The organism is Pseudomonas weihenstephanensis (assembly GCF_016812185.1).
In the GTDB taxonomy this organism is placed as follows: domain Bacteria; phylum Pseudomonadota; class Gammaproteobacteria; order Pseudomonadales; family Pseudomonadaceae; genus Aquipseudomonas; species Aquipseudomonas weihenstephanensis.
This window is the reverse complement of sequence record NZ_JAAEBV010000001.1, coordinates 344,915-402,585: the sequence shown is the minus strand read 5'-3', so window position 1 is coordinate 402,585 and position 57,671 is coordinate 344,915. Positions and strand designations below refer to the sequence as shown.

Here is a 57,671-nt window from a genome sequence, read left to right as displayed (position 1 = left end):
TGTTTTTTTCAGGCTTTAAACGGCTGCGTTATTCAGCTGCCTTGGCGTCTTCACCGTGGGACAAGCTGTAAACGTAAGCGGCCAGCAGGTGAACCTTATCGTTCCCTTGCAGGTCGGCTTGAGCAGGCATCTGGCCCTGACGGCCGTAACGGATGGTCTGCTGCAATTGCGCAAAGCTGGAACCATAAATGAACGCGCCCGGATGAGTCAGGTTGGGTGCACCCATCAGTGGATTGCCCTTGCCATCCGGGCCGTGACACACGGCGCAGTTGGTGGCAAACAGTTCCTTGCCTTTGGCCGGGTCGGCTTTGGCGCTTTCTGGCAGTTTACGGCCATCCAGTTGGGTCAGTACGTAAGCGGCTACGTCGCTGACACCTTGTTCACCAATGACTTCAGACCAGCCTGGCATGACCGCATGACGGCCGCCCATGATCGTAGTCTTGATTTCTTCCGGACTACCGCCCCAGCGCCAGTCGGCGTCGGTCAGGTTGGGGAAGCCATAAGCGCCTTTAGCGTCAGAACCGTGGCACACCGAGCAGTTGGAGGCGAACAGGCGGCCACCCATCTTCAGCGCTTGCGGATCTTTAGCAACTTCTTCAATGGGCATGGCAGCGAATTTGGCGAAGATCGGACCAAACTTGGCGTCCGCCTTGGCCATTTCCTTTTCCCACTCGTGAACACCGGTCCAGCCCGTCTGGCCATTGGCAAACGGTGTTTCCTTTTGCGTGTCCAAGTGCTGGTAGCCCGGCAGCAGGCCTTTCCAGTTACCCAGCCCCGGGTAAAGTACCAGGTAGCCCAAGGCAAAAATCACGGTGCCCACAAACAACATGAACCACCATTTCGGCATCGGGTTGTCGTACTCCTCAATCCCGTCGTAAGAGTGCCCAACTGTCTCGTCAGTCTGCTCGCTGCGTTGGCCCTTTCGGGTGGCCAGCAACAACCAGGTCAAGGCGAAGATGGTACCCAGAGTGAGGACTGTGACGTACAGACTCCAGAACGTAGTCATTCTTTGTTACTCCTAGAAGCTTGCTCTTGCTCGACGTGCTTGATGGCTTCGGGATCATCCTTGAACGGCAATAAGGTTGCGTCTTCAAATTCTGACTTGCGTCGCGGGCTGAACACCCACAGCGCCAAACCGATAAAAGCCACCATCACGACGACAGTGCCCAGGCCACGAATCATCCCGATATCCATCTAGATCACCGTTTGCTTTTGATGATGGTGCCCAAGCCCTGGAGGTAAGCCACCAGTGCGTCCATTTCGGTTTTGCCCTTCACTGCATCCTTGGCGCCGGCGATGTCTTCGTCGGTGTAAGGGACGCCGAGCGTGCGCAAGACTTCCATTTTTTTCGCGGTGTCCTTGCCGTCCAGCTTGCGTTCAACGAGGAACGGGTAGGCTGGCATGACTGACTCGGGCACCACGTTGCGCGGGTTGTACAGGTGAGCACGCTGCCAGTCATCCGAGTAACGACCGCCGACACGGGCCAAGTCCGGGCCGGTACGTTTGGAACCCCACAGGAACGGGTGGTCCCACACGCTTTCACCGGCTACCGAGTAGTGGCCATAGCGTTCGGTTTCGGCACGGAACGGGCGAATCATCTGCGAGTGGCACTGAACGCAGCCGTTGGCGATGTAGATGTCACGGCCTTCAAGCTCGAGGGCAGGGCGCGGCTTCATGCCTTCGACGGGCGTGTTGGTCACGTCCTGGAAGAACAGCGGAACGATTTGGGTCAGGCCGCCAATACTGACGGCGATGACCATGAAGAAGGCCATCAGGCCAATATTCTTCTCGACTGTTTCGTGCTTCATCAGTGGGCTCCAACTACAGCGATCTTGGTCGCTGCTTCAGCTTCTACCGGGTTCGAGGCGCGTACGGTGCGGAACACGTTATAGGCCATGAACAGCATGCCGCTGGCGAAGAAAGCCCCGCCGATGGCGCGAACGATAAAGCCAGGGTGGCTGGCTTGCAGCGCTTCGACGAACGAGTAGGTCAGCGTGCCGTCGTCGTTGATGGCGCGCCACATCAGGCCCTGGGTGATGCCGTTGACCCACATCGAGGCGATGTACAGCACGGTGCCGATGGTCGCGAGCCAGAAGTGCGTGTTGATCAGGCTGGTGCTGAACATCGCTTTCTGCCCGTAGAGGCGAGGAATCATGTGGTACAGGGCGCCAATCGAAATCATCGCTACCCAGCCCAGCGCGCCAGCGTGAACGTGGCCGATGGTCCAGTCGGTGTAGTGCGACAGCGAGTTGACGGTCTTGATGGCCATCATCGGACCTTCGAAGGTCGACATGCCGTAGAACGCCAGTGATACCACGAGGAAGCGCAGGATCGGGTCGGTGCGCAGCTTATGCCAGGCGCCCGATAGGGTCATCATGCCGTTGATCATGCCGCCCCAGCTGGGTGCCAGCAGGATGATCGACATCGCCATGCCCAGCGACTGTGCCCAGTCTGGCAGTGCGGTGTAGTGCAAGTGGTGAGGACCGGCCCAGATGTACAGGGTAATCAGCGCCCAGAAGTGCACGATCGACAAACGATACGAGTAGATCGGACGTTCAGCTTGCTTGGGTACGAAGTAGTACATCATCCCCAGGAAGCCGGTGGTCAGGAAGAAACCTACGGCGTTGTGGCCATACCACCACTGAATCATGGCGTCAGTCGCACCGGCGTACGCCGAGTAGGACTTGAAAAGACTCACAGGCAAGGAAGCGTGGTTAACGATATGCAGCATGGCCGTGACGACAATGAATGCACCGTAAAACCAGTTGCCCACATAAATGTGCTTGGTTTTGCGCTTGGTAATCGTGCCGAAGAACACAATGCCGTAGACCACCCAGACGATGGCCAGCAGGATAGCCAAAGGCCATTCCAGCTCTGCGTATTCTTTGGTCGTGGTGTAGCCCAGCGGCAGCGTGATCAAGGCACCGACAATCACCGCTTGCCAGCCCCAGAAGGTGAAGGCCGCGAGGGTGTCGGAGATCAGGCGCGTTTGGCAGGTGCGCTGCACGACGTAATAAGAGGTGGCGAACAATGCACAACCGCCGAAGGCGAAAATCACCAGGTTGGTGTGCAAAGGACGTAGACGGCCGAAGGTCGTCCACTCAAGGCCAAGGTTTAATTCAGGCCACACAAGTTGTGAAGCGATGAAAACCCCGAGCCCCATGCCAAGGATCCCCCAGACCACCGTCATGATGGCGAACTGGCGGACTACCTTATAGTTATAAGCAGTCGGACTGATTGCTGTGCTCATTCTAAGGTTCCACGGTTTAGGTGTTTTATTAGGAGTAAAAATCGGGCGCAAGTATGTATAAAGCGTAGGGTTATTGCAACGCAGCATGACCTCGGTCAATGCTTTCCAACGCTGATTCTGCGCCCTTTCCACACGTATCGTAGGGTCAAATTCGACCGCGAAAATTTAGTGTGTGGCGCACGCAGGCGAAGGGGAAGGTGGCGGTTAAAACCGGGTGGGGATAAGGCACGGCGACATCATGGCGAAGACCGCAATCGATGACAGCCGGTATAAACCCACCAGTGTGGCCCGTATCACTGCCCTTCAACTGACCGATTTTTTTCACTTGACCTGAATACGGCGTAGGCCGAATCCCAGAACTAAGAGCTTAGTCCCGAATGGCGAGAGAGCAATGAGGGAGGGGGGGAGGGGTGCGACACTTGGTCGCGCTTTGGGGCGGGAACTGCCGCACCAAAATGATGCGGCAGGAAATGTCCGGAAATTATTCCGCTGATTTCTCCTCTTGCTTACCGTGCGACAAGCTGAACACGTATGCCGCCAGCAGTTGCACTTTGTCATTGCCCAACAATTCGTTTTGCGCAGGCATGTGGCCCTGACGACCGTGACGAATGGTTTGCTGCAATTGCGCCAGGCTGGTGCCATAGATGAACGCGGCCGGTTGCGTCAGGTCAGGTGCACCCATGATCGGTGTGCCTTTGCCCGTTGCGCCGTGGCACGCCACGCAAGTGGTGTCGAACGCTTGCTTGCCTGCGGCCAGATCGACCGCAGTACCTTGCGGCAGTGGCAGGCCAGCCAGGTCGTGACGTACATAAGCCGCTACGTTCTTGACCCCGTCTTCACCCAGCACTTCACCCCACGCAGGCATGGCTGCCATGCGTCCGCCCATGATCGTGGCCTTGATGGTGTCGGCATCGCCGCCCCAGCGCCATGAGTTATCAGCGAGGTTGGGGAAGCCGAAGGCACCCTTGGCATCCGAGCCGTGGCACACCGAGCAGTTTGAGGCAAACAGGCGTCCGCCCATTTTCAGCGCTTTAGGGTCCTGAGCCACTTGCTCTACAGGCATGGCGGCGTACTTGGCGAAAATAGGCCCGAACTTGGCGTCTGCCTTGTCCATCTCTTTTTGCCATTCGTTGACCCCGGTCCAGCCATCCTCATAACCCGGCAGCAGGCCCTTCCAGTTGCCCAGACCGGGGTAGAGGATCAGATAACCCACGCCAAACACCAGGGTGGCGACGAACAACATGAACCACCACTGCGGCAGCGGGTTGTCGTATTCCTCGATGCCATCAAAGGCGTGCCCCATGGTCTCGACGGTTTCGCTCTTGGTTTCACCCTTGCGCGTACCAACCAGCAGCCAAGTCAGGCCGATCAGCGTGCCGATGGTCAGCACGCAGATATAGATACTCCAGAAGGTGGTCATGCGTTGTTACTCCTAGACGCTTGTTCTTGCTCGACGTGTTTGATGGCTTCTGGATCGTCCTTGAATGGCAGTAAGGTCGCGTCTTCGAATTCGGACTTGCGCCGCGGGCTGAACACCCACAACGCCAGGCCGATAAACGCCACGGCCACGACGACAGTGCCCAGGCCGCGAATCATTCCACTACTCATCTCCAAAACCATGGCTCACCTCTTGCTCTTGATGGCAGTGCCCAGGCCCTGCAAGTAAGCCACCAACGCGTCCATTTCGGTCTTGCCCTTGACTGAGTCCTTGGCTGCGGCGATGTCTTCGTCGGTGTACGGCACGCCCATCATGCGCATGACTTCAAGCTTCTTGCGGGTGTGGCTGTCGTCTACCGGCGTGGCCACCAACCAAGGGTAGGCGGGCATTTTCGACTCAGGCACTACGTTGCGCGGGTTGTACAAGTGCGCGCGGTGCCAGTCATCCGAGTAACGACCGCCAACGCGGGCAAGGTCGGGGCCTGTACGCTTGGAACCCCACAGGAACGGGTGATCCCAGACACTTTCACCGGCAACCGAGTAGTGACCATAACGCTCGGTTTCGGCACGGAATGGACGAATCATCTGCGAGTGACACTGCACGCAGCCTTCGCGGATATAGATGTCACGCCCTTCCAGTTGCAGTGCGGTGTAAGGCTTCATGCCCTCCACTGGGGTGTTGGTCACGTCTTCAAAGAACAGCGGCACGATCTGCGTCAGACCGCCCACACTCACACACAGAATCATCAGCAACAGCATCAGGCCGATGTTCTTCTCTACGACTTCATGTTTCATGGCGAACTCCTCAGGCCATCTGCGCGGCGGCTACGACTTCAGCGGGCTCGGCGTTACGCACGGTGCGCCAAGTGTTGTAAGCCATCAGCAACATGCCGCTGAGGAAAATTGCCCCACCGATCAGTCGCACCACAAAGCCAGGGTGGCTGGCCACCAGGGTTTCGACGAAGGAGTAAGTCAGCGTGCCGTCTTCGTTGACTGCGCGCCACATCAGGCCTTGAGCGATGCCGTTGACCCACATCGAGGCGATGTACAGCACGGTGCCGATGGTTGCCAGCCAGAAGTGCGCGTTGATCAAGCCCAGGCTGTACATCTGCGGGCGGCCGAAAATTTTCGGGATCATGTGGTACAGGGCGCCAATCGAAATCATCGCTACCCAGCCCAGCGCACCGGCGTGTACGTGACCAATGGTCCAGTCGGTGTAGTGGGAGAGGGCGTTGACGGTCTTGATTGCCATCATCGGGCCTTCGAAGGTCGACATGCCGTAGAACGCCAGTGACACCACCAAAAAGCGCAGGATCGGGTCGCTGCGTAACTTATGCCAGGCGCCCGACAGGGTCATCATGCCGTTGATCATGCCGCCCCAGCTCGGTGCCAGCAGAATCAGTGACATCACCATCCCCAGCGACTGTGCCCAGTCCGGCAGTGCGGTGTAGTGCAAGTGGTGCGGACCGGCCCAGATATAGAGAGTGATCAGCGCCCAGAAGTGCACGATAGACAGGCGATAGGAGTAGATCGGACGTTCGGCCTGTTTCGGCACGAAGTAGTACATCATCCCCAGGAAGCCAGCAGTCAGGAAAAAGCCTACGGCGTTGTGGCCGTACCACCACTGCACCATGGCGTCAGTGGCGCCACCGTAAAGTGAGTAGGACTTGGTGAAGCTGACCGGGATTTCCAGGTTGTTAACGATGTGCAAAATCGCCACGGTCACGATAAACGCGCCGAAGAACCAGTTGCCCACGTAGATGTGCTTGGTCTTGCGCTTCATGATCGTGCCGAAGAACACGATGGCATAGGCGACCCAGACGATGGTGATCAGAATGTCGATCGGCCATTCCAGCTCGGCGTATTCCTTGGAACTGGTGTAACCGAGCGGCAGGCTGATCGCGGCCAGCAAAATCACCAACTGCCAACCCCAAAAGGTGAACGCGGCGATTTTAGGTGCGAACAGGGTCGCCTGGCAGGTGCGTTGCACCGAGTAGAACGACGATGCGAACAGTGCGCAGCCGCCGAAAGCGAAGATCACGGCGTTGGTGTGCAGAGGGCGCAGGCGCCCGAAACTTGTCCAAGGCAGATTGAAGTTAAGTTCTGGCCAGACCAACTGCGCGGCGAGAAAAACGCCGAGCCCCATACCGACGATGCCCCAAACCACCGTCATAATGGCAAATTGGCGGACCACCTTGTAGTTGTAGGCGGTACTTGTAGAAGTGTTCATGGTTCCCCATCCACGGATCAGGCGCGTACAAACGCGCGCCTGGAGTTATAAGCAGACTAAAAGCGAGGCAAGCATGGGCGTAGCGGGTGATGTCGGTATTGACAAGGATCAATGGGCGCAGCGCGTGCAGCAGCGAGGTTGGCTGTGGAACTGCGCACCCATCACCCCTGCTGCGACCTTGATCCTGGCGCATGGCGCAGGCGCGCCGATGGACAGCGTGTGGATGAGCGAAATGGCTGAACGCCTTGCTGCTCGCGGGGTCAGCGTCCTGCGCTTCGAGTTCCCGTACATGGCTCAGCGCAGGCTTGATGGTGGCAAAAGGCCTCCCAATCAGCAGGTCAAACTGCTTGAGTGCTGGAGCGAGGTGTATGAAGAGGTGCGACGGCATGTCGCTGGGCCATTGGCCATTGGCGGCAAATCCATGGGTGGGCGCATGGCCAGTTTGCTGGCGGATGCGCTACACGCAGATGGCTTGGTGTGTTTGGGCTATCCGTTCTATGCCGTGGGTAAACCCGAGAAGCCTCGTGTGGCGCATCTGGCCGATATAAACACCCCGACGTTGATCGTGCAGGGTGAACGGGATGCGTTGGGCAACCGTGAAGCCGTGGAGGCTTACACACTGTCACCGCGCATTGACGTGATGTGGTTGGTGGCGGGCGATCACGACCTCAAGCCGCTCAAGGCCTCGGGCTTCACCCATGAGCAGCACCTGGATGCGGCTGCGGATCATATTGCGAGCTGGTTGCGCAGCCATATTTGATACAACAGCAATAAATCATGCGTAGGCGCTCGAACGATGTGAACGCAAAACCTGTAGTCGCTGACGAATAGTGCGAGGCTGCGTCCGGTTGCGCAGCAATCGTAAAACCGACCACTGCGCAGTGTCTGACACTCGGGGGTGAAGGGCTTGCGACGGCTACGCCGCCGAGCGCAGCCTGCGGCAGCGGCTACAAGAGCGATAAATCATGCGCAGGCGCTCGAGCGCTGTGAACGCAAAACGTGTAGTCGTTGACGAGTCATGCGAGGCTGCGTTCGGTTGCGCAGCAATCGTAAAACCGACGCCTGCGCAGTGCCTGACGAGCGGTCTCAGGATCAGCGGTTAAACCGCTCCACCAACGAATACTGCACATTGACGGTCTGGGTCAGTTCTTCACTCAGTTGTGCCGAGCGTTGGGCCTGATCGGAGGTTTGGTCAGCCAGGTCAGCAATGGTGCTGATGTTGCGGCTGATCTCTTCGGCGACCGAACTTTGTTCTTCGGTCGCGGCCGCGATTTGCGTGGTCATGTCGGTGATGTTGGCCACGGCTTCGCTAATGCCCACTAACGCCTCGTCAGCTTCCAGTACCCGCGCCACGCCTTCTTCAGCCTGACGGTGCCCGGCGTCCATGGTTTGCACGGCGCTGGCGGCGGTCTGTTGCAGCTTGGCGATCAGGCTGTGAATTTGCCCGGTCGAGGTGCTGGTGCGTTGCGCCAGTTGGCGGACTTCATCGGCGACCACCGCAAAGCCACGGCCCATCTCACCCGCCCGGGCGGCTTCGATGGCGGCGTTCAGCGCCAGCAGGTTGGTCTGGTCGGCAATGCCTTTGATCACATCGACGACGCCGCCGATTTCGTCACTGTCTTTGGCCAGTTGCGTCACCGTGGCACCGGTCTCACCGACCACCACCGACAAGCGCTCGATGGCTTCGCGGGTTTCACCGGCAATGTCACGGCCGCGGCGGGTCAGGCGATTGGCTTCCTGGGTGGCGTCAGCGGTGCGTTGTACGTGGCTGGCGACTTCTTGCGTGGTCGCCGCCATTTGGTTGACGGCCGTGGCCACTTGCTCGGTTTCCATACGTTGACGTTCAAGCCCGGTGGAGCTTTGGTGCGCCAGCGCGTCAGATTGACGAGCCTGGTCGCTCAAGTGCTCGGCGGTGTCTTGCAGGCGTGTCAGGCAGGTTTTGAGGCGCGCTTCCTGGCTCAGAATGGACATTTCCAGACGCGCTTGCGGGCCACGGCTGTCGGTGTACATCTGCGCGATCAGCGGGTCAGACGTGGTTTGCTCGGCCAAACGCAGCAAGCGCTTGATACCGCGCTGCTGCCAGGTCAGGCCCAGCAGGCCCAGCGGAATCGACAACACGGCGGCCAGGGCAAAACCCCAACTGGAGGTGAGCAGGGCGCCGATCATGAAGCTCAACTGGCTAACCAGAATAAACGGCAGCCAGTCTTGCAAGACCGGCAGCCACTTGTCGCGCTGCGGGATGGCCGCTTTGCCACGATTGATTCGCGAGTACAGGGCTTCGGCCCGACGCACTTGTTCGGCGGTCGGTTTGACGCGTACCGACTCGTAGCCCACCACGCGTTCGCCGTCGAACACCGGCGTTACGTAGGCGTTAACCCAGTAGTGGTCGCCCGTCTTGCAGCGGTTTTTGACGATGCCCATCCACGGCAAACCCTTTTTCAGGGTGGTCCACATGTGGTCGAAGACCGCAGGCGGCACGTCGGGATGGCGCACAAGGTTGTGCGGAGCGCGCATCAGCTCTTCACGCGAAAACCCGCTGATCTCGACAAAGGCGTCGTTGCAATAGGTAATGACGCCTTTGGCATCGGTCGTTGAAATCAACCGTTGTTGAGCGGGGAATGTGCGTTCGCGTTGAGTGATGGGCTGGTTATTACGCATGTCGTTTCAATCCGCAAGGCTTTGACAGGGTGTCGGCCCATGGGGGGAATTGTTTAATTAATATTTCAGTCGCGGGGCGCTGTCATAGCGCCACTACGAGGGCCGGTTGACGCCTATGGCATCAGCATCGGGTAGGTGAAAAAAACAAAGTGCAGCACGTTGAGCCCCAAATGGGTGGCGATCGCCGCACCGAGCCCCCCAAAACGGTAGGCCAAACCATAGCCGACACCCGCGATTCCCGCCAACAGCATCCACTGCCAGCCTGCGGCAATATGTGCCAGGCCAAATAGTGCGCTGGCGATCAAGAGCGCCAGTGCTTGCCCATAAGGCACCTGTTTGAGCCAGCGACTCAGGCCGCCTTGTATATAGCCACGAAACAACACCTCTTCGACCAGCGTGACCAGCAGCAGGTTATTCAATAACCACAGCCAGCCTTGAGGCGGCCATTTTGGCGCCCAGTTGATCATGCCCAGTAACAGCGCAGCGCCCAGTGCGCCGGTGACTGCCAGTGCAAGCCCCATCAGGGTTGCGCCGAGGGAGGCACGCCAGTTGAGGCGCGTGGCAATCCACGGGCACACCAGCAGCAGCCAAAAGCCGATTAGGGGTTTGTCGAGGTTGAGGTACATCGAGAACGGTACGGCATCAGGGGTCAGCCGTTGAGGGGCGATGGCGCGGCCATTATGGAACCCCGGCAGCCAGTGCATGGCCAGGGCCAGCGCTACCAATACGAACAGCCCGTGCCCTGCATAACGCAGGTAACGGTGCCGGGTTTGCAGTGCTGCAAGCCCGCTAATGATCAGTAATGAGCCTGCGCCCGCAGCTTGCAGACCCCATTGGCCGTAGCTCAAGGCAAACCCGTATCCCAGCGTCAGAAGTGCCAGATAAGGCCATGGCAGAGCAATCATGAAAATCCTTTGAGTGGTCGAAAAAAAGACGCCCCGACACATGTTCGGGGCGCGCAATTATAACGATCACGCTGAGACGGATTTATCAAAAAACGTCGTAAGTGCCTTCCGGTTTTCAGGAAGCAATTAATTGACGCAGCACATAGTGCAAAATGCCTCCGGCCTTGAAGTACTCCACCTCATTGAGGGTGTCGATGCGGCACAACACCTCAACCTGCTCTTTGTTGCCGTTTTCACGGGTAATCACCAGCGTCAGGTTCATGCGCGGCTGCAACTCGGCGCCGCTCAGGCCCAGAATGTCCAGGGTTTCCTTGCCGGTCAGGTTCAGGCTTTTGCGATTTTGATCAAGCTTGAACTGCAAGGGCAACACGCCCATGCCCACCAGATTGGAGCGGTGAATACGTTCAAAACTTTCGGCAATCACGGCTTTGACGCCCAGCAGGTTGGTGCCTTTGGCGGCCCAGTCGCGGCTGGAGCCGGTGCCATATTCCTGACCGGCAATCACCACCAGCGGCGTGCCCGAGGCCTGATAGCGCATGGCCGCATCATAGATCGACAGCTTTTCGCCGGTCGGGATATAAATCGTGTTGCCGCCTTCTTCACCGCCAAGCATTTCGTTACGAATGCGGATGTTGGCAAAGGTGCCGCGCATCATCACTTCATGGTTGCCACGGCGCGAACCGTAAGAGTTGAAGTCTCGGGGTTCGACGCCTTTTTCGCGCAGGTAATGCCCGGCGGGGCTGTCGGCCTTGATATTGCCGGCCGGGGAGATGTGGTCAGTGGTCACCGAATCGCCGAGCAATGCCAGCACCCGAGCACCTTCAACGTCCTTGATCACCGGCAAGGGTCCGCTGATGTCATCGAAGAACGGCGGGTGCTGAATGTAGGTCGAGTCCGCCTGCCACACGTAAGTGGCCGCCTGTGGCACTTCGATGGCTTGCCATTGCTCATCGCCCGCAAACACTTCGGCGTATTCCTTGTGGAACATGGCGGTACTGACCTTAGCCACGGCGTCGGCGATTTCTTTTTGGCTGGGCCAGATATCGCGCAGGTACACCGGCTGGCCGTCTTTGCCAATGCCCAGCGGTTCACTGCTGATGTCCGTGCGCACGCTGCCCGCCAGGGCGTAAGCAACCACCAGCGGCGGGGAGGCCAGCCAGTTGGTTTTGACCAGCGGGTGAACCCGTCCTTCAAAGTTCCGGTTGCCGGACAGCACAGAGGCCACGGTCAAATCGTTTTGGGTGATGGCTTTTTCAATGGGTTCAGGCAACGGGCCGGAGTTGCCAATACAGGTGGTACAGCCGTAACCCACCAGCGAAAAACCCAGTTGATCCAGATAAGGCGTCAGGCCCGCCGCCTTGTAGTAGTCGGTGACGACTTTGGAGCCGGGTGCGAGGGAGGTTTTGACCCAAGGTTGAGTCATCAGGCCTTTTTCGACCGCCTTTTTGGCCACCAGGCCCGCTGCCATCATCACGCTCGGGTTGGAGGTATTGGTGCACGAGGTAATCGCAGCAATCACCACGGCGCCGTTTTTCAGGCGATAGGTTTTACCTTCCCAGTCGTAATCGGCTTCACCCACCAAGTCGGCATTGCCCACGGCGACACCGCCACCGCCTTCACTTTCCAGACGGCCTTCTTCTTTATTGGTGGGTTTGAATTGCAGGCTCAGAAAATCACTAAACGCTTGGCCCACGTTGGGCAGCGAAACGCGGTCTTGTGGGCGTTTCGGCCCGGCCAGGCTGGCCTCGACGGTGGCCATGTCCAGCGCCAATGTGTCGGTGAACACCGGTTCCTGACCCGGTTCACGCCACAGGCCCTGCGCCTTGCAATAGGCTTCGACCAGTTTCACAGTGGCGTCGGGGCGTCCGGACAGGCGCAGGTAGTCCAGAGTGATTTGATCCACCGGGAAAAAGCCGCAGGTCGCACCGTATTCGGGTGCCATGTTGGCCAGCGTCGCACGGTCGGCCAGCGGTAAATCCGCGAGACCATCGCCATAAAACTCAACAAACTTGCCGACCACGCCTTTGCTGCGCAGCATTTGCGTCACCGTCAGCACCAGGTCGGTGGCAGTGATGCCTTCTTTGAGTTTGCCACTGAGCTTGAAGCCCACGACTTCCGGGATCAGCATCGACACGGGTTGGCCGAGCATCGCCGCTTCAGCCTCGATACCGCCTACGCCCCAGCCCAGTACGCCCAGGCCGTTGATCATGGTGGTGTGGGAATCGGTGCCTACCAGCGTGTCAGGAAAGGCATAGGTACGGCCGTCTTCGTCTTTGGTCCAGACCGTTCGCCCCAGGTACTCCAGGTTCACCTGATGGCAAATCCCGGTGCCCGGTGGCACGACGCTGAAGTTGTCGAACGCGTTTTGGCCCCAGCGCAGGAACGCATAACGTTCGCCGTTACGCTCCATTTCAATGTCAACGTTCTGTTCAAAGGCGCTGGGGCTGGCAAATTTGTCGACCATCACGGAGTGGTCGATCACCAGGTCCACTGGCGACAGCGGGTTGATGCGCTGCGGGTCGCCACCGGCCTTGGCCATCGCGGCACGCATGGCCGCCAGATCGACCACGGCGGGCACCCCGGTGAAGTCCTGCATCAGTACGCGTGCCGGGCGATATTGGATTTCGCGATCCGAGCGACGCTCCTTAAGCCACGCCGCCAGGGACTTGAGGTCGGTTTCAGTGACGGTCTTGTTGTCTTGCCAACGCAGCAGGTTCTCCAGCAGCACCTTGAGTGACATCGGCAAGCGACTGAGATCGCCGAGTGTTTTGGCGGCCAGCGGGAGGCTGAAGTAGTGATAAGTCTTATCGTCGACTTTTAATGTACTGAGGGTGTTCAGGCTATCGAGGGAGGACATGAAATGACTCCTTTAGACCCGCACGGTACGGGTCGTGTGGAACAAACTGAGCTTCTAACCTAGCTCTGATTCATCAAACTGGCTAATAACTGGACTGTCTATGCAGGTTCAAGGTTCCAATCTCAGTTATCATGCCGGCCTTTTTGTGACAGTCCTTGCGCCAAAGCAAGGATGTGCAGCGGGCTAATCCTCGCGCGCTGCTCAGGAGTGATTCAATGAACACCGTTTTTATGCACTGCCGCCCAGGTTTTGAAGGTGAGGTCTGCTCGGAAATCGCCGAGCATGCCGCGCGCCTCAATGTGTCCGGTTACGCCAAAGCCAAACCTGCCAGTGCCTGCGCCGAATTTGTGTGCACCGAAGCGGGCGGCGCTGAACGCCTGATGCGCGGTTTGCGTTTCGCCGAACTGATTTTTCCGCGGCAGTGGGCGCGGGGTGAATTTATTGAGTTGCCCGAAACCGACCGTATCAGTGTGATCCTTGAACACATGGCCGATTTTGCGGTGTGTGGCAGCCTGTGGCTGGAAATGGTCGATACCAATGACGGCAAAGAGCTGTCCAACTTCTGTAAAAAGTTTGACGCTCACCTGCGCAAGGCGCTGATCAAGGCCGGCAAGCTGGTGGAAGACGATGACAGCAAACCGCGTTTGCTGTTGACGGTTAAAAGTGGTCGCGAGCTGTTCCTTGGGCTGGCCGAGTCTGGCAACAGTGCGATGTGGCCAATGGGCATCCCGCGCTTGAAGTTCCCGCGTGAGGCGCCAAGTCGCTCGACCTTGAAGCTTGAAGAAGCCTGGCACCACTTCATCCCCCGTGAGCAGTGGGACGATCGTCTGCACAGCGACATGACCGGGGTTGACCTGGGCGCCGCGCCGGGCGGTTGGACCTGGCAGTTGGTCAACCGTGGCATGCTGGTGACGGCCATCGACAACGGCCCGATGGCCGAGAGCTTGATGGACACGGGGCTGGTGCAGCATTTGATGGCTGACGGTTTTACCTTCAAGCCTAAACAGCCGGTGGACTGGATGGTCTGCGACATCGTCGAAAAGCCTGCGCGCAATGCGGCGATGCTCGAAGAGTGGATTGGCGACGGTCACTGCCGTGAAGCGGTGGTCAACCTCAAGTTGCCCATGAAGCAGCGCTATGCCGAAGTGCGCCGTTTGCTCGATCGCATCGCCGATGGCTTCAAGGCGCGTGGCATCACGGTCGAAATTGGCTGCAAGCAGCTGTACCACGACCGCGAAGAAGTGACCTGCCACTTGCGTCGACTGGACGTGAAAAAACCTAAATCCCGTTGATTAAGGAGTGACTGATGAGTAGCGCTGACCTGCCGGTTGACGGCACGCTGGATGCCAGCGGCCTTAACTGTCCGGAGCCGGTGATGATGTTGCATCAACACATCCGCGACCTGGTGCCGGGTGGTGTGTTGAAAGTGATCGCCACCGACCCTTCGACAAAACGCGACATCCCCAAGTTTTGTGTGTTTTTGGATCACGAACTGGTGGAGCAAAAAGAAGAGGCGGGCACGTACCTGTACTGGATCCGCAAAAAGCAGGGATAAAACCGACCGCCGCCTGCGCCAGCTACTACAGGGATCAAGACAAACCCCGTAGTCGCTGACGCAGGCGGCGCAAGGTTGCAACGCAAACCGTGTGTCCAACCAGGCTAGATGCGGGCCGCACGAATGCGTTTTTTGGCACTGCTCACCAGTCGCACGCTGAGCATCAACGCCGCGCAGGTCAGGCCGACAATCAAGCCTTGCCACAACCCGCTCGGGCCGCTGGGTTCGCCCAACCAGTCGGTCAGGCCCAGCGCATAGCCCACGGGCAAGCCCACACCCCAGTACGCGAACAAGGTCATGATCATCGTCACCCGCGTGTCTTGATACCCGCGCAGGGCACCGGCTGCGGTCACTTGAATGACGTCCGAAAACTGATACAGCGCTGCGAACACCAGCAGCAGGGTAGCCACTTCAAGCACCATTGGATCGGCGGTGTAGATACTGGCAATCGGTCCGCGCAGCAGCAGAATCAAACTGGCCGAAATACACGCCCACACCAGTGCGGTGCCCATGCCTACGCCTGCGACAAAGCGGGCTTCACGCGGTTGCTCACGGCCCAGCGCCTGACCCACGCGCACGGTGATCGCCATCCCCAATGAATACGGGATCATGAACACCAGCGAGCTGAAGTTAAGGGCAATTTGATGGCCAGAAACCACGGTTGCGCCCAGGCTGCCAATCAACAACGCAATCACCGCAAAAATGCTCGACTCGGCAAACACGGCGATACCAATGGGCAGGCCGACGCTGAGCAAGCGTTTGAGAATGGGCCACTGGGGCCATTCGAAATGGCTGTACACCTGGCTCGTTTGATAGATCGCGCCACGGTACGTCCACACCACCATACCCAACGCCATAAACCACATCACAATGGCCGTCGCCCAGCCGCAACCGACGCCGCCCATGGCCGGTACGCCCAAATGGCCATAGATGAACACGTAGTTGAGAGGGATGTTCAGCGCCAGCGCACACAGGCCCAGCACCATGCTCGGGCGGGTTTTACCCAGCCCGTCACTGAACCCGCGCAGCACGCAGTAAATCGCCACGGCGGGCATGCCGCTGGCAATCCCGTGCAAATAGCCCATGCACGGTTCAATCAAGTCAGGCGCGACCTTCATCCAGTGCAGCAAGGGTTCGGCCGCGATCAGAATCAAGGCGGCGCAGACGCCGGTTATCAAGGCCAGCCACAGGGCCTGGCGCACGATAGGACCGATTTCACGGTGGTTGTTGGCGCCGAAACGCTGAGCGACTTTGGGCGTGGTGGCCAGCAAAATGCCAGACATCAGCAGAAATACCGGCACCCACACCGAGTTGCCCAGCGCCACGGCCGCCAGATCGCGCGGGCCGACTCGCCCAGCCATGACCGCATCGACAAACCCCATCGCCGTGGTGGCCACCTGAGAAATGATGATCGGAAACGCCAGCGCCATCAGCGCGCGTACTTCGGTACGTACCCGTGCAGGGCGGCTGATGCGAGTGGCACAAATATCAGGAGAAACAGAATTCACAAGCGTGCATCCACAGTGTTTAACGCGCAAAGGCGGGGATTGTACGCGCCCCTAACCGCCGAGTTGTAGCAGCTTTGTAAGCAGGCTGAAGAAACTCGCGCGACACCTCACTGGCCCATTGTGTACAACAACGCCTACACTGCTGCTCCGCCAAAGGAGCCTGCCATGTTGATTGTTGCTGATGAAAATATTCCGCTGATCGAACCGTTCTTTGCCTCATTCGGTGAAATCCGCCGTTTGCCGGGGCGTCAAATCACCCGTGCCGACGTGCATGATGCCGATGTGTTGCTGGTGCGTTCAGTGACGCGCGTCGACCGCGAGCTGCTGGAAGGCAGTGCGGTGAGATTTGTCGGCACGTGCACCATTGGCACCGATCACTTGGCGCTGGACTACTTCGAACAAGCCGGTATTCAGTGGGCCAGCGCGCCGGGCTGCAATGCGCGCGGGGTCGTGGACTACGTGCTGGGCAGTTTGTTGACGCTGGCGGAGATCGAAGGCGTAGACCTCAAGCAGCGTACCTATGGCGTGATCGGTGCGGGTGAGGTCGGTGGGCGGCTGGTCAACGTGCTGCGCGCACTTGGCTGGAACGTCAAAGTGTGCGACCCGCTGCGTCAGGCAGCAGAAGGCGGCGATTACGTCACCCTCGAGCAGATCATCGAGCAGTGCGACGTGCTCAGCCTGCACACCCCGCTGATCAAATCCGGCAATGATGCGACCTGGCACTTGCTCAACGCGCAACGCTTGAACCAACTCAAGCCTGGTACCTGGCTGATTAATGCCAGCCGCGGACCGGTGGTCGATAATGCAGCGCTGCGCCAGGTGTTGACCGAGCGTGAAGACCTGCAAGCCGTGCTGGATGTCTGGGAAGGTGAGCCGCAGGTGGATGTTGAATTGGCGGAGCTGTGCGTGTTGGCTACCCCGCACATCGCGGGTTACAGCCTGGACGGCAAGCAACGCGGCACGGCGCAGATTTATCAGGCGTTGTGTGATGCGTGGGGGCAAACACCTGAAGTCCACCTGGCTGACTTGCTGCCAGCACCGTGGTTGGCCAAGGTTGAACTCAGCGCCAACAGTGATCTGGACTGGGCATTGGCCATGTTGTGTCGGGGCGTGTATGACCCGCGTCGTGACGATGCTGAATTTCGCCGCAGTCTGGTCGGTACGGTTGAGCAACAAAAGCTGGCGTTCGATGCCTTGCGCAAGCATTACCCGGTGCGTCGCGAGATTGAAGGGCTGGCGGTACACATTGAAGGTGAAAACGAGGCGCTGACGTCGATGGTCACAGCGCTCGGGTGTGTAGTCGTTTAACCGTTCGCCTGAACAAGGTCCCTGTAGGCGCGAAGCAAGTTCGCGCCTACAGGTGGATGCGTGGTTAAACCGATGTCACCCAACGACGGCTGTCAATTCTCGTGCTTGGGCTGAACCAGGCGTTTATCCAGTTCGGCGCACGCGTGTTGAATCATTTCTTCAGTGATCGACACTTCATTGCCCTGCGCATCAATGATCGCGCACCCCAATGACTGGTCTGGCTGAGTCCGAATCACCGGTACTGCGTGTTGAGCGTTGTGTTGCAAGTCCATGGCCTGTCTCCTCATCAGGGTGTAGCGCTAATGTAGTTCCGTTTAATGACCAAGCAGTGACACCACTTGGCGGCCATTTACTCAAACAGAATTATCTTGAAACTACCAGCCTCGGTTTAGATCATTCAGGCCTACGGTTTGCTGCACCCGGTCATATTCAAAACGAGTGAGAAAGGTTTACAGGTCTTACAGAACATTCGTTGTAGGCTGTCAGCCTTTAATCGCTGTCCATTCTTTTGCTGATTTTTCGGATGCCCTTGATGCTTTCTTCCGTTCAACGCCGCGCCATTCGTTTGGCCACTCATTTTGTTGCGCCGTATCGCTGGCAAGCGCTAGGTGCATTACTGGCGCTGATTGTGACCGCCGGCATCACGCTGTCGATGGGGCAGGGTATTCGTTTGCTGGTGGACAAAGGTTTCATGACCCAGTCTGCGCATCTGCTTAACCAGTCCATCGGCTTGTTTATGCTGCTGGTGCTGGCATTGTCGGTGGGCACTTTTGTGCGCTTTTACCTGGTGTCGTGGATCGGGGAACGGGTGGTGGCCGATATCCGGCGCCAGGTGTTTAACCATCTGATCGACTTGCACCCAGGGTTCTATGAGAACAACCGCAGCTCGGAAATCCAGTCCCGGCTGACCGCGGACACCACGTTGCTGCAATCGGTGATTGGCTCTTCGTTGTCACTGTTCTTGCGCAACAGCCTGATGGTGATCGGCGGTATCGTGCTGCTGTTCGTGACCAACCCCAAACTCACCAGCATCGTGGTGGTGGCGTTGCCCCTGGTGCTGGCGCCGATTTTGATTTTCGGCCGACGGGTGCGGGGTTTGTCGCGTGAGAGCCAGGACCGGATTGCCGACGTAGGCAGTTACGTGTCCGAAGCGCTGGGGCAGATCAAAACCGTGCAGGCCTATAACCACCAACAGCAGGACCGTCAACGCTTTGCCCAAACGGTGGAGCAGGCCTTTGCCACCGCGCGCAAGCGTATTGCTCAGCGTGCCTGGCTGATAACGCTGGTGATCTTGCTGGTGCTGGGTGCTGTCGGGGTCATGTTGTGGGTGGGCGGCATGGACGTGATCGCAGGGCGTATCACGGGCGGTGAGCTGGCAGCGTTTGTGTTCTATAGCCTGATCGTAGGCAGCGCTTTTGGTACGTTAAGTGAAGTCATCGGTGAATTGCAGCGCGCAGCAGGCGCAGCCGAACGGATCGCAGAGCTGCTGCAATCCCAAAGCCTGATCGTGTCGCCCAGCCAGGGGGTGCAGGCTTTGCCTGAGCGGGTGGCAGGCAATCTTCAGCTTGATCGGCTGTATTTTTCCTACCCGTCACGGCCTGAACGCTACGCCCTTGAAGACCTCACGCTGACCATCCATGCAGGCGAGACATTGGCGCTGGTGGGGCCGTCTGGCGCGGGCAAATCCACGCTGTTTGATTTGCTGCTGCGCTTCTACGACCCGCAGCACGGTCAGATCCTGCTTGAAGGGCTGCCCATTTCGCAATTAGACCCGCAAGACCTGCGCCGCTGTTTTGCCCTGGTGTCCCAAAACCCGGCGCTGTTTTTCGGCACCGTGGAGGACAACATTCGGTACGGCAACCCTCAGGCCACTGACGCGCAAGTGGAGGCGGCCGCGCGCATTGCCCACGCGCATGAGTTCATTTTGCAAATGCCTCAGGGTTATCAGACTCATTTGGGCGATGGTGGGCTTGGGTTGTCGGGCGGCCAACGTCAGCGTTTGGCGATTGCCCGCGCCTTACTGGTGGATGCGCCGATCCTGTTGCTGGATGAAGCCACCAGCGCATTGGATGCTCAAAGCGAACACTTGATTCAACAAGCGTTGCCCAGCCTGATGTCGGGGCGCACTACGCTGGTGATCGCCCACCGTTTGGCCACGGTGCAAAATGCCGACCGCATTGCGGTCATGGATCACGGCAAGCTGGTGGCTATTGGCACCCATGCCGAACTGATCGCCAGCAACCCCCTGTATGCGCGGTTGGCGGCCTTGCAGTTCAATGGACGAGAGTGATTGCCTGAAGAGTGCGTTGTATGTGTAGCCGTTGACGAGTAACGCGAGGCGACGTCTTGCGCGTGCGCCTTGCGAGGTAGCTACACCCGGGGGGGTGTCTCAGCGGTATTCACACAGGTAAGCGGTTTCAACCGCGACCTTGAGCTGAAACTTGCTGTTGGCCGGTACGTTGAATTGGCTGGCGGTTTTAAAGGTTTGAAACGTGTCGCTGCCTGGCAGTTTGACGCTCAGTTCGCCCGAGACCACGTGCATGATTTCTCGCTCGGCCGTACCGAACTCGTATTCACCCGGGGCCATGACGCCAATGGTGGCTTTGCCTTCAGCTTGCGTGAAGGCAATCGACTTGACGGTGCCGTCGAAGTATTCGTTGACTTTAAACATGGCGATTCCTCGGGAAGGGCTAAAAATGGCTGGCCAGTATGCAGAAGCCGTTTTATCCCGTCACGCCCTTTTATAAGCGCTTATCTTCAAGAATCAGCGGCAATAAACGTGCGGTATTTCGCGCATCTTCCAGTGCCCGATGCTGCTGACCGTTAAATTGCATGCCCGCCAGTTGCAACGCACTGTTGAGGCCCAGCGGTCGCTTCAACTGACGGGCATGAGCAAATTGCTGCTTGAGGTTCAGGTGCGGCAGGTGTGCCAGCACACTGTTGAGCTGTTTTTGCTGCCACTCCTGCTCAAGTTGCAGGCGGTCATAATCGCCCCAGCTGGCCCAGGCCTCAAGCTTGGGCCCGTGTTGCCCAAGCCAGCGCTCAAACTGCTCCCAGACGAGGGGCAGCGGTGCCGCGCCATCAATGTTGGCTTGAGTGATGCGTGTTAATTGGCGACAGAAGGGCGTGAGCAAAGGGCGGCGTGCTGGGCGAATAAAACGCTGGAAATGATCCACCTCACGGCCAGCCCGCGTGACAACACTGGCACCGATTTCAATTACCTCCATTTCCTCCAGAGGCCAGCCGCCATCGTCGGTTGTGGCTTCCAGATCAATTACCAGCCAGTGAGGCATGTGCAGCTTCCTTTAACAGCATCCGCGTTGAGCAATGGAGCGTAGCTAAAGCGTTGACATCCGCCTAGGTTCTATTTTGTATGGGCCAGTCAAGCGCTTCCTTGGTAGGCTATACAGGCTTAAATTGCCAGCACGCCCGATCTCAGGTCGTGTGGCGATCAATAAGTTCCAGCCAAGGGCGTTTCCAGAGGTGTACGGTTTGAAGTGTTTGCCAGTCCGGATGGCTCATAGCGTGTTGCTGGCCCTTGGCATGATGTGCCTGACACCTGTGTGGGCGGCTCAGGAAATCAGGGTCGGCGCAGCTCATTTCCCCCCTTACACCGTGCGCCCTGAAAGCGGCGCCGACACCGGCTTGCTGCCGCAATTGCTGGAGGCGTTGAACCGCCTGCAAAGTGACTACCGTTTTGTACTGGTGCCCAGCTCCATTCCCCGTCGCTTCCGCGATTTCGAGCAAGGGCGGGTCGATGTCGTGATGTTCGAAAACCCGGCCTGGGGCTGGCAGGGCATTGCTTACAGCGCTGTCGACATGGGGCTGGAAGATGCCGAGGTGTTTGTCGCCAGGCGCCAGCCGCAACGCCAGCAACATTACTTCGACGACTTGAGCAACAAGCGGTTGGCGTTGTTCAGCGGTTATCACTACGCGTTTGCAGGGTTCGACTCTTCACCTAAATACCTGACGCAGACCTTCAACGCGGTGCTCACCTATTCCCATGAGAGCAATCTGCAGATGGTATTGCGCGCCAGGGTCGACATCGCCTTGATCACGCGCTCCAACCTGGCTGAGCTGCTCAGTCGCGATCCGCAGATCCAGCACAACATCCTGGTCTCGCAGCGGATCGACCAGATCTACCATCACTACGCGTTGTTGCGCCCGCAGGCGCCGATCAGCGGGCCACAATTTGCAGACCTGCTGCAAAAACTGCGGGACAACGGGCAAATGAACGCTATTTTTGCGCCGTTCAAAATTGCCCTGGTGCCGGTGCGCGCGGCATCGGCCCAAACCCTGCCCTAAATTCCAGCGAGCGGCTAACGTCAAACAGCCTGACTGTTGACGATAATCGTGAGCCCATACCATGACTTCTGTTTTAGCGCATCAACCCTGCTGGCGCGATTTGAGCGCCGACGTGACAGACACCCGCCTGACCCTTGCCCTCGGCCATGAGCCGTTGATCGACCTGCGACTTGAGCGCGGCGAAGGGCTGAATGTGTACCTGGCGGATCACCGTGCGGCGCCGTCACTCCAGGCCGTCTGGGCGGGGTGTTACTGGTTGTTGGCCAGTGATCCGCACTGCCAGCGACTGACCTGGCACCTCAGCCACCCACCCCATGAAGCACTGCTTGACGGTCTGCTTCTGGCCACTGACATCGCCGGTCAATACACCTGTTTGCGCAGCCTGTTTTGGCAGCGGCCTCAGCCGTGGCTGGGCGAAACAGTTGCGCCAGCGTATCCATTGCACATGGTCATCAGCGCAGGCAAACGTCACCCGCTGCGAGCGCCCAAACCGCAGGGTGAAGTGTATCGCCGGTTTGATTCACGGCTCGGTCAATGGATCTCCCTGCGCACGCTGAATATCGAGTTGGACCTTGAGCGTTTCAGCCGCTGGCAAAACACCCCGCGAGTCATGGACTTCTGGGAGGAGGGCGGCACGCTTGAGCGTCATCGCCAGTTTCTCGAAACCCTGGCCGCTGACCCGCATACCCTGACTTTGATCGGTTGTTTCGACGATCAGCCATTTGCGTACTTTGAGGCGTATTGGGCCAAGGAAGACCGCATCGCGCCGTTTTACGACGTGGATGATTTTGATCGCGGCATTCATATGCTGGTGGGGGAGCAGGCGCATCGTGGGCCGCACAAAGTGGCCAGTTGGCTGTCGGCGCTCACTCATTACCTGTTTTTGGCTGACCCGCGCACCCGGCGGGTGGTGGCAGAGCCGCGTGCCGATAACGCAAAAATGATCGGCTACATGCAGGCCCAGGGGTATCACTGCGAAAAAGAGTTCAACTTCCCGCACAAGCGCGCAGCGCTGATGATGCAAAGCCGCGAGCGGTTCTTTGACGGGTGCTCATTGCTCTGACCCGTGCTGACCTGTAGTCGCATGCCTCGACCGCGGCTACAGGATCGAGCGCAAGGCTCGGGCTTTAACGGCGTGCGAAGGTATCGCGCGGGGTGCCCGAGACCTTGCGGCAGTGAATCAGTGCATCGCGGATCATGAAGTTCACCAGCGTGGGGGACACGCCCAGCTCCTTGGCGATGTCTTTTTGCTGCACACCGTGCAACCGGTACATCTCGAACGCATAGCGCGTGCGGCTAGGCAGCTCGGTCAGCGCTTCGGCGATGTTTTCCAGGGTCGAGAAGTTGATGTGCGAGGTTTCGGGCGACGCGCCGTGGATGACCACATTCAAGCCTTCCTCTTCTGTACCGGAGTATTTCTGCTCCAGCGCCTGCTTGCGGTAATGATCGATCGCCAGATTGCGCACGATCTGAAACAGGTAACTCAACTGCGCCTTGAAGGAAGAGGTGATTTGCGGCGCTGACTGCAAACGGAAGAAGGCGTCTTGCACCACATCTTCAGCCCTGGAACGACAACCGGTAATGCGCGCGGCGATCTTGACCAGAATGAGCCTGTTTTCAACAAAGGCTTGAAGTAAGGGTGAATCGCACTTGCTTGTGAACACTTGTTCCGTCATGGAAATCACCTGCTGCAATTGAAAAAGTGTGGGCGGGTACACAAGGCGCCGCCTACACAGCTGGCAACAAATTAGGTTGAATGATAATGATTGTCAATTGAGAAAGAGAATTAATGATCGCAATTACAAAACTTTGAGAAACACCTCACATCACGCCGCATCCGCTCAAAACCGCTGTCTGGCGCCAGACTAATTATTTGCCGTGGCCAACCGTTCTCAATGGACAAAGGTCGGGCATCAATGCTGGCCGCGTAATGGCTCGGACAGGAGGGCGAGATGTTTTTTGATCGTGAACAGGGTGTGTTTCAGCCGGGTGACAGCGCGCACCGCCCGAGCATTGGCGCCTCATACCGCAGTGGCTGTTTGATATGAGCGACGAGATCAAACTGCGCTTGTTTTGCTTGCCGCATTCGGGCGCCAGTGCCATGTCGTACAGCCGCTGGCGCCGCTCATTACCTGCATGGCTGCACGTGCGTCCGCTGGAGCTGCCAGGGCGCGGCATGCGCATGGACGAACCGCTGCAATGCGATATCCAGCGTTTGGCCAGCCAGTTGGCGGATGAAATCAGCCTGGAACTGGACCGGCCTTATGCGTTGTTCGGCCATAGCCTGGGCGGGTTGCTGGCCTTTGAGCTGGTGCATGCCTTGCGCACACGCGGCGTGCCTGAACCGCTGGCGCTGTTTGCGTCAGCGACGGCGGGGCCTGCCCGGCGCGATGTGAGCGAATACACCGTGGCTAAAACCGATGCGCAACTGATCGCCCGTTTACGTGAGTTGAAAGGCACTGACGAAGCGGTGCTGGGCAATGGCGAATTGATGCAATTGATGCTGCCCATCATGCGTGCGGACTTTCTGTTGTGCGGCAGTTTCGTCCACGGTCAACGACCCGCCCTGGCGCTGCCGATCCACGTCTTCGGCGGCAAGCAGGACAGCGTACGTGCCGAACAATTGCTCGATTGGCAGGCCGACACCAGCAGCGTCTTTTCCCTCGACATGTTTGAGGGGCACCACTTCTTTCTGGTCGAGCAAGAGCAGCCCTTGCTGCGCTGCGTGCGCCGTTATCTCGAAGAGCATCTGGCCCGCTGGCGCAATCACCAGGCCCGGCAGTTGGCCGGGGCGAGCGTGTAAAGCGCAGCCCCGGCGCCTCGTACTTCTAGCAGACCGAATTTCTTTCAAGCCGACCCCAGGCAGGAAACCCCATGATGGACGCGTTCGAACTTCCCGGCACATTGGCCCAAGCCCTGCAACAACGTGCAGCCCACACCCCGGATCAACTGGCGTTACGCTTTCTGGCCGACGACCCGCAGGCAGGCCAGGTGCTGAGCTATGGCGATCTGGATCTTCGCGCGCGCACCATTGCCGCAGCATTGCAGGCCAATGCCCGGGTGGGTGATCGCGCGGTGTTGTTGTTTCCCAGTGGCCCGGATTATGTGGCTGCGTTTTTCGGCTGCCTGTACGCGGGTGTCATTGCTGTACCGGCTTATCCGCCTGAGTCAGCGCGACGTCATCATCAAGAGCGTTTGCTGTCGATTCTGACCGATGCCGAGCCGCGCCTGCTGTTGACCAGCAGCGGTTTGCGCGCGCCTTTGCTGCACATGGATGAACTCTCAGGCGAAGGCGCGCCACAGCTGTTGTGTGTCGATGAGCTTGAACCGGGCATTGCTCAGGGCTGGCAACCGGTCGCCTTGCAGGCTGACGACATTGCGTTCTTGCAGTACACCTCGGGTTCCACCGCCTTGCCCAAAGGGGTGCAAGTCACCCACGGCAATCTGGTGGCCAATGAAGTATTGATTCGCCGTGGTTTTGGCATCGACCTGAACCCGGACGACGTCATTGTCAGCTGGTTGCCGCTGTACCACGACATGGGCTTGATTGGCGGTTTGTTGCAGCCGATTTTCAGCGGTGTGCCGTGCATATTGATGTCCCCGGCGTACTTTTTGACCCGCCCTTTGCGCTGGCTTGAAGCGATCAGCGAGTACGGCGGCACTATCAGCGGCGGCCCGGACTTTGCGTATCGATTGTGCAGCGAGCGAGTCAGTGACACGGCGCTGGCAGGCTTGGACCTGAGCCGCTGGCGCGTGGCGTACTCGGGTTCTGAACCGATCCGCCAGGACAGCCTTGAGCGCTTCGCCGAGAAGTTCGCCTCCTGCGGTTTTACCCCCGCCAGTTATTTCGCCTCCTATGGTTTGGCTGAGGCCACGCTGTTTGTGGCCGGTGGCCAACGCGGTCAGGGCATCCCGGCCTTGTGCCTGGACGAATTGGCGCTGGCCGATAACCGCATTGTGCCGGGCGACGGTAGCCCGGTGATGAGCTGTGGCACCAGCCAGCCTGAACACGCGGTATTGATCGTCGAACCGGGTCAGCTCCACGTGCTGGCTGAGAATCGCGTCGGTGAAGTGTGGGCCAGCGGCCCGAGTATTGCCCACGGTTACTGGCGCAACCCCCAGGCCAGTGCCAACACCTTTGTCGAGTTTCAGGGGGCGACCTGGCTGCGCACCGGCGATCTGGGGTTTATGCACGACGGCGAGTTGTTTATCACCGGTCGCTTGAAAGACCTGCTGATCGTGCGCGGGCAAAATCTGTACCCGCAAGACATCGAAAAAACCATCGAGCGCGAAGTCGAAGTGGTGCGCAAAGGTCGGGTGGCGGCGTTTGCGGTGAATGTCAAAGGCGAGGAGGGGATTGGCATTGCGGCAGAAATCAGCCGCAGCGTGCAAAAAATTCTCCCCCCCGACGCGTTGATCAATGCCATTCGCCAAGCGGTAGCCGACGCCTGCCAGCAAGCGCCCAGCGTGGTCGTGCTGCTCAACCCCGGCGCGTTGCCCAAAACCTCCAGCGGCAAACTGCAACGTTCAGCCTGTCGCAATCGCCTGGCCGATGGCAGTCTCGACAGTTACGCGCAGTTCCCGTTGGGCGACGATGCAGCGCTCAAAGAGGATGGCGCACAGCGTGTGTCCGAACTTGAAGCGCTGATTGCCTGGGTCTGGTGTGAGCACTTGCAGGTCGAGCAAGTCGCTGGCGATGATCATTTCTTCCTGTTGGGCGGTAACTCGATTCTCGCCACCCAAGTGATTGCCCGCCTGCGCGAAGAACTCAAGCTGGAGCTGAGCCTGCGCCTGTTGTTTGAAGCGCCGACGCTGGGCGCTTTCGCCGCACAAATCGGCGCATTGCAGCAGGATGGCGGCGTGGCCCAGGGCGCCATCGCGGCGTTGCCGCGCCAGAACGGCCTGCCTCAATCGCTGGCGCAAAACCGCTTGTGGTTTATGTGGCAGCTCGACCCGACCAGCAGCGCCTATACGATTCCCGGTGCCTTGCGCCTGCGCGGTGAACTCAACGAAGCCGCGTTGTGCAGCAGTTTTGCGCAGTTGGTTGAACGCCATGAAGCCTTGCGCACGCGCTTTTATGAGCATGACGGGCAAGCCATGCAGCGGGTCGATGAACGTGCCGATTTTGACCTGCAACGGATTGATCTCAGCGACCTGGCAGTTGATCAGCGCGAGTCCCGTGCACAACAGATACGCGAAGAACAAGCACACACCCGGTTCGATCTGCAAAACGGTCCGTTGTTCTGGGTCACGCTGGTCAAGCTCGATGACGAAGAGCACCAGTTGCTCTTGACCTTGCACCACATCATTGCCGATGGCTGGTCGCTCAACCTGTTGATAGAAGAGTTCTCACGGTTGTACGCGGCTGCCTGTCTTGGCCAGCCGCTGGAACTGACGCCGCTGGCACTGCAATACGCTGACTATGGCAGTTGGCAGCGCCAATGGCTGGCGCAAGGTGAAGCGGCACGCCAGCTCGATTACTGGCACCGCCAGTTGGGCGATGAGCATCCGGTGTTGCGGCTGGCGGCCGACCACCCGCGTTCAGCCCTCCAGCGCGCCAGCGCTGCCCGCCACAGCTTAACGCTGGACGCCGCCCTGAGTGGGGCGGTACGCACGGCGGCGCACGCGCACAATGCCACGCCGTTCATATGGCTATTGGCGACTTTTCAAACCCTGCTCTATCGCTACAGCGGCCAGAACGACATTCGCATTGGCGTGCCCAGCGCCAACCGGCCACGTCAGGAAACCCACGGCCTGATCGGCTTCTTCATCAACACCTTGGTGCTGCGCGGTCATGTGGAGGGGCGTTTAACGTTTGCAGAGCTGGTGCAACACACCCGTCAGGCCACATTGGAGGCTCAAGCGCATCAGGATTTGCCGTTCGAACAATTGGTCGAAGCCTGCCCGCAGGCTCGCGAGCACGGTTTGTTTCAGGTCATGTTCAATCACCAGCAGCGCGACCTGAGTGCCTTGCGCCGGTTGCCGGGTTTGCTCGCCGAAGAGTTGGAGTGGCACAGCCGCGAAGCCAAGTTCGACTTGCAGTTGCACAGTGAAGAAGACCGCCAGGGGCGCCTGAAACTGTCATTCGATTACGCCGATGAACTGTTCGATGCCAGCACGATTGCCCGTCTGGCCGAGCAGTTTGTCAGCCTGTTGGGCCAGGTGAGTGCGCGCGCGGATCAGCCACTCGGTGATTTGCACATGCTCTCGGCTCAGCAGTGCGCTGTGCAGCAAGGCTGGGGCGAGGCACCTTGCGCGCCAGCAGCGCAGTGGTTGCCGCAATTATTGGAACAACAGGCCCTGCAAACGCCTGGCGCTGTAGCGTTGCTGTGGGACGGTGGCAGCCTTGACGTTGCCAGCCTGCATGCTCAGGCCAACCGGTTGGCCAACTACCTGCGCGATAAAGGCGTCGGCCCGGATGTACGCGTCGCGATTGCCGCCCAGCGTTCGCCACAACTGTTGATCGGGCTGCTGGCGATTCTCAAGGCCGGTGGCGCCTATGTGCCGTTGGACCCCGATTACCCGCAGGACCGCCTGGCCTACATGCTTGAGGATTGCGGTGCCCAATTGTTGCTGACTCAAAGCCAACTGCTCGCTGCCTTGCCTGCTGTCGAAGCCGTCAGCGTCATTGCGATGGACTTGCTCAAGCTCGACAACTGGCCGAGCCACGCGCCGGGCTTGCACCTGCACGGCGACAACCTCGCGTACGTGATTTACACCTCTGGCTCCACCGGGCAACCCAAAGGCGTAGGCAACACCCATGCCGCGCTGAGTGAGCGTTTGCAATGGATGCAGGCCACTTACGGGCTACACGCCGACGATGTGCTGATGCAAAAAGCGCCGATCAGTTTTGACGTGTCGGTGTGGGAGTGCTTCTGGCCGCTGATCACCGGGTGCCCATTGGTACTGGCCGCCCCCGGCGAGCACCGCGACCCGCAGCGTATCGCGCAGTTGGTGCAGCAGTTTGGCGTGACCACCTTGCACTTTGTGCCGCCGTTGTTGCGTCTGTTTGTGGATGAACCTCAGGCGGCGCAGTGCCACAGCCTGCGTCGCCTGTTCTCGGGGGGCGAAGCGCTGCCGGCCGAATTGCGCAATCGGGTGCTGGCGCAATGGCCACAGGTGCAATTGCATAACCGCTACGGCCCCACCGAAACCGCCATCAACGTGACCCATTGGCACTGCGGTCCCGAAGACGGCGAGCGCTCGCCCATTGGACGACCGCTGGGCAACGTGCTGTGCCGTGTTCTCGACAGTGAGCTGAACCCGCTGCCGGCCGGGGTGCCGGGTGAGTTGTGCATCGGCGGTATCGGATTGGCGCGTGGCTACCTGCAACGGCCGGGGCTGACTGCCGAGCGCTTTATCGCCGACCCGCTGGGTGAGCCTGGCGCGCGCTTGTACCGCACGGGCGATCAGGTGCGCTGGGGCGCCGACGGTGTGCTGGAGTACCTCGGGCGACTCGACCAGCAGGTCAAATTGCGCGGCTTTCGTGTCGAACCGCAAGAGATCGAAGCGTGTTTGCTGGCACTACCGGGTGTGGCGCAAGCGGCAGTCTTGATTCGTGAAACCGTCGCGGGGCCGCAACTGATCGGTTACTACACTGCGCACGGGGCTGACGCCTTTGACAACGAATACGTGAGGGCCGCGCTGGCACAGGTGTTGCCGGAGTACATGGTGCCCGCGCAACTGCTGCAACTGGACGCCATGCCGCTCAGCCCGAGCGGCAAACTGGATCGGCGCGCATTGCCTGAACCGCTGTGGCAGGTGCGAGAACATGTCGAGCCTGAGACAGAACTGCAACAACAGATCGCGGGCATCTGGCGTGAAGTGCTGGGGCAAACGCGCATCGGTTTGCGCGATGACTTTTTTGCATTGGGCGGGCATTCATTGCTGGCCACGCAAATCGTTTCGCGGGTGCGTCAGGCGTGTGATGTGGAGCTGGCGCTGCGAACGCTGTTTGAAGCCAGTGAACTGGGAGCGTTTGCCGACCAGGTGGCACTGATTCAGGCGGCGGGCACGCGTAATACGCAACGGCCGATTGAAAAAGTCGACCGTCGTCAGCCGGTGCCCTTGTCGTACTCGCAACAGCGCATGTGGTTCTTGTGGCAGATGGAACCCGACAGCCCGGCGTACAACGTGGGGGGCATGGCGCGGCTAAAGGGCGTGCTGGATGTCGGGCGTTTTGAGGCCGCGTTGCAAGCGTTGATCTTGCGTCACGAAACCTTGCGCACCACCTTCCCGAGCATCGACGGCGTGGCGTGCCAACGCGTGCACCACGAAACCGGCGTAAACATGGCCTGGCTCGACCTCAGCCAGTTGGATGAACCGACGCGTCAGCAGCGTTTGCAAGCGCTGGCTGACAGTGAAGCGCATCGACCGTTCGACCTGGAAGTGGGGCCGCTGCTGCGTGCGTGCATGGTCAAGGCGGGTGAGCGCGAACACTACTTTGTGCTGACCTTGCACCACATTGTGACGGAAGGCTGGGCGATGGACATTTTCGCCCGTGAATTGGGCGTGCTCTACGAAGCCTTCCTCGATGACCGCCTGTCACCGCTGGCCCCGCTGGCCGTGCAATACCTGGATTACAGCGTGTGGCAACGCCAGTGGCTGGAGTCGGGCGAGCGTCAACGCCAGCTCGATTACTGGACCGCCAAACTGGGCAGCGAACACCCGCTGCTGGAGCTGCCGAGCGACCGTGCGCGGCCCCCGGTGCAAAGCTATCAGGGTGAGTTGTACCGCTTCGACCTGAGCGACGAATTGGCGGCGCGGGTGCGGGCTTTCAATGCCGAGCATGGCCTGACGCTGTTCATGACCATGACCGCCGCGCTGGCGGTGTTGCTCTATCGCTACAGTGGCCAGAGAGATCTGCGCATCGGCGCACCTGTTGCCAACCGCATCCGCCCTGAAAGCGAAGGGCTGATCGGCGCTTTCCTCAACACCCAAGTGCTGCGTTGCCAACTCGATGCGCAGATGAGTGTGGGCGAACTGATAGAACAAGTGCGTCAGACCGTGATTGAAGGTCAGTCGCATCAGGACTTGCCCTTCGATCATGTGGTCGAAGCGTTGCAGCCACCGCGCAGCGCGGCCTATAACCCGCTGTTCCAGGTCATGTGCAACGTGCAGCGCTGGGCGTTCCAGCAACGCCGAGAATTGGCAGGGATGAGCGTCGAGTACCTGGCCAACGATGCGCGTGCCACCAAGTTTGACCTCAACCTGGAAGTCACTGACCTTGACCATCGTCTGGGTTGCTGCCTGACGTACAGCACCGATCTGTTTGACGAACCGCGCATCGCCAAAATGGCCGCGCACTGGCTCAACCTGCTTGAGGCGCTGCTGGGCGATCCGCAACAGCGCCTGAGCGAGTTGCCGCTGATGCTGGCCCCAGAGCAACAGCAACTGGTGCAATGCATGGCCGCGCCGGTGGCCGAACATGCGCTGGACCTGTGCATTCATAGCCTGTTTGCTGAACAAGCACGGCTTCGCCCCGACGCCATCGCGTTGACCTTCGCCGGCCAGCACCTGAGCTACGCCGAACTGGACAGCCGTGCTAACCGGTTGGCGGGGTGGCTGCGCCAGCGCGGTGTCGGACCGCAGGTGCGTGTGGGCTTGGCCCTTGAGCGATCTCTGGAGATGGTGATCGGCTTGCTGGCGATCCTCAAGGCGGGGGGCGCCTACGTACCGCTGGACCCGGAATATCCGCTGGAACGTCTGCACTACATGATTGAAGACAGCGGCATTGGCCTGCTGTTGAGTCACCGTGCGTTGTTTGACGCCTTGGGCGAGTTGCCGCAGCACGTCGCGCCCGGGTGCATGGAAGACCTCGCGCAGGAACTGGACAATTACCCGTCTGCTGAGCTGCCGTTTATCAGCCTGGCGGGGCATCAGGCGTACCTGATTTACACCTCTGGCTCCACAGGGCAGCCCAAAGGCGTGGTGGTGTCCCACGGCGAAATTGCCATGCACTGTCGTGCGGTGATCGAGCGCTTCGGCATGCGCCCTGACGACTGTGAGCTGCACTTCTACTCAATCAATTTTGATGCGGCGACGGAGCGTTTGCTGGTGCCCTTGCTGTGTGGTGCGCGGGTGGTATTGCGCGCGCAGGGGCAGTGGGATGCGCAGCAGATCTGCCAACTGATCCGCGAGCAACAGGTCAATATTCTGGGCTTCACCCCCAGCTACGGCAGCCAGTTGGCACAGTGGCTGGCGACGCAGCAGCACACCTTGCCGGTGCGCATGTGCATCACCGGCGGCGAGGCGCTGACCGGCGAGCACTTGCAACGGATTCGCGCGGCGTTCGCGCCAAAGGTGTTTTTCAATGCCTATGGTCCCACCGAAACCGTGGTCATGCCGTTGGCCAGCCTGGCGCCGCAACAATTGGAAGAGGGCGCGAGCAGTGTGCCCATCGGCCAGGTCATCGGCGCGCGGGTGGCGTATATCCTCGACGCCGGGTTGGCCCTGGTGCCGCAAGGCGCCACGGGTGAGTTGTATGTCGGCGGTGCAGGATTGGCGCAGGGCTACCATCAACGGCCCGGCATGACCGCCGAGCGGTTTGTCGCTGATCCTTTTTCCGATAATGGCGGGCGGCTGTACCGCACCGGCGATGTGGTACGCCAACGCGCCGATGGTTTGGTTGAATACGTCGGCCGGGTTGACCATCAAGTAAAAATCCGCGGTTTCCGTATTGAGTTGGGGGAAATCGAAAACCGACTGCTGGAACACCACGACGTGCGTGAAGCGGTGGTGCTGGCGCTCGACATGGCCGGCGGCAAACAACTGGCGGCGTATCTGGTGTGCGACGCTGCGCAACACAGCGAGGTTGATCAGGCTGCGCTACGGGATGAACTCAAAGCGCAGCTCAAGGTGCAGTTGCCCGACTACATGGTCCCGACCCACCTGATGCTGCTGGCCAGCATGCCGCTGACGGCCAATGGCAAGCTCGATCGGCGCGCCTTGCCAACCCCGGACCCGCAGCTGAACCGTCAACAGTATGTGGCCCCCAGCAACCCGCTGGAGCAAAGCCTGGCCGGTGTGTGGTGCGATGTGTTGAACCTCAAACAGATCGGTCTCAACGACAACTTCTTTGAACTGGGCGGCGACTCCATTCTGTCGATTCAAGTGGTCAGCCGTGCGCGGCAACTGGGCATTCATTTCAGCCCACGTGACCTGTTTCAGCACCAAACGGTGCGGGCATTGGCGGCGGTTGCGACGCGCACCGCGAATCACCACGCCGAGCAAGGACGACTCAGTGGTGAGTCGGCACTGACACCCATCCAGCATTGGTTCTTCGACACCGACATGCCACACCGTGAGCATTGGAACCAGTCGTTGCTGCTGGAGCCGAGTCTGGCGCTTGAGCCTCATACGCTGGAGCAGGCCCTCAGTGCGCTGCTGGAGCACCATGATGCGTTGCGCCTGCGTTTCCAGAAAACAGCGGGGCAATGGCGTGCGCAATATTGCACCGAGGCCGATCACGCACTTTTGTGGCAGGCATCCGCGTCTGACATGCAGCAATGTGAGGCGCTGTACGCCGATGCCCAACGCAGCCTTGACCTGCAAAGCGGTCCTCTGCTGCGTGCGTTGTTGGTCGATGGGCCGCAAGGTCAGCAGCGCTTGTTGCTGGTTATCCATCACGTGGCGGTGGACGGCGTGTCATGGCGCGTGCTGCTTGAAGATTTGCAAACGCTGTACCGCCAATTGGCGGCGCAACAGCCTGTGCGGTTGCCTGAAAAAACCAGCGCTTCACGGGCGTGGGCAGAGCGCTTGCAAGCCTATGCCGGCAGCGAATCGTTGCGTGAAGAGTTAAGCCTGTGGCGCCAGCAATTGAACGGGCCACGGGTCGAGCTGCCCTGCGAAAGGCCACAGGGTGGCGGGCAAAATCAGCACGCGCAGACGGTCAGCGTGCACCTGGACGCCGAGCGAACCCGGCAACTCTTGCAACAGGCGCCCAGTGCTTACCGCACGCAGGTCAATGACCTGCTGCTGAGCGCACTGGCACGGGTGCTGTGTCGTTGGACCGGGCAGCCGTCGGCGCTGGTGCAACTGGAAGGGCATGGCCGCGAAACGCTGTTTGATGACATCGACCTGAGCCGTACTGTGGGCTGGTTCACCAGCGCCTATCCAGTGCGTTTGACCCCGTTGCCGGACGAAGAACAGGGCGCGTCGATCAAGGCTATCAAAGAGCAACTGAGCAACGTGCCGCATAAAGGGCTGGGCTATGGCGTGCTGCGTTACCTGACCGATAACGCCACGCGTCAGGCGCTGGTGGCGTTGCCGCAAGCGGCGGTGACGTTCAACTACCTGGGGCAGTTCGACCAGAGCTTTGCCAGTGACGCGCTGTTCCACCCGTTGGACGAACCTGTGGGCGCGGCCCATGACCCACTGGCGCCGTTGCCCAACGAACTGAGTATCGACAGTCAGGTGTATGGCGGCGAGCTACTGCTGCGCTGGACATTCAGCGCCCAGCGTTACGACGCAGCGATCATCGAGCAGTTGGCGCAAGCCTATGTCAGTGAACTGCACGCGCTGATAGCCCATTGCGTGAGTGACGGCGCTGGCGGCCTGACGCCTTCTGACTTCCCGCTGGCCAGGCTTAGTCAGGCACAACTGGACGCCTTGCCGGTGGCGGCCGAGCTGATTGAAGACGTGTACCCGATGACCCCGATGCAAGAGGGAATGCTGCTGCACACCTTGCTGGAGCCGGGTACCGGGTTGTATTACATGCAGGACCGTTACCGCATCAACAGCGCGCTTGACCCGCAACGGTTCGCGCAAGCCTGGCAGGCAGTGGTCGGGCGGCATGAAGCGCTGCGCGCCTCGTTCTGCTGGAACGTGGGCGAAGACATGCTGCAAATCATTCATCGCCCCGGCAGCACTGAAATTGACTATCTGGATTGGAGTGCCGAGCCGCAGGAGGGGCATGAAGCGCGCTTGCAAGCCCTGCTCAAGCAGGAGCGTGAGGCCGGGTTTGATTTACTCAATAAAGCGCCATTCCACCTGCGCCTGATCCGTCTGGGGGCTGAGCGTTACTGGTTCATGATGAGCAACCACCACATCCTGATTGACGCCTGGTGCCGTTCATTGCTGATGAGCGACTTCTTCGACATTTACAGCGCGTTGGGTGAAGGCCGTGTTGCACAACTGGCCACACCGCCGCGCTACCGCGATTACATCGGCTGGTTGCAGCAGCGCAACCTGCAACAGGCCAATGACTGGTGGCAGCGCAACCTGCAAGGTTTCGAGCAAACCACTTACATCCCCAGTGACCGGCCGTTCTTGCGTGAACACGCGGGCGACAGCGGCGGCATGCTGGTGGGCGACTGCTACACCCGGCTTGAGGTACAAGACGGTGTGCGCTTGCGTGAGCTGGCGCAGCAACATCAATTGACCATCAATACCTTCGCTCAAGCCGCGTGGGCCTTAGTGCTGCAACGCTTTAGCGGTGAGCGCGACGTACTGTTTGGCGTGACCGTGGCCGGTCGCCCGGTGGAATTGCCGCAGATGCAACACACGGTCGGTCTGTTCATCAACAGCGTGGCCCTGCGCGTGCAAATGCCGGCTGAGGGCCAGGCGCTGGGAGTGCGTCAGTGGCTGAGCAACCTGCTCGAACACAACATGGAGCTGCGTGAGTACGAATACCTGCCGTTGGTCACGATTCAGGAGCGCAGCGAGCTGCCAAAAGGCCAGCCGCTGTTCGACAGCCTGTTTGTGTTCGAGAACGCGCCGGTCGACATGACGGTCATGGATCGGGCGCACAGCCTTAAGGCGACGTCGGACTCGGGGCGCACCCACACCAACTTCCCGCTGACGGCCGTGTGCTATCCCGGTGATGACTTGGGCCTGCACCTGTCGTATGACCAGCGCTACTTCGAACGCAGCAGCGTTGAGCGTTTGCTGGCCGAATTCAAGCGTCTGTTGCTGGCGCTGATGGACGGGCTGGAAGGCGATATGGCGCAGTTGCCCTTGCTGGGTGTTCGCGAGCGCGAATTTCTGCTTGCGGGGTGCAATCAGAGCCAGCGCCCATACCCGCTGGATCAGAGCTATGCCCAGCTGTTTGAAGCGCAAGTGGCAGCCCATCCAGAACGCATCGTTGCCAGCTGCCTTGATCAGCAGTGGCGATACCGCGAGTTGAATGCGCGCAGTAACCGTCTGGGGCATGCCTTGATCAACGCCTTGGTGCGGCCGGACCAGCCGGTGGCGCTGTTGGCCGAGCGCGGCCTGGACCTGCTCGGCATGATCATCGGCAGCTTTAAAGCCGGGGCTGGTTATTTGCCCCTGGACCCGGCGCTGCCGAGTTCACGCTTGAGCCGCATTATTGATATGAGCCGCACGCCGTTGCTGGTGTGCACCCAAGCCTGCCTCGAACAGGCCGAGGCGCTGCTTGACGAGGCGGGTTGCCCGATTCGTCCGCGTTTACTGGTGTGGGAGCAGGTACAAGCCGCCGCGCTGGCCGACCATAACCCGCAGGTTTACAGCCAGCCGGACAATCTGGCGTACGTGATTTACACCTCGGGTTCGACCGGGTTGCCAAAAGGGGTGATGGTCGAACAGCGCGGGATGTTGAACAACCAGTTGAGCAAAGTGCCGTATTTGCAGTTGACCGAACACGACGTCATCGCGCAAACGGCTTCACAAAGCTTTGATATTTCGGTCTGGCAGTTCCTGGCTGCACCCCTGTTTGGTGCGCGCGTCGACATCGTGCCGAACACCATCGCCCATGACCCGCAGGCCTTGTTGGCGCAGGTCAATGCGCAGGGCATCACGGTGCTGGAAAGCGTGCCGTCGCTGATTCAGGGGATGTTGGCGCAAGAGCGCATTGTGCTCGACGGGTTGCGCTGGATGCTGCCGACGGGCGAAGCGATGCCGCCCGAACTGGCTCAGCAATGGCTATTGCGTTACCCGCACGTTGGATTGGTGAATGCCTACGGCCCGGCGGAATGCTCTGATGATGTGGCATTCTTCCGTGTCGATCAGGCTTCAACCCAAGGCAGTTATTTGCCCATCGGAACACCTACCGACAACAACCGTTTGTACCTGCTCGACGGTGACTTGCAACTGGTTGCGCTGGGTGCCGTCGGCGAGCTGTGTGTAGCCGGGACCGGGGTCGGGCGCGGCTATGTCAGTGATCCGCTGCGCACGGCGACGGTGTTTGTGCCTAACCCGTTCGGTGCGCCGGGCGAGCGCTTGTACCGCACCGGCGATCTGGCACGCCGACGCCTGGACGGGGTGCTGGAGTACGTGGGGCGCATCGACCATCAAGTGAAGATCCGCGGCTATCGCATTGAACTGGGCGAAATTGAGGCGCGTCTGCACGAGCAACCGCAGGTACGCGATGCGGCGGTCAGCGTTCAAGAAGGTCCAAACGGCAAGTACCTGGTGGGTTATTTGGTGGCGGCGCCTTCGACGCTGAGCCACCGCGAGCGTCTGGAGCAGCTCAAGCGCTGTTTGCGCGCCGAACTGCCGGAGTACATGGTGCCGCTGCATTGGGCATGGCTCGAACACTTGCCGCTCAATGCCAACGGCAAACTGGACCGCAAGGCATTGCCTGTGATCGAGATCGGCCAGTTGCAACGCGAAGGCTATGTGGCGCCACGCACCGAGCTGGAACAGACCCTGGCCGATATCTGGGCCGAGGTGCTGACGGTGGAGCGGGTAGGGGTGAGCGACAACTTCTTCGAGTTGGGTGGCCATTCGTTGTTGGCCACGCAAATTGCTTCGCGGGTGCAGAAGGTGCTGCAACGCAACGTGCCGTTACGCGCCATGTTCGAATGCAGTTGCGTGGAGGAACTGGCGCAGTACATCGAAGGGCTGCAAAGCAGTGAAATCAACGAGGAGAAAGTAGACCGTCTCAGCGATTTGATGGCGGAACTGGAAGGGCTGTAGTCAGCGCAAAGGCCCGTGCTTGCATCAAGCGCGGGCCTTTTGTGGCGTTATTTGGGACCGAGAATCTTCAGCAGTTTGTCTGGCGACGGCGCGCCTTGCTGCTGTTGCAGGTTGCCTTGCTCGTCGAGATAGAAAATCGCCGGGGTGGCCGCTACGTCCAGCTCGGTCATCAGTTGCATGTTGGCATCGAGCTTGGCCTGTACGTCGACCGGGATGCTGCCCAGTGCTTTAAGGGTGCTGGCTTTGCCGGCTTTTTCGTGGTCATGCAGGGCTTGCATCGGGTCTTTGGCTGCCATCAGCGCGGCCGATTTACCGGGGCTGTCTTCACGGATGATGCCGACCATGATGTGGCGCAATTGCACCTTGCCAGAGTCTACCCACGGACGGGCTTGCTCCCAGAACATGTTGCAGTACGGGCAGTTCGGGTCGCTGAACAGGTAAACAATGCGCGGCGCATCTTTTTTGCCGTCTGCGATCCAATTGCTCTTTTCCATGTTGGCCCAGACTTCCTTGGCCATCGGTTCGTACACCCACTTTTGCAGCGGTGCCAGGCTCAGGTCTTTGCCTTGGGCATCATACAAATTACCCACCAGCACGTTGCCGTCTTTGGTCAGGTACAGCGCCATGCCGCGATTCTGGTATTGCGCTGCATAGCCGCGCAAACCGCTGGGCGCGTCAAAGCTGCCAACGATTTTGGCGCCCTTGGCCTCGATTTTTTTGATCGCCGGGGGCAATTCTTCGGCGTGTAGCCATGGCGATTGCAGCAGGGCAGCGCCGAGCAGTGTGGTCATGCTCAGGTTTAGCAGTGTGCGGTTAGGCATTGGGTAGTCCTTGCAGGGTTGCCCTGGAGGGCTGACTTTGAGGTGTTCGGGTCAAAATTTTCGAGCGCCCGGGCCAGGCTGGCTTGCGACAACTCGCCCAAGTGGCTGGCCAGCAAGCGTCCTTCAGCGTTGTAGAACAGGGTGGTCGGCAAGGCCATCGAGCCTACTTTCTGCCCCAGTTGGCCGCCACTGTCGAACAGCACGTTACTCAGGTTCAGACCTTGGGTTTCAAGGAAGGTGCTGACGCTTTGCATGCTCTCGCCCTGATTGACGAACAAGAAGGTCACGTCTTCGTGTTGGTGCTGCGCGTTTTGCAACACGGGCATTTCGCGTCTGCAAGGCGGGCACCAGGTAGCCCAGAGGTTGATCACTAACGGGCCGCCTTTATAGCTGCTCAGTTGCACCGACTCGCCGTTGGCATTACGCAGCGCCATGTCGGGTAATTGGGTGCCTTTGTCGTAGAGATTCGAGGCCAGACTGGCGAGCAGCCAGAACGCCAGGCCACTGCCCAACCCCCAGCCGAGCGGGCGTCTGAGGCCGGTGCGACGCCAGCTCCAGACCACGGCCCCGACCACGACGGCCAGCAATCCCGGCCACATCAAAAAGCCGCCGTCGCGCAGGTCGAGCATTTGTAGGGGATCGTTTTCGAAGTAGCGCCAGTAGCCAATGACGAACCCTATACGTGCTGCCAGCAAACCCAGCAGGAACAAGCTGAACAACACTGACTCAGGGTTTTCGCCACCGCGTTTAGCCACGCGCCAGCCCACCAGCGTCGCCAGGGCGAGGGCCAGTATCAGCAGCAAATGGTTGATTGCCAGTGCAAACGAACCGATGGTCAGGGTCAGCATTTAGAGGAGTTCCCGGGTGGCGTTCCAGTTATTCAAAAAAGTCTCGGCGTTGACTTCGCCGGTAATGCGTTGCGCGCGACGCTCAACTCCGTTGGGGCCTATCCAGATAAAGCTGGGCGGGCCGGGTACTTGATAGCGGCTGAGCAGGTCGCGGCTGGCGACAGTATCGGCGGTCACGTCCAGACGCAACAAGCGCACGCCTTGCAGGGCGTTCATCACCTGCGCTTGGCCGAAGACTTTTTTCTCCATCACCTTGCAGGACACGCACCAGTCAGCGTAGTAGTCGAGCATCACCCACTGGCCCTGCGCTTTGGCGCTGGCCAGTTCTCGCTCAAGGGTGGGGATGTCCTTGACCGTGATGAACGCGTCGTGGCCCGTGTTGGCACTGCTGCCCGCCACGGTTTTGGCGGTGTACACCGCAAGCGGTTGCCAGGTATCGGTGCTGCCCCCGGCGGCACCAAGCAACATCAGTGCGCCCCATATGCCTGCCACCAGGCTCAATGGGCTGAACAGGGTTTTGGCCCGCAAGAACGGCTGGCCTTGTTGCCACAGGCTGCTGGCAAAAATCAGCAGCAGGACGCCCCATAAGCCGACCCACAACGATTCATCCAGCACCGGGCGCACCAACAGCAGGGCGGTGCCCAAGAACAGGAAGCCAAACAGGCCTTTCATCAGGTTCATCCAGGCACCGGGTTTAGGCAGGAAACGGCTGCCCACAGTGACCAGAAGCAACAACGGCATGCCGATCCCGATACCCATTGTAAACAGCACCAAACCGCCCTCCACGGCATTGCCGCTTTGCGCGATATAGAGCAAGGCGCCCGCCAGCGGTGCGGTCATGCACGGGCCGACCAGCAAGCCCGACAAAGCGCCGAGAATGCCCGCGCCAATCAGGCTGCCGCCTTTGCGCCCGCGCCCGGCTGTTTCGAGGCGATCACGCAGCGCGGTGGGCAATTGCAGTTCGAAGAAACCAAACATCGGCAGTGCCAGAACCACAAATAACGCGGCAAAACTGCCGAGCAGCCACGGCTGTTGCAGCAGCGCCTGCAAATTGGCGCCGAGCAAGGCCGCCAGTACTCCCAAACCTGCGTACACCAGCGCCATGCTGACGACATAACTGCCCGCCACCGCAAAGCCGCGACCGGGGCTGGCGCCGCTACCCACCACCAGGCCTGCCAAAATAGGCAGCATCGGTAGCGAACAAGGGGTGAAAGCAAGCAACAGGCCCAGCCCGAAGAACAGTAGCAAGCTCCAGACCAGTGAACCCTGCTGCAAAGTGGCGGCTAACGACTGGTCTTGCGCCTGTTCGGGCGCAGTCGCGGATTGAGCGCCCCCCAGATCAACCTGTTGGCTTTGCGGTGAGTAACACAATCCGGCGTCGGCGCACCCTTGCCAACTGACCTTGATCTGGCCGCTGGCATTGGCGGGAATGAGCAGCTCAAGGCGGTCTCGATAAACCTCAGTCGCGCCGAAAAACTCGTCACTGTGCGCCAACCCCTCAGGGAGTGGTGGCGTGTGCGCGGCATCCAGGCCCTCGAACTTCAGACGCTTCTTGTACAGGTAATACTTATCGGTGATTTTCCATTGCAGACGCGTTTCACCTGAAGGCAGCGGCTCGGCGCTGAAGACGAACGCCTGTTCAGCCGGTAGGAAGTCGGCCTTTTGCTCAAAGGGGTTGTCGCTGGCGTAGGCCTGACTAAAACCCGTCAGCAGCAGGAAAAAAAACACAATCAAACGAGACATGCGCCAGACCTTGGTATTTTCAATTAGCCGCCACCTTGGAGGCACTTGATTAACCGAGTGTTAAAAACGGCATAATCGGGCCTTAATCCCACCGCCCTTTAATCGGCCTATTTACGCGGGTATCTGCATGCACGTATTGGTTTGCGAAGACGACGAGCTGATTGCCAGCGGCATTGTGGCGGGGCTTAAGGCTCAGGGTATGACGGTGGAGCATGTCGCCACTGCGGGTGCCGCCCGGGCCATGCTCAAGGCGGCTGAGTTTGACGTGATGGTGCTTGACCTCGGGTTGCCCGACGAAGACGGTCTTAAGTTATTGCAACAGTTGCGCCAGCAGGGGTTGGAGTTGCCCGTGCTGGTGCTCACTGCGCGTGACTCGGTGACGGATCGGGTCGATGGCCTGCAAGCCGGCGCGGACGATTACTTGCTCAAACCGTTCGACCTGCGCGAGCTGGCGGCCCGTTTGCACACCTTGCTGCGCCGCGTGGCGGGGCGCAGTGTCAACCTGATCGAGCACGGTCGCTTGAGTTACGACCCGAGCAGCCGCGAAACGTTGCTGGGCGGCAAACCGGTGGATCTATCCCGTCGCGAGCAGGCCCTGCTGCAAGCTTTGCTGCATAACCGCGGGCGGGTGTTGTCGACTGAGCAACTCAAAGACAGCATTTACGGATTCAGCGATGAACTGGAGAGCAACGCCTTGAACGTTCATATTCATCATCTGCGGCGCAAACTGGGCAATGGCATCGTCGAAACCGTGCGCGGCCTGGGGTATCGCCTGGGGCCAGCGGATGGCGCCGAGCCTGACGCATGATGAGCCTGCGCCTGCGCTTGAGCCTGACCATTGGTTCAGCCTTCATCCTGATATGGGTGTTGGCGGCGGCCTGGATGCTCAGCGATCTGCGTCAACAAATGATGTTTTCCCTCGATCAGCGTCTGGTGGCGTCTGCACGGATGGTGGCGGGCTTGCTGGAGCAATTGCCGCAACTGCCGGTAAAGGGTGAGGGCACGCATTTCAGTGCCGAGCAGTTGACCATACCCGGCGGCATGGCCTGCCAGGTCAGTTCGCTACGTGGAGAAGTTCTGGCCCGCAGCCATAACAATCCCGATCAACCCATGCAGTCCGAGTCCACCGGGTTTCGCGATCAGATCATCGATGGCGCTGCCTGGCGCACGTTTACCCTGGTACGCGGTGACTTGCGCATCACCACCGCAGACCGGCAAGTGGAGCGCGAGGCGCTGAATCTCTCCGTGTTATTGGCGGCCTCTGTGCCGGTGGGCATGGCGCTGATGGTGTGTTTGCTGTTGTTATGGCTAGGGATTGGCCAGGGGCTGGCGCCACTCAAACGGATGCGCGATGCGTTGATGCGCCGGGATGCTGATTCGTTGCAACCGTTGCAAATCAGTCCATTGCCCAGCGAACTGCAACCTTTGCTCGACTCACAGAACCAGTTACTGGCGCGTATTGCCAAAGCGATTGAGCGTGAACGGCGCCTGACGGGTGACGCTGCCCACGAATTGCGCAGCCCGCTGACGGCAATCAAGACCCACTTACAGGTGGCGCGCATGACGGATGGCGAGGCCCGTGAGCAGTCGCTGGCGCATGCCGAGGCGGGTGCTGACCGTTTGCACCGTACCCTTGAGCAGTTGTTGCTATTGGCGCGGGTGGAGGGCAGCTTGTCCTTCGATGACGGTGTGCAGTGTTCGGCCGAGCAAGTGGCGCGTCTGGCGATCCACGATGCGGCGAGTGGTGCGGCGGATCGAATCATTGTGCAAGTGCCCGCAGATTTGCCCGCCACAGCACTGAAGGTGCCATCGGTTCTGGCCATTGCCGCATTGCGAAATCTGCTGGACAACGCCTTGCGCCATACGCCGGAAGAGACCCGGGTCGAATTGAAATTGCGTGCCGAAGGTCAGTTCATCTATTTTGTGGTGCGCGATCATGGGCCAGGTATCTCGCCTCAAACCTTGCAACACATGACCCAGCGCTTCTGGCGCAATGACAACAGCAATGGTTGTGGGTTGGGACTGGCGATTGTGCAGGCAATTGTTGAGCGTTGTGGGGGTGAGTTGCAGTTTGACAGTCAGCCCGACGGGCTGCGGGTTGAACTCAGGATGCCGTTGCAATAGGGCAGGTTTTGGGTGCCTGTTTGTATCGAACCGGCAAACAGGCAGTCGAGCAAGCACTGATATAGCTCAGTGTTTCGCACCCGTTACCTCTTTACAGTGGCTCTCGATTTATAAGGGGGCCACGTGGGTCCCGCCTATAAAAATAATCCACTTGTAAGGTAATAGAACATTGAAGGATTCAGCGTTTGATCACCGTCCAGCTGGGGAACCCCCAGCATTGCAGCGCAGTTTGTCCAACCGCCACATTCAACTGATTGCCATTGGCGGAGCCATTGGTACCGGTCTGTTTATGGGCTCTGGCAAGACCATTAGCCTGGCAGGGCCCTCGATCATTTTTGTCTACATGATCATTGGTTTCATGCTGTTTTTCGTCATGCGTGCGATGGGCGAATTGCTCTTATCCAACCTCAACTACAAGTCATTTATTGATTTTTCGGCCGACTTGCTCGGACCGATGGCTGGCTATTTCATGGGCTGGACCTACTGGTTTTGCTGGATAGTCACCGGCATCGCTGATGTGATTGCCATCTCCGGGTACACACAATTCTGGTTTCCGAACGTACCTCTGTGGTTGCCGGCGCTGGGGTGTGTCGCGTTACTGCTGTCGCTGAACCTGATTACCGTGAAAATGTTCGGCGAGCTGGAATTCTGGTTTGCCATGATCAAGATCGTTGCCATTTGCGCGTTGGTCTGCACCGGTCTGTATATGGTCGTTACGGCATACCAGTCCCCCGTCGGCCACACGGCAAGCCTGGGGAACCTATGGAATGACGGCGGCATGTTTCCACATGGAGTGATGGGCTTTTTTGCAGGCTTCCAGATCGCCGTATTTGCCTTTGTCGGCATTGAACTGGCCGGTACCACAGCCGCAGAAACCAAGAACCCGGAGCGCAATCTGCCCCGAGCGATTAACTCCATCCCTCTGCGCATCATCATGTTTTATGTGTTCGCGCTGATTGCCATTTTGGCCGTGACCCCGTGGCGGGATGTGGTCGCCGATAAAAGCCCTTTTGTTGAGCTCTTTATGCTGGCGGGCCTTCCGGCGGCAGCGGGAATCATTAATTTTGTGGTGCTGACGTCGGCGGCGTCTTCGGCCAACAGCGGCGTGTTCTCGACCAGTCGCATGCTTTACGGCTTGGCGCTGGAAGGCGACGCACCCGGTAAATTCAAACACCTGTCGCGTCGAGCGGTGCCTTCAAACGGTTTGATTTTTTCCTGCATCTGCCTGTTGGCGGGGGCACTGGTGATTTATCTGATCCCTAATCTGATGGAGGCCTTCACCCTGATCACCACGGTGTCAGCGACTTTGTTCATGTTTGTCTGGTCGATGATCCTGTTGTCGTATCTGGCCTATCGTAAAAACCGTGCCCATTTGCATCTGGCATCGCGCTACAAGATGCCGGGGGGCAAAGTCATGGTCTGGGTGTGCCTGACATTCTTTGCGTTCATTCTGGTGTTGCTGGCGCTCGAAGACGACACCCGCCAGGCGCTGTACGTCGTGCCAGGCTGGTTTGTGTTGCTGGCATTGGCTTATCGATCAATTGTGCGCAACAAGCAGCGCATAGCACTGCGGGCCTGTAAAGCGGATCTCTAGGGGCCGGAGCGCTTTGCGGTTTGTTTAAGGGGGGGGCGCTGCAAGGCGCCGCCCCCTTGGTCGTTTGGTGCCCCGTCGTCTGAGAATTATCTGCTTTAGCTCTAAATCGTGACCGCGCTGATGCGTCTCCAAAGCAGGAAAGCCTGCGGTGTTCTTCCGTACAGGGAGGTCACTGGCCAGGTCTGCGGTTTTGGTCAATCTCATCAGCGTATTGAGGGTCCCGGAAATGTCAGTCGCTAGCCGTTTTATCGACGATCAGCCGGTTGGAGTCAGTCCAACTGAAGCGCTGTATGAATTTGAAGAATCCCCTTTGTTGGCCCGTCAGAGCCGTCAAGAGTCCAATGCGCGCAGCTATCCGCGGCGTATCCCGCTGGTGTTGAAACGCGCAAAGGGCCTGTACGTCGAGGACGTTGAAGGCCGACGTTTTATCGATTGTCTGGCGGGTGCCGGCACGCTGGCGCTGGGGCATAACCATCCGGTGGTGATCGACGCGATTCGCCAAGTGCTGGATGACGGTCTGCCGCTGCACACGCTGGACCTCACGACGCCGGTCAAAGACCAGTTCGTTCAGGACTTGTTCGGCTTGCTGCCAGAAGCGCTGGCCGCAGAAGCGAAAATCCAGTTTTGTGGACCGACCGGCACCGACGCAGTCGAAGCGGCGTTGAAGTTGGTGCGTACGGCCACCGGGCGTAACACGGTAGTGTCGTTTCAAGGCGGCTATCACGGCATGAGCCAAGGTGCGTTGAGCCTGATGGGCAGCCTGGGGCCGAAAAAGCCGATGGCCGCACTGCTCGGCAACGGTGTGCAGTTTATGCCCTATCCCTACGATTACCGCTGCCCCTTCGGTTTGGGCGGTGAGCAAGGTGTGAAAGCAAACCTGCACTATCTGGAAAACCTGTTCAGTGACCCGGAAGCCGGTGTGCAATTGCCTGCCGCCGTGATCGTAGAAGTGGTGCAGGGTGAAGGCGGAGTGATTCCGGCTGATCTGGACTGGCTGCGGGGTGTACGTCGTATCACGGAGCAGGCCGGCGTGGCGCTGATCGTCGATGAAATCCAAAGCGGATTTGCCCGTACCGGTAAAATGTTTGCGTTTGAGCATGCCGGGATCATTCCTGATGTGGTGGTGCTGTCCAAGGCGATTGGTGGCAGCCTGCCACTGGCGGTGGTGGTGTATCGCGAGTGGCTCGATACCTGGTTGCCGGGCGCACATGCGGGTACGTTCCGTGGCAACCAAATGGCGATGGCGGCCGGCTCGGCCGTGATGCGTTACCTCAAGGAACACGATGTAGCCGCTCATGCGGCCGCGATGGGTGAGCGATTGAGCGAACACCTGCACATCCTGCAACGTGATTTTGCGCAGTTGGGCGATATCCGTGGTCGTGGGCTGATGCTGGGGGTGGAGCTGGTTGACCCGACAGGTAAGGCCGACGCGCAGGGCCATCCCCCTGCATTTGGCCGGTTGGCGCCCTTGGTACAGCGCGAATGCCTCAAACGTGGGCTGATTCTTGAGTTGGGCGGTCGGCATGGCAGTGTGGTGAGGTTTTTGCCGCCACTGATCATCACCCGCGCTGAAATTGATCAGGTTGCCGCCATTTTTGGCAATGCGCTGGCAGCCGCCATCGCCCGGCTCTAATTCCAGGCCCTCCTTGATCGTTTGTTTTATTACCCCCGCTGCGCGTGATCGCGCAGCCAGATTGCTGCGACGGAGACCCGCACATGAGTTCAGTATTTGACCGCGACGACATTCTCTTTCAGGTGGTGGTGAACCACGAAGACCAGTATTCGATCTGGCCCGATTACAAGGCCATTCCCAACGGCTGGCGCGCAGTGGGCAAAAGCGGCTTGAAGCCGGAGTGCCTGGCTTATATCGAAGAGGTGTGGACGGACATGCGTCCGCTGAGCTTGCGCCAGAAAATGGACGCCGTGGCAACGCACTGAAGCGACGGCTCACAAAAAAGCCAACTGACAGCAGACTGTCAGTTGGCTTTTTTAATGCTCACAGGGAAGTGATTCCGCGTGACTTAGTACTCCCAGAACATCCGCTGCAATTCTTTGCTGTCTTGGGTTTTGGTCAGTGCAACCATCGCCAGGATGCGGGCTTTCTGTGGGTTGAGGTCGTGTGCAACCACCCAATCATTTTTGTCGTCAGGCTGTTCTGCGTTACGCAGTACGAAACCGCCGTTATTCACGTGAGACGAACGGATGATCTGCACGCCATCTTTACGCAGGGCTTGCAGGGTCGGAACCACACGCGAAGAAACGGAACCGTTGCCAGTGCCTACGTGGATGATGGCTTTAGCGCCCGATTGAGCCAGTGCTTTGTAGGCAGTGTCATCAACGTTGCCATAGGAGTAGGCGATGCCTACGTTTGGCAGGCTCTTGATGTTTTTGATGTCGAATTCAGAATCCAGGGTGTGACGCTTGGCAGGCAAGCGGAACCAGTAGGATTTTCCTTCAACGACCATACCCAGCGGGCCCCAAGGGCTTTTGAAGGCTTCGGTCTTGATGTTCATCATTTTGCTGACATCACGGCCCGACTGGATTTCGTCGTTCATGGTGACCAGTACGCCTTTGCCGCGCGCTTCTTTGCTGCCGGCGACCGCCACAGCGTTGTACAGGTTCAGCATGCCGTCTGCGGACATGGCGGTGCCTGGACGCATGGAACCCACAACCACAATAGGCTTGTCGGTTTTTTCGACCAGGTTGAGGAAGTAAGCGGTTTCTTCCAGGGTGTCGGTGCCGTGCGTGATCACGATGCCATCAACGTCTTTGCTGTCAGCCAGCTCAGCAACACGGCGGCCCAGTTGCAGCAGGTTGTCGTTGGTGATGCTTTCGGACGCGATCTGCATCACTTGCTCGCCACGCACGTTGGCCAATTGGCTCAGCTCGGGTACACCGGCGATCAGTTGGTCGATACCCACTTTGGCAGCGGTGTAGGTCGCGCTGTTAGCAGCACTGGCGCCAGCACCCGCGATGGTGCCGCCCGTGGCCAGGATGATCACATTGGGCTTAGTAGCGGTTTCTTGCGCCTGAGCAGTTGGCAGGGCTAGCAGAAGGGCCAAAGCGCCCGGAACAATCGATTTCAACACAGCTGTTTTCATTATGTTCTCTCTTAATGATGAGAGTGCTGATGCACATACACCTAGCACGGCGCGCGCCATCCACTGGCCACGCGCTGGTCTTAAGGACGCATGATTTGTGCCAATGCGAAGGGTTCTCAGAAATTTCTACAACTAATTGATTTATATCAAAAAAAGTAAATATTTCACCCTCTGTCTTTCCTCTATTGGACGGTTTCCCGAATGTCCGGCAGGTTTTTTGTTCGGAGATGCGTCCGTTCGTCGGTTTTATGACGCCATTTTTTGACGTTGACAAATACGAAACGGGTTTCCATAGTGAGGTTCAAGCAAACGTTTGCGCGCTGCTTTTACTTGTGCTTTTTCTAAGTGTCTGAAAACACACAAGGTCGGTTGTAGCTGTCGACCTGCTACTTCGCGTAAACAGGATGTTGCTCACAATAATCATAAGATCGGAGTGCTCCCATGAAGCTGCCCTTTGCTGGACGTCTTCTCGCTGTCGCCATGTTGGCGGCGACCTCTTTATCCCTTCCTGTTGCCCACGCAGATACCCCTGAAAAACCGAAGATCGGCCTCGTGATGAAGTCGCTGGCCAATGAGTTCTTCGTCACCATGGCCGATGGCGCCAAGGCCTATCAACAACAGCATCCGGCTGATTTCGACTTGATCTCCAACGGGATCAAGAACGAAACCGATACCGCGGGTCAGGTCGACATCATCAATCAGATGATCATCGCCAAAGTCGACGGGCTGGTTATTGCGCCAGCAGACTCCAAGGCGCTGATCTCGACCATTGATAAAGCTCGCAAAGCCGGCATCGTGGTGGTCAATATCGACAATCAGCTAGACCCTCAAGTGTTGAAAGCCAAGCACCTCGACGTGCCATTTGTCGGGCCTAACAACCGTGATGGCGCGCGTAAGGTGGGCGAGTTTCTGGCGGCCAAACTGAGCGTGGGGGACGAGGTTGGAATTATTGAGGGGGTGTCGACCACCACCAATGCCCAGCAGCGCACGGCAGGCTTCAAGGACGCCATGCACGCGGCGCAGATGAACGTGGTCTCGGTGCAATCGGGGGATTGGGAGATTGATGGCGGTAACAAGAAAGCGGCTGCCATGCTCAGTGAATACCCGAACATAAAAGCGCTGCTGGCCGGTAACGACAGCATGGCGATCGGTGCGGTCTCGGCCATTCGGGCGGCGGGCAAGACCGGTAAGGTGTTGGTGGTGGGGTATGACAATATCGATGCCATCAAACCGATGCTCAAGGATGGTCGTGTCGTTGCCACTGCGGATCAGGCTGCTGCCCAGCAGGCTGTTTTTGGTATCGAAACGGCGCTCAAGCTGATCAAGAAAGAGCCGGTTGAAAACCTCAAAGAGGGTGTGATTGATACCCCGGTTCAACTGGTCACCCAACCTTAAATTTCCTCCTGCCCGGAGCACCTGTTCGGTTGAGCAGGTGTTCGGAGATGCTCTATGACGACTCCTGTAGCCGGAGTGGCCCTTTCAGTCAGTGGGATTGGTAAAACCTATTCGCAGCCTGTGTTGAGCGGCATCGATTTGACCCTGAATCGTGGCGAAGTGTTGGCGTTGACCGGTGAAAATGGTGCCGGCAAAAGTACGCTGTCGAAAATCATCGGCGGCCTGGAAACGCCTACCACCGGCCAGATGCAGTTCAATGGCCAGCCTTATACGCCAGGCAGCCGGGCGCAGGCTGAGCGCCTGGGTGTGCGCATGGTCATGCAAGAACTCAATCTGCTGCCGACACTGACGGTGGCTGAGAATCTGTTTCTCGATAATCTGCCCAGCCGTGGGGGGTGGATCAGCCGTAAAAAGCTGCGCCAGGCGGCGATTGAAGCAATGGCGCACGTTGGGCTTGAAGCGATAGACCCCGATACATTGGTAGGAGAATTGGGCGTTGGCCATCAGCAGATGGTCGAAATTGCGCGCAATTTGATCGGCGACTGCCATGTGCTGATTCTCGACGAACCCACGGCCATGCTCACCGGACGTGAAGTTGAGCTGTTATTTGTGCAGATCGCGCAACTACAAGCGCGCGGGGTTGCCATCGTCTACATCTCGCATCGCCTTGAAGAGCTGGCACGGGTGGCGCAGCGCATTGCGGTATTGCGTGATGGTTGCCTGGTGTGTGTCGAGCCGATGGCCAATTACGACAGCCAGCAACTGGTCAACCTGATGGTGGGGCGAGAGCTGGGTGATCATCTGGATATGGGGCCCCGCCAGCTTGGGGCGCCTGTGTTGCAGGTGAAGGGCCTGTGCCGCTCGAACAAAGTGCTGGATGTCTCTTTTGAGGTCCGAACGGGCGAAATTTTTGGTGTTTCTGGCTTGATCGGGGCAGGGCGCACCGAGCTTTTGCGCCTGATTTATGGCGCAGACACCGCTGACAGCGGCTCGGTAGCCGTGGGTTCACCTTTGCAGGTGGTGAGTATCCGTTCGCCGGTTGACGCGGTTAAGCAGGGTATCGCCCTGATCACCGAAGACCGCAAAGGCGAAGGCTTGCTCATGAGTCAATCCATCGGCGCCAATCTCGGCCTGGGCAATATGCCTCGCATCTCCCGCGCAGGGGTTGTTAACGGTATTGCTCAAGACGCTCTGGCTCAGCGTCAGATAGACGCGATGGGCATTCGCAGCTCCGGGCCTGATCAAATGGTTGCGCAATTGTCGGGCGGCAATCAGCAGAAGGTCGTCATCGGCCGCTGGCTAGAACGCGACTGCACCGTATTACTGTTTGACGAACCTACCCGCGGCATTGATATCGGCGCCAAATTCGATATTTATCGTTTGCTGGGTGAGCTAACGCGCCAAGGCAAAGCGTTGGTGGTGGTGTCCAGTGATTTACGTGAGCTGATGCTGATTTGTGATCGGATCGGCGTGCTCTCTGCCGGGCGTTTGATCGACACCTTCGAGCGCGGGTCCTGGAGTCAGGAGCAACTGCTGGCTGCAGCATTTGCCGGTTATCAAAAACACGATGCGTTACTCACGCCAGTAACGCCAAAGGATGCGTCATGAAAACGGCTGCCTCGGTGCACAAAGCTGCACACAATTTCTATGGGATGGGGACGTACTTGGGGTTGGCGGGGGCTTTGCTGGGCATGGTGGTGTTGTTCTCCAGCCTCAGTGATCACTTCTTTTCCTATGACACCCTGAGCACATTGGCCAACCAGATCCCGGACCTGATGGTGCTCGCGGTCGGTATGACGTTCGTGCTGATTATCGGCGGCATCGACTTGTCGGTGGGTTCGGTACTGGCGCTGGCAGCCTCGGTGGTGAGCGTGGCAATACTCGGCTGGGGGTGGGGCGTGTTGCCTGCTGCGTTGCTGGGTATGGGGTGCGCGGCATTGGCCGGAACGATCACGGGTTCGATCACCGTTGCTTGGCGTATTCCCTCGTTCATCGTGTCACTGGGTGTGCTGGAAATGGCGCGTGGCGCGGCGTATCAAATGACAGGCTCGCGCACGGCTTATATCGGTGACGCCTTTGCATGGCTGTCCAACCCGATTGCGTTTGGCATCGCGCCTTCGTTCATCATCGCTTTACTGGTGATCCTGATGGCTCAAGCAGTACTGACCCGAACGGTATTTGGTCGTTACCTGATCGCCATTGGTACCAACGAAGAGGCGGTGCGGCTGGCGGGTATCAACCCCAAACCTTATAAGGTGCTGGTGTTCAGCCTGATGGGTTTACTGGCTGGTGTGGCGGCGTTGTTCCAGGTTTCGCGTCTTGAGGCCGCAGATCCCAATGCGGGTTCTGGCCTTGAATTGCAGGTCATTGCTGCCGTGGTGATCGGCGGCACAAGCTTGATGGGCGGACGTGGCTCGGTCATCAGCACGTTTTTTGGTGTGCTGATTATTTCGGTGCTGGCGGCCGGATTGGCCCAAATCGGCGCAACGGAGCCGACCAAGCGTATTATTACCGGTGCTGTCATTGTGATAGCAGTGATTCTGGACACTTACCGCAGTCAACGAGCACGTCGACGGAATTAAGCAATGGCAACGATTAAAGATGTCGCGGCACTGGCAGGGATTTCCTACACAACGGTCTCTCATGTGTTGAACAAAACGCGCCCGGTGAGTGAACCCGTGCGGTTGAAAGTGGAAGAGGCCATTGCGCGCCTTGACTACGTGCCCAGCGCTGTCGCTCGATCCTTGAAGGCCAAAAGCACGGCAACCATTGGCCTGCTGGTTGCCAATAGCCTCAACCCCTATTTCGCTGAGTTGGCGCGGGGCATCGAGGATTATTGCGAGCGCAACAATTACTGCGTGATCCTGTGTAATTGCGACGATGACCCCGACAAGCAACGCAGCTATTTGCGCGTGTTGCTGGAAAAACGCGTCGATGGGCTGGTGGTCGCCTCTGCGGGGGGGAATGCGGGCCTTGCCAGCGGGTTGGCGGGGGTTCGCACACCGATGGTGATCGTCGACCGCAGCCTTGAAGGCATAGATGCCGATCTGGTGCGAATCGATCACGAGCAGGGCGCTTATCTCGCTACACGGCACCTGCTTGATCTGGGGCATCGCGCAATCGCGTGCATTGGCGGGCCAGCCATCACTAGCGTGGCCCACATGCGCAAGGCCGGTTATCTGCGTGCGCTGAGCGAGGCGGGCGTGACACCCAACGACGACTGGATGATCGAGAGTGACTTCAGTTGTACGGGTGGCTATGAGGCGGCGGGCCGCTTGTTGAGCGGCGACAGGCCGTCGGCCATTTTTGCGTGCAACGACATGATGGGTATTGGTGTGCTGCGCGCAGCTGCCGAGCGGCACATTCGGGTGCCCGAGCAGTTGTCTGTCATCGGTTTTGATGATGTGCAAATGAGCCGTTATGTGTACCCGGCCTTGACCACGGTGGGGCAGTCGATCCTGCAACTGGGTGAAACCGCCGCACAGGTTTTATTACGACGTATTGCTACACCGCAGCAGGCCGTCGAACAGTTGATTGTTGCGCCCAGCATCGTATTGCGAGAGTCCACAGGGCCGTACGACGTAGCCTTGCAATACCCACAGCAATCCAATGGATGAGTGTCGATACATGCAAGCAAATGTCGTAGTGGTTGGCAGTCTGAATATGGATCTGGTAACGCGTACCGAGCGATTGCCTCAACCGGGCGAGACGCTCTTTGGTCATTCATTGGCGACCGTGCACGGGGGCAAAGGGGCTAATCAGGCGGTTGCAGCGGCGAGGCTTGGCGCGCAGGTGGCGATGATAGGGTGCGTGGGCAGTGACGCGTATGGCCTGCAATTGCGCGAGGGGCTGTTGGCCGAACAGATTGATTGCCAAGGTGTGCGTAACGTTGAAGGTGGCGTCAGTGGCGTGGCGTTGATTGTGGTCGATGCCAACAGTCAGAACACCATCGTGGTCGTGCCGGGTACTAATGCGTGCCTGGTGTCACAAGACATTGATGCGTGTGATAGCGCATTGCAAAAAGCCGATGTGATTGTGTGTCAGCTTGAGGTGCCAATGAGCACTGTGGGTTACACGCTCGATCGGGGGCGAGCGCTGAATAAAACCGTCATTCTCAACCCGGCGCCGGCCAGCGGCCCATTGCCGGTTGAGTGGTATGACGCTGTTGATTATTTGATTCCCAATGAAAGTGAAGCGCAGGCACTCAGCGGTGTGGTTGTCGACTCACTCGACTCAGCCGAATTGGCGGCGCGCACGTTGATGGGGTTCGGTGCAGGCAAGGTCATTGTCACGCTTGGCGCTCAGGGCGCTCTGTTTGTCAGCGAGCAACGGGCGGTGCATTTTGCGGCGCCCAAGGTGCTGGCGGTTGACGCGACGGCCGCTGGCGACACCTTTGTCGGTGCGTTTTCTGCCGCACTGGCCGCTGGTCGTAGCGAGGATCAAGCCATCCGATTTGCCCAGGTGGCGGCGGCCTTGTCGGTCACACGCTCAGGCGCTCAACCCTCTATTCCTTATTTATCGGACGTTGAGGGGTTTTCACCGTCATGAAAAAGACGCCTTTATTGAATATTGCGCTCTCCCGGCTCATTGCATCGTTGGGCCATGGAGACATCGTGGTGATTGCAGATGCCGGTTTGCCGGTGCCCAAAGGTGTTGAGTTGATCGACCTGGCCTTGACTCAAGGCGTGCCGGACTTCGCTAGCACCTTACGGACCGTATTGAGTGAAATGCAGGTGCAAAGTCATGCACTGGCCCACGAGCTGCTGCTGGTGCCCAGTGCCGCGCTGGACAGTATCGAGGCGCACGCAATTCGGACCGAGTTGGGGGTCAGGTGCCTGCTTTCACATGATGCGTTCAAAGACTTATGCCGGCAGGCAAAAGTGATCGTGCGTACGGGGGAGTGTCGTCCTTACAGCAATATCGCGTTGTTTGCGGGTGTTACATTTTAATAACGTTCAATACAGGAATTCGGTTATGCCACGCTTTACACCACGTCTGCCTCAAGTCATCAGGAGTGTCTTGTTTTTGTCAGCTATCACGCTTTCAAGTGCTCAGGCTGCAGAAAAGATAGATCTCATCATCGACACCGATCCGGGGGCTGATGATGTGGTTGCTTTGCTGTTGGCACTGGCGTCTCCAGAGCAATTGAACGTGCGCGCGATTACCACGGTGGCCGGGAATGTGCGCCTGGATAAAACCTCGCGCAATGCGCGCCTGGCGCGTGAGTGGGCAGGGCGCGAAGAGATTCCGGTGTACGCGGGTGCGCCACGCCCACTGGTTCGCTCGCCTATCTACGCTGAGAACATTCATGGTCAGGAGGGCATAACGGGTGTGCCTGTGCATGAGCCTGCCAAAGGTCTTGAGTCCAAAAATGCAGTCAACTACCTGATCGAAACGCTTACGGCTGCCAAGCCTGGCAGTGTGACCATTGCCATGCTGGGGCCTCAGACCAATCTTGCGCTGGCGTTGACCCAGGCTCCTGGCATTGCCAAGGGCATTAAAGAAGTGGTGGTAATGGGGGGGGCGCACTTTAACGGCGGCAATATCACTCCGGTCGCAGAGTTCAATCTGTACGCAGATCCACATGCGGCCGATGTGGTGCTAAACAGCGGGGTCAAGCTGACTTATATACCGCTGGATGTGACACACAAAATCCTCACCAGCGACGCGCGGTTAAAGCAAATTGCATCGTTGGGTAATACGGCCGGGAAGCTGGTAGGCGGTATTTTGAATGAATACGTGAAAGGGGACATGGAGCACTATGGTTTGCCAGGTGGACCGGTGCACGATGCCAGTGTTATCGCGTATTTACTGGAGCCTGGCTTGTTTACAGGGCGTGAAGTCAATCTTGTGATTGATACGCGCGAAGGCCCGACGTTTGGTCAGACCATTGCTGATTGGTATAACACCTTAGATCAGCCAAAAAATGCATTTTGGGTCGAAAACGGAAACGCCCAAGGTTTTTTTGATTTGCTAACGGCTCGTTTAGGGCGCTTGAAATAACCAGAAAGTGCGCAGACGCATGTCTGCGCAACGTCATGTTGCGCGGGACATGTCTCCATACTTCTCGAAAATCTGGCTGACAAATACGTGCGCAGCGTCTTTCCCCAGCGCCTTGACCAGCAGATCAATCCCGATAATCGCCAGTTCTTCAGGGGTGCCCGGGCTGTATGAACACTGGCCTTGAGACCACTTTGCCTTGATGTTTGCGTCAATCGTGACCGTGATCATGGTTATCTCATGGCGTTTAAAACCGCGATTTTAGCAAAATGCTATCGATAAGCCACCAGCGTTGGAGGCCGTCGTGCCCCAATCCTTAGGCCCATCAGTGACGGGTGCGTGTCACACTTGGCCTTTTTGAGGGGCAGGTGGATGATAAGCATTGATTTGAACAAAGCGGATGCGCTCACCATTGACGCCGTACGCCAGTTGCTGGCCTCTGCCAGCGATGATGTGCATACGCAGTTGCGCGTAACGAAAGCAGGCATTGCGTATCTGTCTGTCGGCGTCGTAGGTGGAGCCGATATCGACGGGCTGCTGTTCAGGCTGGAAACCTGGGCGGCAGGGTCGGGGTACGTGGGCATCGTTGCGGCCAGCGATGAGGTTTGGGTGATGCAGATTTTCAATGCGCTCAAAGAGAACTGGCCCAATCCTGCTTTTGACTACATTGACGTGTACTAGAGCGTGCACACATGCCGTGACGATTGTGGCTGAGCAATAGCCAATTTTTCGTTCAGAATCACGCGCCTTTCGGTCATGAGGTGTTTTGTTGCTTTGTGCCGTGCAACCTCTTTGCGATACAGCTGTCGCAAAGGCTTCGCTCATTCAATTTAAGGAGGTTTCATGTCCTGGAAGCTAATGCCATTGGGTTCGTTGTTGGCGGTGCTGGTCTTATCTGGCTGCACCACACCGAGTTCTGACAACGAGGTGACACAAGACGCTGGACACCGCCGGTGCGACGCTCAAGCCGCAGCGTTTGTGATCGGTAAAAAAGCCTCCTCTGAGCTTCTGGAGCAGGCTCGAGTCAAGGCCGGGGCGCAGAATGCGCGCATTCTGGGGCCGCACGACGTTATGACGCTGGAATATCGTTCTGATCGACTGAACCTGAATGCCGACGATAACGCGATCATTACGCGCGTGAATTGCGGTTAGGCGCAGCGGTTTAGCGTTCTATCAGGCATAAAAAACCCCGTCACATGGACGGGGTTTTTTTGTTCGAAGGAGATTTACTCCGGACGAACCTGCGCAGCTTGCATACCCTTTTGGCCTTTCTCAGCCACGAAGGAAACAGTCTGGCCTTCTTTCAGGCTTTTGAAACCGTCGCTTTCGATAGCTTTGAAGTGTACGAACAGGTCGTCACCGCCACCTTGAGGAGTGATGAAGCCGAAGCCTTTTTCATCGTTGAACCATTTTACGGTGCCGGTTTGGCGATTAGACATGGTGTATCTCCAAGAAACTTATATTTTCAGTAGTACTGTGTTGCTCAGGCCAACTGGGCACACTTGGCTATCATAGTCGAAATGTACGGTTTGGAACCCCCCCTGAGTCACAGTTTGCACAATTGTTAGCGTGTATGTGTTGCTGAAAACCGCCATGGCCCCCATTTTATGGGGGTTTGGGGTCGAAAAACGCTTTAAAAAAAAGCTGCTGTGAATGATTTTTTTTTAAAGATAAGTGCTTTTTAAGTCGTTTTTACTCACGAAAACACTTGCTCAGCCTTTGGTCGCGGGCTTTTTCTCAGCGCGGCAGGTCTGAATTGCATCCAGGGCTTTGGTGCGTAGTTCGGCACTAGGCTGAGTGGTCTTGCTCATTAGCTGCGTGATTTCGGCAGTCGAAAACTTTTCGGATAATTTGTCAGCACCGCAGGCGCAATGCTGTTGAGCTGTCTTTACATCGACGCTTTGGCTGGCGGCTGCAACGCAGTCCTTCATGTAGTCATTTTTAGCGCCTGCAGGCCAGTTATCGGCGTGAGCGCTTAAAGGAATAAGCAGTGCCAGAGGGGCAGCGAAAGCAAACAGAGGATTCAAGCGCATGTGATGCTCCTTCTTGGACATTTAAGTCGAACGTGATTCACGGTGTATTTGAGGGCACAAGTGCAGCTCAAGTTCAGCATTATGCAAAAAAGGGCAGCCTGAAGCGTTGAATGCCGGGGTACG

The 57,671-nt window shown here is 58.6% G+C and carries 46 protein-coding genes; 23 read left to right on the top strand and 23 right to left on the bottom strand.

The annotated features are described in order from the left end of the window. Nucleotides 1-28: 28 nt before the first annotated feature. The 8 genes from ccoP (GYN01_RS01765) to ccoN (GYN01_RS01730) form a co-directional block, all read right to left on the bottom strand. Nucleotides 29-1,006 carry a cytochrome-c oxidase, cbb3-type subunit III gene (gene ccoP / locus GYN01_RS01765; protein ID WP_048399151.1) on the bottom strand — a complete coding sequence of 326 codons (978 nt, stop codon included), beginning with the start codon at nt 1,004-1,006 and terminating at the stop codon, nt 29-31. Then, nucleotides 1,003-1,194: a cbb3-type cytochrome oxidase subunit 3 gene (locus GYN01_RS01760; RefSeq protein ID WP_080960189.1), complete on the bottom strand. Its 192-nt coding sequence runs from the start codon at nt 1,192-1,194 to the stop codon at nt 1,003-1,005. The genes ccoP (GYN01_RS01765) and GYN01_RS01760 overlap by 4 nt, the downstream gene beginning before the upstream one ends. Nucleotides 1,195-1,199: 5 nt before the next feature. Then, nucleotides 1,200-1,808, bottom strand: coding sequence for a cytochrome-c oxidase, cbb3-type subunit II (gene ccoO / locus GYN01_RS01755; RefSeq protein WP_048365636.1), 609 nt, complete (start codon nt 1,806-1,808; stop codon nt 1,200-1,202). Beyond that, nucleotides 1,808-3,250: a cytochrome-c oxidase, cbb3-type subunit I gene (ccoN, locus tag GYN01_RS01750; RefSeq protein WP_048365637.1), complete on the bottom strand. Its 1,443-nt coding sequence runs from the start codon at nt 3,248-3,250 to the stop codon at nt 1,808-1,810. Before ccoN (GYN01_RS01750) ends, ccoO (GYN01_RS01755) begins: the two co-directional genes overlap by 1 nt. Before the next feature lie 481 nt (nt 3,251-3,731). Next, a complete protein-coding gene (gene ccoP / locus GYN01_RS01745; protein WP_048365638.1) occupies nt 3,732-4,670 on the bottom strand; it encodes a cytochrome-c oxidase, cbb3-type subunit III in 939 nt (312 codons plus the stop codon). After that, nucleotides 4,667-4,858 carry a cbb3-type cytochrome oxidase subunit 3 gene (locus GYN01_RS01740; protein WP_082149327.1) on the bottom strand — a complete coding sequence of 64 codons (192 nt, stop codon included), beginning with the start codon at nt 4,856-4,858 and terminating at the stop codon, nt 4,667-4,669. Before GYN01_RS01740 ends, ccoP (GYN01_RS01745) begins: the two co-directional genes overlap by 4 nt. 15 nt (nt 4,859-4,873) lie before the next feature. Beyond that, nucleotides 4,874-5,482, bottom strand: coding sequence for a cytochrome-c oxidase, cbb3-type subunit II (ccoO, locus tag GYN01_RS01735; protein ID WP_048365640.1), 609 nt, complete (start codon nt 5,480-5,482; stop codon nt 4,874-4,876). Between the two features lie 10 nt (nt 5,483-5,492). Next, nucleotides 5,493-6,917, bottom strand: coding sequence for a cytochrome-c oxidase, cbb3-type subunit I (gene ccoN, locus GYN01_RS01730; protein ID WP_048399153.1), 1,425 nt, complete (start codon nt 6,915-6,917; stop codon nt 5,493-5,495). A 73-nt stretch (nt 6,918-6,990) separates the two neighbouring features. On the opposite strand from ccoN (GYN01_RS01730), the gene GYN01_RS01725 reads away from it, so the two are divergent. Further along, entirely contained in the window at nt 6,991-7,677 is a 687-nt protein-coding gene (locus tag GYN01_RS01725; protein ID WP_203306503.1) for an alpha/beta family hydrolase, read from the top strand. 332 nt (nt 7,678-8,009) lie between these two features. On the opposite strand, the gene GYN01_RS01720 is transcribed toward GYN01_RS01725, so the two are convergent. From GYN01_RS01720 to acnA, 3 genes are all read right to left on the bottom strand, one after another. Continuing rightward, a complete protein-coding gene (locus GYN01_RS01720; protein WP_048365643.1) occupies nt 8,010-9,575 on the bottom strand; it encodes a methyl-accepting chemotaxis protein in 1,566 nt (521 codons plus the stop codon). Nucleotides 9,576-9,688: 113 nt separating this feature from the next. Continuing rightward, nucleotides 9,689-10,480: a CPBP family intramembrane glutamic endopeptidase gene (locus tag GYN01_RS01715; RefSeq protein WP_048365644.1), complete on the bottom strand. Its 792-nt coding sequence runs from the start codon at nt 10,478-10,480 to the stop codon at nt 9,689-9,691. Nucleotides 10,481-10,595: 115 nt separating this feature from the next. Then, nucleotides 10,596-13,337: an aconitate hydratase AcnA gene (acnA, locus tag GYN01_RS01710; RefSeq protein ID WP_048399157.1), complete on the bottom strand. Its 2,742-nt coding sequence runs from the start codon at nt 13,335-13,337 to the stop codon at nt 10,596-10,598. Between the two features lie 215 nt (nt 13,338-13,552). Between acnA and rlmM the strand changes: the two genes are divergently transcribed. Continuing rightward, nucleotides 13,553-14,629, top strand: coding sequence for a 23S rRNA (cytidine(2498)-2'-O)-methyltransferase RlmM (gene rlmM / locus GYN01_RS01705; protein ID WP_048365646.1), 1,077 nt, complete (start codon nt 13,553-13,555; stop codon nt 14,627-14,629). Nucleotides 14,630-14,643: 14 nt separating this feature from the next. Beyond that, nucleotides 14,644-14,892 carry a sulfurtransferase TusA gene (gene tusA / locus GYN01_RS01700; protein ID WP_048365647.1) on the top strand — a complete coding sequence of 83 codons (249 nt, stop codon included), beginning with the start codon at nt 14,644-14,646 and terminating at the stop codon, nt 14,890-14,892. Between the two features lie 104 nt (nt 14,893-14,996). Here the strand turns inward: tusA and GYN01_RS01695 are convergent, their stop codons facing one another. Next, entirely contained in the window at nt 14,997-16,400 is a 1,404-nt protein-coding gene (locus GYN01_RS01695; RefSeq protein WP_048399158.1) for an MATE family efflux transporter, read from the bottom strand. 165 nt (nt 16,401-16,565) lie between these two features. On the opposite strand from GYN01_RS01695, the gene pdxB reads away from it, so the two are divergent. Continuing rightward, nucleotides 16,566-17,708 (top strand): 4-phosphoerythronate dehydrogenase PdxB, encoded by a 1,143-nt coding sequence (pdxB, locus tag GYN01_RS01690; RefSeq protein ID WP_203306502.1) that lies wholly within the window; start codon nt 16,566-16,568, stop codon nt 17,706-17,708. Nucleotides 17,709-17,800: 92 nt separating this feature from the next. Here pdxB and GYN01_RS01685 read toward each other — a convergent pair whose 3' ends face one another. Continuing rightward, nucleotides 17,801-17,980, bottom strand: coding sequence for a PA1571 family protein (locus GYN01_RS01685; protein WP_048365650.1), 180 nt, complete (start codon nt 17,978-17,980; stop codon nt 17,801-17,803). A gap of 251 nt (nt 17,981-18,231) precedes the next feature. On the opposite strand from GYN01_RS01685, the gene GYN01_RS01680 reads away from it, so the two are divergent. Further along, on the top strand, nt 18,232-19,998 hold the full coding sequence (locus GYN01_RS01680; protein WP_203306501.1) for an ABC transporter transmembrane domain-containing protein: 1,767 nt from the start codon (nt 18,232-18,234) through the stop codon (nt 19,996-19,998). A 99-nt stretch (nt 19,999-20,097) separates the two neighbouring features. Here the strand turns inward: GYN01_RS01680 and ppnP are convergent, their stop codons facing one another. Next, a complete protein-coding gene (ppnP, locus tag GYN01_RS01675) occupies nt 20,098-20,379 on the bottom strand; it encodes a pyrimidine/purine nucleoside phosphorylase (protein ID WP_048365652.1) in 282 nt (93 codons plus the stop codon). Between the two features lie 70 nt (nt 20,380-20,449). After that, nucleotides 20,450-21,001, bottom strand: a complete 552-nt coding sequence (locus tag GYN01_RS01670; RefSeq protein ID WP_048365653.1) for a 3'-5' exonuclease — start codon at nt 20,999-21,001, stop codon at nt 20,450-20,452. Between the two features lie 220 nt (nt 21,002-21,221). Between GYN01_RS01670 and GYN01_RS01665 the strand changes: the two genes are divergently transcribed. Then, the gene (locus GYN01_RS01665; protein ID WP_203306784.1) at nt 21,222-22,013 is read left to right on the top strand and encodes a substrate-binding periplasmic protein; all 792 of its coding nucleotides are present in this window, start codon (nt 21,222-21,224) and stop codon (nt 22,011-22,013) included. 61 nt (nt 22,014-22,074) lie between these two features. Beyond that, on the top strand, nt 22,075-23,076 hold the full coding sequence (locus GYN01_RS01660) for a GNAT family N-acetyltransferase (protein ID WP_203306500.1): 1,002 nt from the start codon (nt 22,075-22,077) through the stop codon (nt 23,074-23,076). Nucleotides 23,077-23,140: 64 nt separating this feature from the next. Here the strand turns inward: GYN01_RS01660 and GYN01_RS01655 are convergent, their stop codons facing one another. Then, on the bottom strand, nt 23,141-23,689 hold the full coding sequence (locus tag GYN01_RS01655; RefSeq protein ID WP_048365720.1) for an RNA polymerase factor sigma-70: 549 nt from the start codon (nt 23,687-23,689) through the stop codon (nt 23,141-23,143). Nucleotides 23,690-24,057: 368 nt separating this feature from the next. Between GYN01_RS01655 and GYN01_RS01650 the strand changes: the two genes are divergently transcribed. Beyond that, a complete protein-coding gene (locus tag GYN01_RS01650) occupies nt 24,058-24,816 on the top strand; it encodes a thioesterase II family protein (RefSeq protein ID WP_048365656.1) in 759 nt (252 codons plus the stop codon). A gap of 71 nt (nt 24,817-24,887) precedes the next feature. Beyond that, entirely contained in the window at nt 24,888-37,889 is a 13,002-nt protein-coding gene (locus GYN01_RS01645; RefSeq protein WP_203306499.1) for a non-ribosomal peptide synthetase, read from the top strand. A gap of 47 nt (nt 37,890-37,936) precedes the next feature. On the opposite strand, the gene dsbG is transcribed toward GYN01_RS01645, so the two are convergent. The 3 genes from dsbG to dsbD are packed head-to-tail and all read right to left on the bottom strand — an operon-like array spanning nt 37,937 to nt 41,301. Continuing rightward, the gene (gene dsbG, locus GYN01_RS01640; protein ID WP_048365658.1) at nt 37,937-38,710 is read right to left on the bottom strand and encodes a thiol:disulfide interchange protein DsbG; all 774 of its coding nucleotides are present in this window, start codon (nt 38,708-38,710) and stop codon (nt 37,937-37,939) included. After that, complete coding sequence (locus GYN01_RS01635; RefSeq protein ID WP_048365659.1) at nt 38,689-39,558, bottom strand: TlpA family protein disulfide reductase; 870 nt, start codon at nt 39,556-39,558, stop codon at nt 38,689-38,691. The genes dsbG and GYN01_RS01635 overlap by 22 nt, the downstream gene beginning before the upstream one ends. Beyond that, nucleotides 39,559-41,301, bottom strand: coding sequence for a protein-disulfide reductase DsbD (dsbD, locus tag GYN01_RS01630; RefSeq protein WP_048365660.1), 1,743 nt, complete (start codon nt 41,299-41,301; stop codon nt 39,559-39,561). 127 nt (nt 41,302-41,428) lie between these two features. Here dsbD and GYN01_RS01625 point away from each other — a divergent pair, with 127 nt between their 5' ends. The 5 genes from GYN01_RS01625 (at nt 41,429) to GYN01_RS01605 (ending at nt 46,957) form a co-directional block, all read left to right on the top strand. Then, nucleotides 41,429-42,109 carry a response regulator gene (locus GYN01_RS01625; protein WP_048365661.1) on the top strand — a complete coding sequence of 227 codons (681 nt, stop codon included), beginning with the start codon at nt 41,429-41,431 and terminating at the stop codon, nt 42,107-42,109. Then, nucleotides 42,106-43,425 (top strand): ATP-binding protein, encoded by a 1,320-nt coding sequence (locus GYN01_RS01620; protein WP_193387790.1) that lies wholly within the window; start codon nt 42,106-42,108, stop codon nt 43,423-43,425. The genes GYN01_RS01625 and GYN01_RS01620 overlap by 4 nt, the downstream gene beginning before the upstream one ends. Nucleotides 43,426-43,594: 169 nt before the next feature. After that, nucleotides 43,595-45,019, top strand: coding sequence for a D-serine/D-alanine/glycine transporter (gene cycA, locus GYN01_RS01615; protein ID WP_048365662.1), 1,425 nt, complete (start codon nt 43,595-43,597; stop codon nt 45,017-45,019). 226 nt (nt 45,020-45,245) lie between these two features. Next, nucleotides 45,246-46,652 (top strand): aspartate aminotransferase family protein, encoded by a 1,407-nt coding sequence (locus GYN01_RS01610; protein WP_203306498.1) that lies wholly within the window; start codon nt 45,246-45,248, stop codon nt 46,650-46,652. Between the two features lie 83 nt (nt 46,653-46,735). Then, nucleotides 46,736-46,957, top strand: coding sequence for an MbtH family protein (locus GYN01_RS01605; RefSeq protein WP_047275172.1), 222 nt, complete (start codon nt 46,736-46,738; stop codon nt 46,955-46,957). 83 nt (nt 46,958-47,040) lie between these two features. Here GYN01_RS01605 and GYN01_RS01600 read toward each other — a convergent pair whose 3' ends face one another. Further along, nucleotides 47,041-48,120 carry an asparaginase gene (locus GYN01_RS01600; RefSeq protein ID WP_048365664.1) on the bottom strand — a complete coding sequence of 360 codons (1,080 nt, stop codon included), beginning with the start codon at nt 48,118-48,120 and terminating at the stop codon, nt 47,041-47,043. Nucleotides 48,121-48,561: 441 nt separating this feature from the next. Here GYN01_RS01600 and GYN01_RS01595 point away from each other — a divergent pair, with 441 nt between their 5' ends. The 7 genes from GYN01_RS01595 to GYN01_RS01565 are packed head-to-tail and all read left to right on the top strand — an operon-like array spanning nt 48,562 to nt 55,518. After that, nucleotides 48,562-49,515, top strand: a complete 954-nt coding sequence (locus GYN01_RS01595; protein ID WP_203306497.1) for a substrate-binding domain-containing protein — start codon at nt 48,562-48,564, stop codon at nt 49,513-49,515. Nucleotides 49,516-49,569: 54 nt separating this feature from the next. After that, a complete protein-coding gene (locus GYN01_RS01590) occupies nt 49,570-51,123 on the top strand; it encodes a sugar ABC transporter ATP-binding protein (protein WP_203306496.1) in 1,554 nt (517 codons plus the stop codon). Beyond that, nucleotides 51,120-52,097, top strand: a complete 978-nt coding sequence (locus GYN01_RS01585; RefSeq protein WP_048365667.1) for an ABC transporter permease — start codon at nt 51,120-51,122, stop codon at nt 52,095-52,097. Before GYN01_RS01590 ends, GYN01_RS01585 begins: the two co-directional genes overlap by 4 nt. 3 nt (nt 52,098-52,100) lie before the next feature. Next, the gene (locus GYN01_RS01580) at nt 52,101-53,132 is read left to right on the top strand and encodes a LacI family DNA-binding transcriptional regulator (RefSeq protein WP_048399182.1); all 1,032 of its coding nucleotides are present in this window, start codon (nt 52,101-52,103) and stop codon (nt 53,130-53,132) included. A gap of 10 nt (nt 53,133-53,142) precedes the next feature. Continuing rightward, nucleotides 53,143-54,063, top strand: a complete 921-nt coding sequence (gene rbsK, locus GYN01_RS01575) for a ribokinase (RefSeq protein ID WP_048365669.1) — start codon at nt 53,143-53,145, stop codon at nt 54,061-54,063. Beyond that, nucleotides 54,060-54,464, top strand: coding sequence for a D-ribose pyranase (gene rbsD, locus GYN01_RS01570; RefSeq protein WP_048399186.1), 405 nt, complete (start codon nt 54,060-54,062; stop codon nt 54,462-54,464). Before rbsK ends, rbsD begins: the two co-directional genes overlap by 4 nt. A 25-nt stretch (nt 54,465-54,489) precedes the next feature. Next, entirely contained in the window at nt 54,490-55,518 is a 1,029-nt protein-coding gene (locus GYN01_RS01565; protein WP_203306495.1) for a nucleoside hydrolase, read from the top strand. A 33-nt stretch (nt 55,519-55,551) separates the two neighbouring features. On the opposite strand, the gene GYN01_RS01560 is transcribed toward GYN01_RS01565, so the two are convergent. Next, nucleotides 55,552-55,746 (bottom strand): hypothetical protein, encoded by a 195-nt coding sequence (locus tag GYN01_RS01560; RefSeq protein ID WP_048365672.1) that lies wholly within the window; start codon nt 55,744-55,746, stop codon nt 55,552-55,554. 144 nt (nt 55,747-55,890) lie between these two features. On the opposite strand from GYN01_RS01560, the gene GYN01_RS01555 reads away from it, so the two are divergent. Further along, the gene (locus GYN01_RS01555) at nt 55,891-56,196 is read left to right on the top strand and encodes a hypothetical protein (protein ID WP_048399584.1); all 306 of its coding nucleotides are present in this window, start codon (nt 55,891-55,893) and stop codon (nt 56,194-56,196) included. Nucleotides 56,197-56,358: 162 nt separating this feature from the next. Beyond that, nucleotides 56,359-56,667 (top strand): I78 family peptidase inhibitor, encoded by a 309-nt coding sequence (locus tag GYN01_RS01550; RefSeq protein WP_048365673.1) that lies wholly within the window; start codon nt 56,359-56,361, stop codon nt 56,665-56,667. 74 nt (nt 56,668-56,741) lie between these two features. Here GYN01_RS01550 and GYN01_RS01545 read toward each other — a convergent pair whose 3' ends face one another. Further along, entirely contained in the window at nt 56,742-56,954 is a 213-nt protein-coding gene (locus GYN01_RS01545) for a cold-shock protein (protein ID WP_003179963.1), read from the bottom strand. Between the two features lie 273 nt (nt 56,955-57,227). Further along, nucleotides 57,228-57,548, bottom strand: a complete 321-nt coding sequence (locus tag GYN01_RS01540; RefSeq protein ID WP_048399189.1) for a hypothetical protein — start codon at nt 57,546-57,548, stop codon at nt 57,228-57,230. Nucleotides 57,549-57,671: the final 123 nt, after the last annotated feature.

Bases quoted from the DNA above. Each gene is read 5' to 3' on its own strand.
- GYN01_RS01665 (WP_203306784.1), top strand. From the start codon at position 21,222: ATGGCTCATAGCGTGTTGCTGGCCCTTGGCATGATGTGCCTGACACCT.
- GYN01_RS01565 (WP_203306495.1), top strand. From the start codon at position 54,490: ATGCCACGCTTTACACCACGTCTGCCTCAAGTCATCAGGAGTGTCTTG.
- GYN01_RS01545 (WP_003179963.1), bottom strand. From the start codon at position 56,954: ATGTCTAATCGCCAAACCGGCACCGTAAAATGGTTCAACGATGAAAAA.
- GYN01_RS01650 (WP_048365656.1), top strand. From the start codon at position 24,058: ATGAGCGACGAGATCAAACTGCGCTTGTTTTGCTTGCCGCATTCGGGC.
- GYN01_RS01645 (WP_203306499.1), top strand. From the start codon at position 24,888: ATGATGGACGCGTTCGAACTTCCCGGCACATTGGCCCAAGCCCTGCAA.
- GYN01_RS01635 (WP_048365659.1), bottom strand. From the start codon at position 39,558: ATGCTGACCCTGACCATCGGTTCGTTTGCACTGGCAATCAACCATTTG.
- GYN01_RS01595 (WP_203306497.1), top strand. From the start codon at position 48,562: ATGAAGCTGCCCTTTGCTGGACGTCTTCTCGCTGTCGCCATGTTGGCG.
- GYN01_RS01625 (WP_048365661.1), top strand. From the start codon at position 41,429: ATGCACGTATTGGTTTGCGAAGACGACGAGCTGATTGCCAGCGGCATT.
- rbsK (WP_048365669.1), top strand. From the start codon at position 53,143: ATGCAAGCAAATGTCGTAGTGGTTGGCAGTCTGAATATGGATCTGGTA.
- GYN01_RS01605 (WP_047275172.1), top strand. From the start codon at position 46,736: ATGAGTTCAGTATTTGACCGCGACGACATTCTCTTTCAGGTGGTGGTG.
- GYN01_RS01620 (WP_193387790.1), top strand. From the start codon at position 42,106: ATGATGAGCCTGCGCCTGCGCTTGAGCCTGACCATTGGTTCAGCCTTC.
- ccoO (WP_048365640.1), bottom strand. From the start codon at position 5,482: ATGAAACATGAAGTCGTAGAGAAGAACATCGGCCTGATGCTGTTGCTG.
- dsbG (WP_048365658.1), bottom strand. From the start codon at position 38,710: ATGCCTAACCGCACACTGCTAAACCTGAGCATGACCACACTGCTCGGC.
- GYN01_RS01725 (WP_203306503.1), top strand. From the start codon at position 6,991: ATGGGCGTAGCGGGTGATGTCGGTATTGACAAGGATCAATGGGCGCAG.
- ccoO (WP_048365636.1), bottom strand. From the start codon at position 1,808: ATGAAGCACGAAACAGTCGAGAAGAATATTGGCCTGATGGCCTTCTTC.
- GYN01_RS01680 (WP_203306501.1), top strand. From the start codon at position 18,232: ATGCCCTTGATGCTTTCTTCCGTTCAACGCCGCGCCATTCGTTTGGCC.
- GYN01_RS01585 (WP_048365667.1), top strand. From the start codon at position 51,120: ATGAAAACGGCTGCCTCGGTGCACAAAGCTGCACACAATTTCTATGGG.
- GYN01_RS01610 (WP_203306498.1), top strand. From the start codon at position 45,246: ATGTCAGTCGCTAGCCGTTTTATCGACGATCAGCCGGTTGGAGTCAGT.
- GYN01_RS01740 (WP_082149327.1), bottom strand. From the start codon at position 4,858: ATGAGTAGTGGAATGATTCGCGGCCTGGGCACTGTCGTCGTGGCCGTG.
- ccoP (WP_048365638.1), bottom strand. From the start codon at position 4,670: ATGACCACCTTCTGGAGTATCTATATCTGCGTGCTGACCATCGGCACG.
- ccoN (WP_048365637.1), bottom strand. From the start codon at position 3,250: ATGAGCACAGCAATCAGTCCGACTGCTTATAACTATAAGGTAGTCCGC.
- GYN01_RS01560 (WP_048365672.1), bottom strand. From the start codon at position 55,746: ATGATCACGGTCACGATTGACGCAAACATCAAGGCAAAGTGGTCTCAA.
- rbsD (WP_048399186.1), top strand. From the start codon at position 54,060: ATGAAAAAGACGCCTTTATTGAATATTGCGCTCTCCCGGCTCATTGCA.
- rlmM (WP_048365646.1), top strand. From the start codon at position 13,553: ATGAACACCGTTTTTATGCACTGCCGCCCAGGTTTTGAAGGTGAGGTC.
- ppnP (WP_048365652.1), bottom strand. From the start codon at position 20,379: ATGTTTAAAGTCAACGAATACTTCGACGGCACCGTCAAGTCGATTGCC.
- GYN01_RS01715 (WP_048365644.1), bottom strand. From the start codon at position 10,480: ATGATTGCTCTGCCATGGCCTTATCTGGCACTTCTGACGCTGGGATAC.
- GYN01_RS01600 (WP_048365664.1), bottom strand. From the start codon at position 48,120: ATGAAAACAGCTGTGTTGAAATCGATTGTTCCGGGCGCTTTGGCCCTT.
- GYN01_RS01760 (WP_080960189.1), bottom strand. From the start codon at position 1,194: ATGGATATCGGGATGATTCGTGGCCTGGGCACTGTCGTCGTGATGGTG.
- GYN01_RS01660 (WP_203306500.1), top strand. From the start codon at position 22,075: ATGACTTCTGTTTTAGCGCATCAACCCTGCTGGCGCGATTTGAGCGCC.
- GYN01_RS01550 (WP_048365673.1), top strand. From the start codon at position 56,359: ATGTCCTGGAAGCTAATGCCATTGGGTTCGTTGTTGGCGGTGCTGGTC.
- GYN01_RS01655 (WP_048365720.1), bottom strand. From the start codon at position 23,689: ATGACGGAACAAGTGTTCACAAGCAAGTGCGATTCACCCTTACTTCAA.
- tusA (WP_048365647.1), top strand. From the start codon at position 14,644: ATGAGTAGCGCTGACCTGCCGGTTGACGGCACGCTGGATGCCAGCGGC.
- GYN01_RS01720 (WP_048365643.1), bottom strand. From the start codon at position 9,575: ATGCGTAATAACCAGCCCATCACTCAACGCGAACGCACATTCCCCGCT.
- GYN01_RS01590 (WP_203306496.1), top strand. From the start codon at position 49,570: ATGACGACTCCTGTAGCCGGAGTGGCCCTTTCAGTCAGTGGGATTGGT.
- GYN01_RS01670 (WP_048365653.1), bottom strand. From the start codon at position 21,001: ATGCCTCACTGGCTGGTAATTGATCTGGAAGCCACAACCGACGATGGC.
- acnA (WP_048399157.1), bottom strand. From the start codon at position 13,337: ATGTCCTCCCTCGATAGCCTGAACACCCTCAGTACATTAAAAGTCGAC.
- pdxB (WP_203306502.1), top strand. From the start codon at position 16,566: ATGTTGATTGTTGCTGATGAAAATATTCCGCTGATCGAACCGTTCTTT.
- ccoN (WP_048399153.1), bottom strand. From the start codon at position 6,917: ATGAACACTTCTACAAGTACCGCCTACAACTACAAGGTGGTCCGCCAA.
- GYN01_RS01580 (WP_048399182.1), top strand. From the start codon at position 52,101: ATGGCAACGATTAAAGATGTCGCGGCACTGGCAGGGATTTCCTACACA.
- GYN01_RS01685 (WP_048365650.1), bottom strand. From the start codon at position 17,980: ATGGACTTGCAACACAACGCTCAACACGCAGTACCGGTGATTCGGACT.
- GYN01_RS01540 (WP_048399189.1), bottom strand. From the start codon at position 57,548: ATGCGCTTGAATCCTCTGTTTGCTTTCGCTGCCCCTCTGGCACTGCTT.
- dsbD (WP_048365660.1), bottom strand. From the start codon at position 41,301: ATGTCTCGTTTGATTGTGTTTTTTTTCCTGCTGCTGACGGGTTTTAGT.
- ccoP (WP_048399151.1), bottom strand. From the start codon at position 1,006: ATGACTACGTTCTGGAGTCTGTACGTCACAGTCCTCACTCTGGGTACC.